This is a genomic window from Zoogloea sp. (assembly GCF_041908905.1).
Lineage (GTDB): Bacteria > Pseudomonadota > Gammaproteobacteria > Burkholderiales > Rhodocyclaceae > Zoogloea.
In genome coordinates, this window is the sequence record NZ_JAYREK010000005.1 from 1 (window position 1) to 55,725 (window position 55,725).

Annotated in this window: 51 protein-coding genes and 1 pseudogene (1 of these 52 only partly in view); 38 read left to right on the plus strand and 14 right to left on the minus strand. The window is 70.1% G+C overall.

Annotated elements, in window-relative coordinates; genetic code table 11:
* The 6 genes and pseudogenes from ACE3OU_RS04790 to ACE3OU_RS04815 form a co-directional block, all read right to left on the minus strand.
* Nucleotides 1–557 (minus strand): annotated as a pseudogene (locus ACE3OU_RS04790) (hypothetical protein); the annotation flags it as partial.
* The gene (locus ACE3OU_RS04795; protein ID WP_374240404.1) at nucleotides 526–1,464 is read right to left on the minus strand and encodes a family 2A encapsulin nanocompartment shell protein; all 939 of its coding nucleotides are present in this window, start codon (nucleotides 1,462–1,464) and stop codon (nucleotides 526–528) included. The gene ACE3OU_RS04795 and the pseudogene ACE3OU_RS04790, both read right to left, overlap by 32 nt.
* A 147-nt stretch (nucleotides 1,465–1,611) precedes the next feature.
* A complete protein-coding gene (gene epsC, locus ACE3OU_RS04800) occupies nucleotides 1,612–2,634 on the minus strand; it encodes a serine O-acetyltransferase EpsC (protein WP_374240405.1) in 1,023 nt (340 codons plus the stop codon).
* A 3-nt stretch (nucleotides 2,635–2,637) separates the two neighbouring features.
* Nucleotides 2,638–3,147 (minus strand): rhodanese-like domain-containing protein, encoded by a 510-nt coding sequence (locus ACE3OU_RS04805; protein WP_374240406.1) that lies wholly within the window; start codon nucleotides 3,145–3,147, stop codon nucleotides 2,638–2,640.
* A gap of 259 nt (nucleotides 3,148–3,406) precedes the next feature.
* Nucleotides 3,407–4,144 carry an RBBP9/YdeN family alpha/beta hydrolase gene (locus ACE3OU_RS04810; RefSeq protein WP_374240407.1) on the minus strand — a complete coding sequence of 246 codons (738 nt, stop codon included), beginning with the start codon at nucleotides 4,142–4,144 and terminating at the stop codon, nucleotides 3,407–3,409.
* Nucleotides 4,145–5,161, minus strand: a complete 1,017-nt coding sequence (locus ACE3OU_RS04815) for a sulfate ABC transporter substrate-binding protein (RefSeq protein ID WP_374240408.1) — start codon at nucleotides 5,159–5,161, stop codon at nucleotides 4,145–4,147.
* A gap of 165 nt (nucleotides 5,162–5,326) precedes the next feature.
* Between ACE3OU_RS04815 and ACE3OU_RS04820 the strand changes: the two genes are divergently transcribed.
* Nucleotides 5,327–5,911 carry a redoxin family protein gene (locus ACE3OU_RS04820; RefSeq protein WP_374240409.1) on the plus strand — a complete coding sequence of 195 codons (585 nt, stop codon included), beginning with the start codon at nucleotides 5,327–5,329 and terminating at the stop codon, nucleotides 5,909–5,911.
* 99 nt (nucleotides 5,912–6,010) lie between these two features.
* Complete coding sequence (locus tag ACE3OU_RS04825; RefSeq protein ID WP_374240410.1) at nucleotides 6,011–6,340, plus strand: hypothetical protein; 330 nt, start codon at nucleotides 6,011–6,013, stop codon at nucleotides 6,338–6,340.
* Between the two features lie 28 nt (nucleotides 6,341–6,368).
* Here ACE3OU_RS04825 and ACE3OU_RS04830 read toward each other — a convergent pair whose 3' ends face one another.
* Nucleotides 6,369–8,597 carry an AAA family ATPase gene (locus ACE3OU_RS04830; RefSeq protein WP_374240411.1) on the minus strand — a complete coding sequence of 743 codons (2,229 nt, stop codon included), beginning with the start codon at nucleotides 8,595–8,597 and terminating at the stop codon, nucleotides 6,369–6,371.
* Between the two features lie 2 nt (nucleotides 8,598–8,599).
* The gene (locus tag ACE3OU_RS04835; protein ID WP_374240412.1) at nucleotides 8,600–9,034 is read right to left on the minus strand and encodes a hypothetical protein; all 435 of its coding nucleotides are present in this window, start codon (nucleotides 9,032–9,034) and stop codon (nucleotides 8,600–8,602) included.
* A 171-nt stretch (nucleotides 9,035–9,205) separates the two neighbouring features.
* Here ACE3OU_RS04835 and ACE3OU_RS04840 point away from each other — a divergent pair, with 171 nt between their 5' ends.
* The 3 genes from ACE3OU_RS04840 to ACE3OU_RS04850 are packed head-to-tail and all read left to right on the plus strand — an operon-like array spanning nucleotide 9,206 to nucleotide 15,316.
* Nucleotides 9,206–10,522, plus strand: a complete 1,317-nt coding sequence (locus ACE3OU_RS04840) for a hypothetical protein (RefSeq protein ID WP_374240413.1) — start codon at nucleotides 9,206–9,208, stop codon at nucleotides 10,520–10,522.
* Nucleotides 10,515–12,530, plus strand: a complete 2,016-nt coding sequence (locus tag ACE3OU_RS04845; protein WP_374240414.1) for a hypothetical protein — start codon at nucleotides 10,515–10,517, stop codon at nucleotides 12,528–12,530. Before ACE3OU_RS04840 ends, ACE3OU_RS04845 begins: the two co-directional genes overlap by 8 nt.
* Nucleotides 12,527–15,316 carry a helicase-related protein gene (locus ACE3OU_RS04850; protein WP_374240415.1) on the plus strand — a complete coding sequence of 930 codons (2,790 nt, stop codon included), beginning with the start codon at nucleotides 12,527–12,529 and terminating at the stop codon, nucleotides 15,314–15,316. The genes ACE3OU_RS04845 and ACE3OU_RS04850 overlap by 4 nt, the downstream gene beginning before the upstream one ends.
* Before the next feature lie 154 nt (nucleotides 15,317–15,470).
* Here the strand turns inward: ACE3OU_RS04850 and ACE3OU_RS04855 are convergent, their stop codons facing one another.
* Nucleotides 15,471–16,055 carry a superoxide dismutase gene (locus tag ACE3OU_RS04855; protein ID WP_374240416.1) on the minus strand — a complete coding sequence of 195 codons (585 nt, stop codon included), beginning with the start codon at nucleotides 16,053–16,055 and terminating at the stop codon, nucleotides 15,471–15,473.
* Nucleotides 16,056–16,160: 105 nt separating this feature from the next.
* A complete protein-coding gene (gene xseA / locus ACE3OU_RS04860) occupies nucleotides 16,161–17,519 on the minus strand; it encodes an exodeoxyribonuclease VII large subunit (protein WP_374240417.1) in 1,359 nt (452 codons plus the stop codon).
* A gap of 298 nt (nucleotides 17,520–17,817) precedes the next feature.
* Here xseA and ACE3OU_RS04865 point away from each other — a divergent pair, with 298 nt between their 5' ends.
* From ACE3OU_RS04865 to ACE3OU_RS04900, 8 genes are all read left to right on the plus strand, one after another.
* The gene (locus ACE3OU_RS04865) at nucleotides 17,818–18,423 is read left to right on the plus strand and encodes a MotA/TolQ/ExbB proton channel family protein (RefSeq protein ID WP_374240418.1); all 606 of its coding nucleotides are present in this window, start codon (nucleotides 17,818–17,820) and stop codon (nucleotides 18,421–18,423) included.
* 10 nt (nucleotides 18,424–18,433) lie between these two features.
* The gene (locus ACE3OU_RS04870) at nucleotides 18,434–18,856 is read left to right on the plus strand and encodes an ExbD/TolR family protein (protein ID WP_374240419.1); all 423 of its coding nucleotides are present in this window, start codon (nucleotides 18,434–18,436) and stop codon (nucleotides 18,854–18,856) included.
* 16 nt (nucleotides 18,857–18,872) lie between these two features.
* A complete protein-coding gene (lpxK, locus tag ACE3OU_RS04875; RefSeq protein ID WP_374240420.1) occupies nucleotides 18,873–19,883 on the plus strand; it encodes a tetraacyldisaccharide 4'-kinase in 1,011 nt (336 codons plus the stop codon).
* A complete protein-coding gene (locus ACE3OU_RS04880) occupies nucleotides 19,864–20,052 on the plus strand; it encodes a Trm112 family protein (protein ID WP_141348759.1) in 189 nt (62 codons plus the stop codon). The genes lpxK and ACE3OU_RS04880 overlap by 20 nt, the downstream gene beginning before the upstream one ends.
* 2 nt (nucleotides 20,053–20,054) lie before the next feature.
* Nucleotides 20,055–20,816 (plus strand): 3-deoxy-manno-octulosonate cytidylyltransferase, encoded by a 762-nt coding sequence (gene kdsB / locus ACE3OU_RS04885; RefSeq protein WP_374240421.1) that lies wholly within the window; start codon nucleotides 20,055–20,057, stop codon nucleotides 20,814–20,816.
* A gap of 62 nt (nucleotides 20,817–20,878) precedes the next feature.
* Complete coding sequence (gene adk, locus ACE3OU_RS04890) at nucleotides 20,879–21,532, plus strand: adenylate kinase (protein WP_374240422.1); 654 nt, start codon at nucleotides 20,879–20,881, stop codon at nucleotides 21,530–21,532.
* A gap of 92 nt (nucleotides 21,533–21,624) precedes the next feature.
* Nucleotides 21,625–22,878 (plus strand): 6-phosphofructokinase, encoded by a 1,254-nt coding sequence (locus ACE3OU_RS04895; RefSeq protein WP_374240423.1) that lies wholly within the window; start codon nucleotides 21,625–21,627, stop codon nucleotides 22,876–22,878.
* A complete protein-coding gene (locus ACE3OU_RS04900; RefSeq protein ID WP_374240424.1) occupies nucleotides 22,868–24,586 on the plus strand; it encodes a gamma-glutamyltransferase family protein in 1,719 nt (572 codons plus the stop codon). Before ACE3OU_RS04895 ends, ACE3OU_RS04900 begins: the two co-directional genes overlap by 11 nt.
* Before the next feature lie 44 nt (nucleotides 24,587–24,630).
* Here ACE3OU_RS04900 and ACE3OU_RS04905 read toward each other — a convergent pair whose 3' ends face one another.
* On the minus strand, nucleotides 24,631–25,260 hold the full coding sequence (locus ACE3OU_RS04905) for a YbhB/YbcL family Raf kinase inhibitor-like protein (RefSeq protein WP_374240425.1): 630 nt from the start codon (nucleotides 25,258–25,260) through the stop codon (nucleotides 24,631–24,633).
* 198 nt (nucleotides 25,261–25,458) lie between these two features.
* Between ACE3OU_RS04905 and ACE3OU_RS04910 the strand changes: the two genes are divergently transcribed.
* Nucleotides 25,459–26,799: a phenylacetate--CoA ligase family protein gene (locus tag ACE3OU_RS04910; protein WP_374240426.1), complete on the plus strand. Its 1,341-nt coding sequence runs from the start codon at nucleotides 25,459–25,461 to the stop codon at nucleotides 26,797–26,799.
* A 10-nt stretch (nucleotides 26,800–26,809) separates the two neighbouring features.
* Nucleotides 26,810–27,241, plus strand: coding sequence for an amino acid-binding protein (locus ACE3OU_RS04915; RefSeq protein WP_374240427.1), 432 nt, complete (start codon nucleotides 26,810–26,812; stop codon nucleotides 27,239–27,241).
* Nucleotides 27,242–27,255: 14 nt separating this feature from the next.
* Here the strand turns inward: ACE3OU_RS04915 and murJ are convergent, their stop codons facing one another.
* Nucleotides 27,256–28,794: a murein biosynthesis integral membrane protein MurJ gene (gene murJ / locus ACE3OU_RS04920; protein ID WP_374240428.1), complete on the minus strand. Its 1,539-nt coding sequence runs from the start codon at nucleotides 28,792–28,794 to the stop codon at nucleotides 27,256–27,258.
* 166 nt (nucleotides 28,795–28,960) lie between these two features.
* Between murJ and ACE3OU_RS04925 the strand changes: the two genes are divergently transcribed.
* Both ACE3OU_RS04925 and tilS read left to right on the plus strand, forming a co-directional pair.
* Nucleotides 28,961–29,929, plus strand: a complete 969-nt coding sequence (locus ACE3OU_RS04925; protein ID WP_374240429.1) for an acetyl-CoA carboxylase carboxyltransferase subunit alpha — start codon at nucleotides 28,961–28,963, stop codon at nucleotides 29,927–29,929.
* Entirely contained in the window at nucleotides 29,916–31,241 is a 1,326-nt protein-coding gene (gene tilS / locus ACE3OU_RS04930) for a tRNA lysidine(34) synthetase TilS (RefSeq protein ID WP_374240430.1), read from the plus strand. The genes ACE3OU_RS04925 and tilS overlap by 14 nt, the downstream gene beginning before the upstream one ends.
* 29 nt (nucleotides 31,242–31,270) lie before the next feature.
* Here the strand turns inward: tilS and ACE3OU_RS04935 are convergent, their stop codons facing one another.
* Together ACE3OU_RS04935 and ACE3OU_RS04940 are read right to left on the minus strand one after the other, a co-directional pair.
* Nucleotides 31,271–31,876: a response regulator transcription factor gene (locus ACE3OU_RS04935; protein WP_374240431.1), complete on the minus strand. Its 606-nt coding sequence runs from the start codon at nucleotides 31,874–31,876 to the stop codon at nucleotides 31,271–31,273.
* On the minus strand, nucleotides 31,873–33,750 hold the full coding sequence (locus ACE3OU_RS04940) for a sensor histidine kinase (protein ID WP_374240528.1): 1,878 nt from the start codon (nucleotides 33,748–33,750) through the stop codon (nucleotides 31,873–31,875). Before ACE3OU_RS04940 ends, ACE3OU_RS04935 begins: the two co-directional genes overlap by 4 nt.
* A gap of 286 nt (nucleotides 33,751–34,036) precedes the next feature.
* On the opposite strand from ACE3OU_RS04940, the gene ACE3OU_RS04945 reads away from it, so the two are divergent.
* The 21 genes from ACE3OU_RS04945 to ACE3OU_RS05045 all read left to right on the plus strand — a co-directional run.
* On the plus strand, nucleotides 34,037–35,041 hold the full coding sequence (locus ACE3OU_RS04945) for a TRAP transporter substrate-binding protein (RefSeq protein ID WP_374240432.1): 1,005 nt from the start codon (nucleotides 34,037–34,039) through the stop codon (nucleotides 35,039–35,041).
* Nucleotides 35,042–35,134: 93 nt separating this feature from the next.
* On the plus strand, nucleotides 35,135–35,836 hold the full coding sequence (locus ACE3OU_RS04950; RefSeq protein WP_374240433.1) for a TRAP transporter small permease: 702 nt from the start codon (nucleotides 35,135–35,137) through the stop codon (nucleotides 35,834–35,836).
* The gene (locus ACE3OU_RS04955) at nucleotides 35,833–37,116 is read left to right on the plus strand and encodes a TRAP transporter large permease (protein WP_374240434.1); all 1,284 of its coding nucleotides are present in this window, start codon (nucleotides 35,833–35,835) and stop codon (nucleotides 37,114–37,116) included. The genes ACE3OU_RS04950 and ACE3OU_RS04955 overlap by 4 nt, the downstream gene beginning before the upstream one ends.
* Nucleotides 37,117–37,292: 176 nt before the next feature.
* Nucleotides 37,293–39,740 carry a heavy metal translocating P-type ATPase gene (locus tag ACE3OU_RS04960; RefSeq protein WP_374240435.1) on the plus strand — a complete coding sequence of 816 codons (2,448 nt, stop codon included), beginning with the start codon at nucleotides 37,293–37,295 and terminating at the stop codon, nucleotides 39,738–39,740.
* An 8-nt stretch (nucleotides 39,741–39,748) separates the two neighbouring features.
* Entirely contained in the window at nucleotides 39,749–39,943 is a 195-nt protein-coding gene (gene ccoS, locus ACE3OU_RS04965; protein ID WP_374240436.1) for a cbb3-type cytochrome oxidase assembly protein CcoS, read from the plus strand.
* Nucleotides 39,944–40,330: 387 nt separating this feature from the next.
* Entirely contained in the window at nucleotides 40,331–40,756 is a 426-nt protein-coding gene (gene ndk / locus ACE3OU_RS04970) for a nucleoside-diphosphate kinase (protein ID WP_153160961.1), read from the plus strand.
* A 57-nt stretch (nucleotides 40,757–40,813) separates the two neighbouring features.
* On the plus strand, nucleotides 40,814–41,905 hold the full coding sequence (rlmN, locus tag ACE3OU_RS04975) for a 23S rRNA (adenine(2503)-C(2))-methyltransferase RlmN (protein WP_374240437.1): 1,092 nt from the start codon (nucleotides 40,814–40,816) through the stop codon (nucleotides 41,903–41,905).
* Nucleotides 41,902–42,711, plus strand: a complete 810-nt coding sequence (gene pilW / locus ACE3OU_RS04980) for a type IV pilus biogenesis/stability protein PilW (RefSeq protein ID WP_374240438.1) — start codon at nucleotides 41,902–41,904, stop codon at nucleotides 42,709–42,711. The genes rlmN and pilW overlap by 4 nt, the downstream gene beginning before the upstream one ends.
* On the plus strand, nucleotides 42,708–43,649 hold the full coding sequence (locus ACE3OU_RS04985) for a helix-turn-helix domain-containing protein (protein WP_374240439.1): 942 nt from the start codon (nucleotides 42,708–42,710) through the stop codon (nucleotides 43,647–43,649). The genes pilW and ACE3OU_RS04985 overlap by 4 nt, the downstream gene beginning before the upstream one ends.
* Before the next feature lie 11 nt (nucleotides 43,650–43,660).
* On the plus strand, nucleotides 43,661–44,911 hold the full coding sequence (gene ispG, locus ACE3OU_RS04990) for a flavodoxin-dependent (E)-4-hydroxy-3-methylbut-2-enyl-diphosphate synthase (RefSeq protein WP_374240440.1): 1,251 nt from the start codon (nucleotides 43,661–43,663) through the stop codon (nucleotides 44,909–44,911).
* A 31-nt stretch (nucleotides 44,912–44,942) separates the two neighbouring features.
* Entirely contained in the window at nucleotides 44,943–46,238 is a 1,296-nt protein-coding gene (gene hisS, locus ACE3OU_RS04995; protein WP_374240441.1) for a histidine--tRNA ligase, read from the plus strand.
* The gene (locus tag ACE3OU_RS05000; RefSeq protein WP_374240442.1) at nucleotides 46,225–46,878 is read left to right on the plus strand and encodes a YfgM family protein; all 654 of its coding nucleotides are present in this window, start codon (nucleotides 46,225–46,227) and stop codon (nucleotides 46,876–46,878) included. The genes hisS and ACE3OU_RS05000 overlap by 14 nt, the downstream gene beginning before the upstream one ends.
* The gene (gene bamB / locus ACE3OU_RS05005; RefSeq protein WP_374240443.1) at nucleotides 46,875–48,008 is read left to right on the plus strand and encodes an outer membrane protein assembly factor BamB; all 1,134 of its coding nucleotides are present in this window, start codon (nucleotides 46,875–46,877) and stop codon (nucleotides 48,006–48,008) included. Before ACE3OU_RS05000 ends, bamB begins: the two co-directional genes overlap by 4 nt.
* Before the next feature lie 20 nt (nucleotides 48,009–48,028).
* Entirely contained in the window at nucleotides 48,029–49,357 is a 1,329-nt protein-coding gene (der, locus tag ACE3OU_RS05010; RefSeq protein ID WP_374240444.1) for a ribosome biogenesis GTPase Der, read from the plus strand.
* A 102-nt stretch (nucleotides 49,358–49,459) separates the two neighbouring features.
* On the plus strand, nucleotides 49,460–49,702 hold the full coding sequence (gene hfq / locus ACE3OU_RS05015) for an RNA chaperone Hfq (RefSeq protein ID WP_079434940.1): 243 nt from the start codon (nucleotides 49,460–49,462) through the stop codon (nucleotides 49,700–49,702).
* A 51-nt stretch (nucleotides 49,703–49,753) separates the two neighbouring features.
* Nucleotides 49,754–50,887, plus strand: a complete 1,134-nt coding sequence (gene hflX / locus ACE3OU_RS05020; protein WP_374240445.1) for a GTPase HflX — start codon at nucleotides 49,754–49,756, stop codon at nucleotides 50,885–50,887.
* Nucleotides 50,888–50,993: 106 nt separating this feature from the next.
* The gene (hflK, locus tag ACE3OU_RS05025) at nucleotides 50,994–52,256 is read left to right on the plus strand and encodes an FtsH protease activity modulator HflK (protein WP_374240446.1); all 1,263 of its coding nucleotides are present in this window, start codon (nucleotides 50,994–50,996) and stop codon (nucleotides 52,254–52,256) included.
* On the plus strand, nucleotides 52,256–53,173 hold the full coding sequence (gene hflC, locus ACE3OU_RS05030) for a protease modulator HflC (RefSeq protein WP_374240447.1): 918 nt from the start codon (nucleotides 52,256–52,258) through the stop codon (nucleotides 53,171–53,173). The genes hflK and hflC overlap by 1 nt, the downstream gene beginning before the upstream one ends.
* The gene (locus ACE3OU_RS05035; RefSeq protein ID WP_374240448.1) at nucleotides 53,174–53,359 is read left to right on the plus strand and encodes a DUF2065 domain-containing protein; all 186 of its coding nucleotides are present in this window, start codon (nucleotides 53,174–53,176) and stop codon (nucleotides 53,357–53,359) included. It abuts the gene before it with no gap.
* 12 nt (nucleotides 53,360–53,371) lie between these two features.
* Nucleotides 53,372–54,529, plus strand: coding sequence for an ATP phosphoribosyltransferase regulatory subunit (locus ACE3OU_RS05040; RefSeq protein WP_374240449.1), 1,158 nt, complete (start codon nucleotides 53,372–53,374; stop codon nucleotides 54,527–54,529).
* Between the two features lie 4 nt (nucleotides 54,530–54,533).
* On the plus strand, nucleotides 54,534–55,725 hold the 5' portion of the coding sequence (locus ACE3OU_RS05045) for an adenylosuccinate synthase (protein WP_374240450.1). Its footprint extends 119 nt past the window's final position; 1,192 of the gene's 1,311 nt are visible here — the first part of the coding sequence; it begins with the start codon at nucleotides 54,534–54,536; its stop codon lies beyond the right edge, outside the window.

The following is a 55,725-nucleotide window of genomic DNA, read 5'->3' on the forward strand; positions in this document are numbered from 1 at the left end:
TCGAGCCCGGCGAGCAGCGCCCGCAGCTCGGCGTCGCCGGGCAGGCCGAAGGAGCGGGCGGTGACCCGGTCCTCCGGCACCGCAACGCTGGCGTCCTGGTGGGACGGCGGCGCGGAGGGCGCGGTTGAAGCGGTTGAGCCTGCCGAGCGATAGGCGCTGGCTTCGCCCAGAAAGTAATAGGGCGAAGACGGTGCGCTCGGGCCCCGCGGGGGCTCGGGCGATTCCACCCGCGGCAGCGCGGCGGCGTAGGCCTCGGGCACGCCATGCACCGGGTTGGCGGCGCGGCCGGTGCCGGTGGCGGCATCGACGGCTTCGTCGGGGGCCGCGGCCGGGGTCGCCGGCGCCGGGGCGAGGGCCGGCGCGCGGTTGGCGAGGGCGAGCTCGGTCTGTGGCGGCTGCGGCGGCGCCCCGAAGGGCAGGCGCGCGTCGTGGCCGCCGCCGGGCAGGGCGGCGAAGAACTCGCCGGCCAGCTGGGCGAGCAGCGTCACGTCGGGCAGGCCCGCGGGCACGGCGCCGCCGATGCCGTCACTTGTAGGTGTCGAGGGCACTGTAGTCATGGTACTTGCCGACCTCCACGTCATCGAGCACAGCCAGCGCATCTTCGGTGTGGACCACCAGAGAGCAGTACAGGGAAATCAGGTAGGACGCGATGGCGTTGCGGCTGATGCCCATGAAACGCACCGACAGGCCCGGCCCCTGCTCGCCGGCCACGCCGGGCTGGAACAGGCCGGTGACGCCCTGGCGCTTCTCGCCGACGCGCATCAGCAAAATCTTGGTCTTGCCGTCTTCCACCGGCACCTTGTCGGAGGGCACCAGCGGGATGCCGCGCCAGGTGAGGAACTGGGCGCCGAACAGCGACACGGTGGGGGGCGGCACGCCGCGGCGGGTGCATTCGCGGCCAAAGGCGGCGATGCCCAGCGGGTGGGTCAGGAAGAAGGCGGGCTCCTTCCACACCTTGGTGAGCAGGTCGTCCAGGTCGTCGGGGGTGGGCGCGCCGGTGAGCGTCGAGATGCGTTGCTCGTCGGCCACGTTGGCGAGCAGGCCGTAGTCCGGGTTGTTGATGAGCTCGGATTCCTGGCGCTCCTTGACGGTCTCGATGGTGAGGCGCAGCTGCTCCTTGATCTGGTCGTGGGGGCTGCTGTAGAGGTCGGAGATGCGGGTGTGCACGTCGAGCACGGTGGTGACCGCGTTGAGGAAGTATTCCCGCGGCTGGTCCTCGTAGTCCACGAAGATCTCCGGCAGGTCGCCCTCGTCCTCGCGCTGGGAGCAGCTGACCCGCACGTCCTGGGGGTTCTTGACCTTGTTGAGGCGGTAGATGCCGGCCTCGACCGGCAGCCACTGGAGGAAATGCACCAGCCAGCGCGGCGAGATCGTCGAGAGCTGGGGGACGGTTTTGGTGGCGTTGGCCAACTGGCGTGCCGCGGCATCGCCCAGTGCGTGATGCACCCTGTTTTCTGCTGCCATGACTTACTCCTTGTTCCTGCCTGGGCAGGTGTGGTTGAAACTGGAAACCCCTGGCGCCCTTGCCGGTGCCAGTGGGGGCTTGCGAGACACGTTGTTCATCTTTTCTGTAGGGGCCGTGCGTTGCCACGGGGGGCGCGAGACGACGCCCTATATGTATGCGCCGTCGCCGGCGGCGGGCTCTTGCTGCAGGCCGGCCTGGGTGACGTGGCTGCCGGGCGGCAGGCTGCGGGTGAGCCACACGTTGCCGCCGACGCTTGAGCCACGCTCCACGGTGATGCGCCCGAGCACCGTGGCGCCGGCGTAGATCACCACGTCGTCCTCGATGATCGGGTGGCGCGGCAGGCCCTTCTCGAGGCTGCCGTCGGCGCCCACCGGAAAGCGCCGGGCGCCGAGGGTGACGGCCTGGTAGAGGCGCACCCGGGCGCCGATCACCGCGGTCTCGCCGATCACCACGCCGGTGCCGTGGTCGATGAAGAAGCTCGGGCCGATCTGCGCGCCCGGGTGGATGTCGATGCCGGTGGCCGAGTGGGCCAGCTCGGCGACGATGCGGGCGATCAGCGGCACGCCCAGGCGGTACAGCTGGTGGGCCAGCCGGTGGTGGATCACCGCGTGGATGCCCGGGTAGCACAGCACCACCTCGTCCACGCTGCCGGCGGCGGGGTCGCCCCGGTAGGCGGCCTCCACGTCGCTGTCGAGCAGCGCGCGGATGTGGGGCAGGGCGGCGGCGAAGTCGCGCACGATGCGGGTGGCGCCCTCCAGGCTGGCGTCCAGCGCCGGGTGGCCGTGGCGCTGCTGGTAATCCAGCTCCAGCGCCACCTGGTCGCGCAGGCCGTTGAGGGCGGCGTCGAGGGTGTGGCCGACGTAGAAGTCTTCGTTCTCCTGGCGCAGCTCGGCGGGGCCGAGGCGCATCGGGAACAGCGCGCCGCACAGGCCGGCCACCACCGCGCCGAGGGCCTCGCGGGAGGGCAGCTCGCGGCCGCCCCATTCCCGCTGGCGTTGCTGGGCGAGGCGCCAGCGCTCGCGCACGCCGCGCAGCTCGGCGACCACCGCTTCCAGGTTCCACGAGGTGGAGGGGGTGGCCGCGGGCTGCGGCCGGGGGCCAGGGGCGGGCCGTGGGGCCTTGGGGAGATGGCCGGCGAGGGCGGCCTTGGGGAGGGCGGCGGTGTCCATGGCTCAGTCCTGCACCCACGGCAGGCCGTGGAAGCGCCAGCCGCCCAGGCCGCCGCGGCGGGTGTCGGCGTCGAGCTCGCCCTCGAAGCCTTCGAGCACGTTGAAGACACTGCCGAAGCCGGCCCGGGCGGCGGCCTCGGCGGCGGCGGCGGAGCGCTTGCCGCTGCGGCACAGCAGCAAGATCACCGCCTGCTTGCCCACCTTGGCCTCCAGCTCCTTCACGAAGCGCGGGTTGCGGGTCATGCCGGTGCCGGTGGCCCAGGCCACGTGGAGGCTGTCGGGCACGTGGCCGACAAACTTGCGCTCTTCGTTGGTGCGCACGTCCACCAGCACCGCGCGGCCGGCGCTGAACAGCGCCCAGGCGTCGCGCGGCGACAGGCCGCCGGCATGGGGCAGGCCGGCCTCGCGGGCTGCCTGGCGGGTGTCTTCGAGAAGCCGGCTCAACGGATCGTCGGCCGGCGCAGAGGGGGGAAGGCTGGGGTGAGTGGCTTGGCTGGGTTGAGGGGCGAGCATGGTGTTCTCCACTGGTTGGGGGGCGCCTGGCTGCGCCCTGTCCGGTGGAGAAACATTAACGGCCCGCCCGTCGCCGACGAACCAATAAGAATTCAGATCGATTGCAGCGGGAATGTGCAGAGCATTGCAGGGCCGCTCCGCAAAGCATTGCAGGATTCGTGCATAGGCCCGGGGGGCGGTGGACACAAAAAAGGCGAAGCCGGTGGCTTCGCCTGATCGGGATGGCGCGGAGGCAGGGGCCGGCGTGGGACGGCGGGACTCAGCCGCGCAGCTCGAACAGCCGGCCGTCGCTGCGGGTGCCGTGGCGCAGCCGGGCGAGGGCGCCGTGGCGGCCGCGGCGGTTGCGGGGCTTCCCGCCGAGCGGGCCGGGGGGCAGGCTGCCGGCTGCGGCCTGCAGGGCCCGCAGGCGCTCCAGCCCCTCGGGCCAGGGGCCGTGGCCGGAATCCACGTTGATGTGCCCGGCGGCGCCGATCTCGTCGAGCCGGCTGCCCCAGCGCTCGGCCCAGTGGGCGGCGGTCGGGAGGGGCACCCAGGGGTCGTCGCTGCTGGCCACCACGATGCTGGGGGGCGCCAGGGGCGTGTCGGGAATCCAGCGTGCCAGGCTCTGGGGCGCGTGGGGGTCGCCGGGGACGCGCAGGCCGGTGAGGCTGAAGCGCTCCGGGTCGGCCGGGGCGACCAGCATCAGGCCGGCGACCCGCTCGGGGCGGTCGGCGGCGGCGACCACCGAGGCCAGGCAGCCGAAGCTGTGGGCCACCAGCCACACCGGCCCGGGTGTCCGGTCGATGGCGTCGCGCACCGCCCCTGCCCAGCGGGCGAGGATGGGGGTTTCCCAGTCGATGCCGGCGACCCGCCGGGCCTCCGGCAGCTGGCCCTCGAACCAGCTCTGCCAGTGGGCCGGGCCGCTGCCGTGGAAGCCCGGGACGATCAGGATGGTGGGCTGCCGGCCGGCCGCCGGGCCGTCATCCGATGGGCGACGGGGGGCGTGGAGGGTGGTCATTTAGCGCCGGTTGATCTGGTCGAAGATGCCGCCGTCGGCAAAGTGCGCCTTCTGGGCGTTGGTCCAGCCGCCGAAGACCTCGTCGATGGTGAACAGCTTCACTGGGGCGAACTGCTTGGCGTATCTGGCGGCGATCCTGGCGTCCCGCGGGCGGTAGTAGTTGTCGCCGGCGATGGTCTGGCCCTCGGGGGAGTAGAGGTATTCGAGGTAGGCGGTGGCGACCTTGCGGGTGCCGCGCTTGTCCACCACCTTGTCGACCACCGCGACCGGCGGCTCGGCGAGGATGGACAGGGACGGGGTGACCAGCTCGAACTTGTCCGGGCCGAGCTCCTTGAGGGCCAGGTAGGCTTCGTTCTCCCAGGCGATCAGCACGTCGCCGATGCCGCGCTCGACGAAGGTGGTGGTCGCGCCGCGGGCGCCGGAGTCGAGCACCTTCACGTTGCCGAAGATCTGCTTGACGAAGTCGCGGGCGCTGGCCTCGCTGCCGCCCGGCTGCTTGAGGGCGTAGCCCCAGGCCGCCAGGTAGTTCCAGCGGGCGCCGCCGGAGGTCTTGGGGTTGGGGGTGATCACCTCGACGCCGGCGCGGGCGAGGTCGTTCCAGTCGCGGATCTTCTTGGGGTTGCCCTTGCGTACCAGGAACACGATGGTCGAGGTGTAGGGCGCGGCGTTGTGGGGCAGGCGCTTCTGCCAGTCGGCGGGGATCAGCTTGCCCTTCTCGTGGAGGGCATCCACGTCGTAGGCGAGGGCCAGGGTGACCACGTCGGCCTCCAGGCCGTCGATAACCGAGCGGGCCTGCTTGCCGGAGCCGCCGTGGGACTGCTTGATGGTGACTGTCTCGTTGCTGCGGTTCTTCCAGTATTTGGCGAAGGCGGCGTTGAAGTCCTGGTACAGCTCGCGGGTCGGGTCGTAGGAGACGTTGAGCAGGGTCACGTCGGCGAGGGCCTGGCCGGCGAGGCCGACGGACAGCAGGGCGGCCAGCAGGCAGCGGGCGAGGCGGGGCTTGAGGGGGGAGCGCATCGTTATGTCCTTGATTGTCGGGGGATGGCGTGGAGTCTAGGGACAGCGCCCGCCGCGGCGAACCAAGAAAAATGACGAAGCTAATCGCGAATCCTGAAAAGGCCGTGGAGGCCTCCCGGCCGGCGGGGTAAGCTCACGCCATCTGTTGCCCGAACCGGACGTCCGATGTCTGCTCCCGACCCCCATCCGCCGAAACCCGTCGAACGCCACCGCTGGCTGCGCTGGGCGCTCGACGCCGCGCTGATCGTGCTGGTGATCGTGGCCGTGCAGCTGTGGCAGACCCGCCACGTGCCCTTCGGCGCGGCGCCGGATTTTGCCGGGCCGCTGGCGACCGGCGGAGCCATGGGGCTCGCGGCCTGGCGCGCGGATCACCCCGGCCGGCCGGTGGCGGTGTATTTCTGGGCCGACTGGTGCCCGATCTGCAAGGCCCAGCAGGACAGCGTCGCCAGCCTCGCCGGGGATTGGCCGGTGCTCACCGTGGCGATGCAGTCCGGCTCGCCGGCGGAGGTGGCCCGGGTGCTGGCCGCGCGCGGGCTGGCCTGGCCGACGGTGGTGGACGAGAGTGGCGCGATCGCCAGCCGCTACGGCCTCGCCGGCGTGCCGGCGCTGGCGGTGATCGATGCCGACGGCCGGCTGCGCACGGTGGCGGTGGGCTACACCACCGCCCTCGGGATGCGGGCGCGGCTGTGGTGGGCGAGCCTCGTCCCGGCCTCGGGCGCGGCGGGCGGTGCGCGCAAAACTTCGGAATAAACTGATAAAACCCGCGAAATATACGGATATCCCGAATCGATTGCGTGGTCTAGAGTATCGCCCGTGCAGCACCTTTGCTGAGCTTTACAGGAGCATCGCATGCGAGTTCACATCAAGGTCGTCGGTCTTCCGGGCGCAGCCCAGCTGCGTCGCTTTGCCACCCGGAAGCTCGACGTCGCGCTTTCCTGTTTCGCCGATCGCATCGAAGGGGCATCGGTCCGCCTGCTTGACATCAACGGTGCGGACCGTGGCGGCGTCGACAAGCTGTGCCGCATCGCCCTCACGCTGAAGGGGCATTCGGCGGTCGTCATCGAGGAGCTGGGGAGCAACATCCAGCGCTCCATCGAGCGGGCCACCGAACGCCTGCATCAGCGCGTCTCCCACCAGCTGGCGCGGGTCGTGAAGGTCCCCGGCCCGCTCCCGGCCTGAGCGGCGCGCCACCTGGCCGGGCGTGCCGTCAGGCCGCCGCCGGGTGCAGCCCGCCGGCGGCCTTCCAGCGGTATTCCTGCATCAGCCGGCGCAGGAAGTCCTCCGGCGACAGGCTCTCGCCGAGCAGCGTGCGCTGGCGCACCACGTTGGCAAAGTCGCCGGGGGTCAGCCCGTCCAGCCCCTCCAGCGTGCGGGCGAGGCGCGGCGGAATGGTCTCTATGGCCGCGTCGCCGAGGGCTTCGCGGGCAAACAGCCGGAGGCGCTGGGCCGGCGTCAGCGGGCGGAAGTGCAGCTTGAAGTCAAAGCGCCGCAGCGCCGCCGGGTCGAGGCCGTCCATCAGGTTGGTGGCGGCGATGAAGATCCCCGGGAAGCGTTCGATCTGCTGCAGGAGCTCGTTCACCTGGGTGGTTTCCCAGCTGTGGCGGGCCAGCCGGCGGTCGCGCAGCAGGCTGTCCACCTCGTCCAGAAACAGAACGCTGTGTTCGGCGTCGAGGCCGTCGAAGAGCGCGGCCAGCTGCTGCTCGGTCTCCCCCACGTATTTCGACACCAGGTCGGCGGTGGTCCGCACCACCAGCTCGCGGCCGAGGGCGTCGGCCAGGATGTGGGCGAACTCGGTCTTGCCGGTGCCCGGCGGGCCGTAGAAGCACAGCCGGCCCTGGCCGGTGCGCAGCAGCGCGTCGGCGATGCGCGCCGGGGCGATGCCGCCGGCGAGGTTGAGGCAGCCGATGTCGAATTCGGTGGCCGGCTGGCGCCGCCGGGGCGCGCCGCGGCCGGTGAGGAGGCGCCGGCTGGCGGCGATGCCGCCGCGCAGGGCGTCGGCCGGGTCGTGGTCGGGCTGCAGGTCGAGCAGCCGTCGGGCCGCGCCGAACTGGGCCGGCACCAGGGCTTCGTCGGCGGCCAGCTCGTCGAGCAGCGCGGCGGGCACCGCGGTGTCGCCCAGGTGGCGCTCGACCATCCGCCGGCGCACGGCCCGGGGCGGCGTGGTGAAGGCCACCGGCAGCAGGAAGCGCCGCAGGAAGGCGGGGTCCATGCCGCGGGTGTCGTTGGTGATCCAGATCGCCGGCAGGGGGTTCTCCTCGAGGGTCCGGTTCATCCAGCCCTTGTCGCCGTGGGGGCTGCCCGAGGGCTTGCCGAAGAGGGCGAGCAGGAGGTTGTCGCCGCCGCCGAAGGCGTCCTCCACCTCGTCGAAGATCACCAGGCTGTCGTCGCGGCCGCGCAGCAGGCGCTGCAGCAGCAGGTAGGCGGACAGCCGGCCGCGGCGCGACAGGCCCTCGCCTTCGTCGTCCCCCGTGCGCACCCGCCAGGCCACCAGCCCGGCGGCGCTGGCGACGGCCTGGGCGAACTCGGTCTTGCCGGTGCCCGGCGGGCCGTAGAGCAGCGCGTTGACCCCCGCCGCCCGCGCGCCGGCGGCCCGGCCGAGCGTGCGGCGCAGGCGTTCGCCGGCGTCGGCCAGGTGGGGGTAGTCGGCCAGCGTCCATGGCGAGGGTGCGACGGGCTCGACGATCATCGCCAGCAGGTCGGCACGGGTCTCGGGGGCGGTGAGGAGGATCTCGTTGAGGAGATCCTCGGCACCGCAGAAATCCTCCAGGTCTTCCCGCGCCCGCGGCGGCCGGATCAGGCCGAGCTGGCGCAGGGTGCCGGCCCGGCCGAAGACCTGCTTCAGGCTTGTTGCCGGGGTGTCCAGCGCGGCGGCCAGGTTGGCGAGGTTGTCGCGCAGGCCGTTGCTGCCGGTCTCCCGCAGGAGGGTGCTGAACACCGGCATCTGCACGCGCTTGTCGATGAAGTCGAGGACCGCGGTCTCGGTGGCATCGAGGCCCGCGCACTCGGCGATCAGGGCCACCCCCGGGTGGGTCGGGCGGCTGCCGTCCTGCCGGGCGAGGCGCGCGTACACGCCCTCCGGCACCCGGGCCAGCGCGTCGGCCAGGAAGGCGCGCACCCGGCGGCCGCGCGGGCCGCGCAGGTGGCGGCGGTCGGGGCTCAGCAGAAAGGCCGGCAGCCCGTCGTCGCCGTCGTCATCGTCGTCGTCGATGTTGCGTCTGGCGGACCACTCGGCCTCCAGCCGGGCGAGCACCGCGGGGTCGAGCAGCGGCAGGCACAGGGCCCACAGGGCGGCGGTGAAGTCGCTGTCGGCGAGGCGGCGCAGCAGGGCCGGCTGCCCCCGCAGCATCTGCAGGGCGTAGCGGCCGGCGCGGCGGGTTTCGGCGGGAACGGTGGCGAAATCCCGGCGCCAGGGGGAGGTCTTGGACGTGCGGGCCATTTTCAGCAGCCTCCGTCGGTGAAGGGTTGCAGGCGGCGGCTGTCCACGTGCCACACCAGGAAGTCGCCCCGGTGTTCGCCGTCCTCCACGAAGACGCCGAGCGCCACGTCGAGGGGTTCGCGGAAGTAGGGGCTGCCGGAGTTGGTCTCGCCGTCGTACACAGGCGTGGCGAAGGTCTCGACCACGATGGCCGGCTTGCCGTAGCTCGGCCAGCGGCGGTTGCGCAGGCCGGGCTTCCAGCTCACCACGTCGCCGGGGCGCAGGCTGTGGGAGTGGGTGAGGCCCTCGAAGCGCTCGCGCAGGGCCGCGGCCAGGTTGTCGAGGGGCGAGCCGAGGGGTTCGTCGTCAAAGAGCAGCAGCTCGGGGGCGGCTTCGTCGATCCCGAGCTTGGCGAGCAGCGCCCGGGACGACAGGGGCGGGGTTTTCTTGGCGGTCATGGCGATCTCCAGGGGGGGGTGACAGGGCGCATTGAAGCAGTCCGGCACGACAGGCTGTGTCGTACCCGGCCGTAAGCTGGCGCCATCGACACGGCTAAAGGGCGCCGTGCCGAGGACGTAAGACCCTGTGTTCACGGGGTCCATGCCGGCCCTATCCGGAGGAGCAGTGCAATGAACTTCACATGGGGCATCCTGGGCCTCGGCAGCATCGAAAGCGTCCGCCGCGTGCGCACGCTGCAACTGGCCGCCACGACGCGGCATTTCAACGAGCGGGCGGTGCCCGGGCTCGGCAACGTGTGGTTCGGCCGGCAGCTGTATCTGGCCACCCTGGGCCTGCGGGTCGCCGAGCGGGCCGCCGAGCGGGCCGCCGAGCGGGGCAGCAGCGCCGGCAAGATCGCGGTGGCGAACGCCATCGAGGCCCTGGGCTGCTGGCTGGCCATCAGGGGCGGGCTGCGCGCCGGCGAGGGCCGCGTGCGCGGCACCACCCTGCTCGCCGGCAAGACCGACCTGAGCTTCCGCAGCGTGAGCCAGCCAGGCTTCTACGTCTCGCAGCCGATGCGCATGGCCACCGTCAGTGCGCTGCCGGCGCTGGGCTTTGCCGACGCGACGGGCAGCCGCTTCAGCGCTTTTGCGTGCAACGCCGACGGCGCGGCCTTCATCGACGCCGTCGCCGCGGACTGCCACCCCTTCGGGCGCGAGCTGGTGGAGCACCTCGCGCTGTGGGTGTGCGGCGAGACCGACCAGGTCAACACCGACGCCGTTTACCGCGGGCTGGCGCCGGTGCTGCCCCTGCCGCCCCGGGCCCGCCAGCTGCTGCACACCCGGCTCGAACAGGGCGCCGCCGGCGAGGCGGCGGACGACCGCACCCGCCGCGGCGACGCGCTGCGCTGGGTGCGTGCGCGGCGCCGGGGGGCGCCGCCGGTGGCGTGGGAGGCGCGCCCGGCGGAGATCACCCAGGCCGCCCACTGGGCCGACCTGCACGCCGGGGCGCTGTTCTTTCTCGCCCGCGACGCGGCCCTGGCGGTGCTCGACGCGCTGGAGCAGGAAATCGACACGCCGGAGCGTCGGGTGGCGATCGGCGGCCCGCTGCCGGGGGCCGTCCAGGCCGGGCTGGCCACGCTGCGCGAGGCGGCGGCGGCCTTCCTCAAGGCCCGCCACCCGGCCCGGGAGGCGACGCGCTTCTGCACCGAATGCATCGCGCCGCTTGACGCCGAGGTGCTCGGCCATCTGCTCGAACGGGACGGGCGCATCCTGCGCCGGCTGGGCGACCAGGCCTGTCCGGGCCCGGCCTTCCGCGGCAGGGTGGGGGAGGCCGACGGCGCCGCCGATGCCACGGCGGCCCCCGACGATGCACCACCGGCCGATGATCCGGCGTGGCCGGCGGGCATCTCCCACCGCATCCATAACCTGTGGTGGCTCGGCCTCGATGTGGACGGGCTGCTGGAGGCCTGGCTGCAGCCCGCCACCGGGGAGGTCGCCCATGGCTGACAAACCCTTGTGTCCGCCGTCCCTGGCCCAGCTGTTCGACGCGCCGCCGGAGCATCGGGGCGTGTTCGGCTGGTTGTGCGGCTACTCGGCCGATGCCGACTTCCTCGACCAGGCGCTGGAGCGTTTCACGCTGGAGACCGCGGCCCAGCGCGCCCACCGGGGCCGTGTGTCGCTGGCGCTGATCCTCGATCCGGCCCAGCCGGCCTTGAGCCCGGTTGAGGTGCCGGGGCTGGCCCATCTGCCGCTGCGCCGGGCCGACGCGCGGCCGTTCCGGCTGCTCCACGCCAAGTTCGCGCTGCTGGGCTTCCGCGGGCCGGGGGAGGACGCCTGGCGGCTGCGGCTGATCGTGTCCACCGGCAACTGGACGCGCCAGACGGTTGAGGAGAGCCTGGATCTGGCCTGGTCCATCGACATCGATGCCGCCGAGCTGGCCGCCCCCGACGATGGCGACCTCGCCGCGCGCTGCGCCGACGTGAAGGCCGCCTGGGGGCTGCTGGATTTCCTGCAGGGCCTGTTCGACCTGCGCCTGCTCGACGCCGGCCGCACGCGCCGTCACAGCGAGACGGTGGCGGCGCGGGACAGCCTGGCCGCCTGGGTTGCCCGCTGCGTGGCGGTGGCCGGCCCGCGGGCGCGTTTCATCGACAACCGCCGGCGCTCGTTCCTCGACCAACTGGTGCCGCTGCTGCGGGCCGAGGCGGGCGACGGGGCCCGCAACTACCTGGCTATGGGCTCGGGCTTTTTCGAGGCGGCGGCGGATGCCCGTGCCGACCAGGTGCCCACGGTGCTCGCGGCCATCGTCGCAGCTCTCCGCGGGGCGGGGCTGCTGACGGCCTCGGCGATGATCGACGTGTTCGTCAACCCGCTGGCCTGCCAGGGGGTAGCCGGCGCGGTCGGGGCGATCGGTGAGGCCGGCTGGTCGGTACGGCCGGCGGCGGCCATGGAGGCGGTCTTCGGCCGCCACGCCCGGCGCAGCCTTCACGCCAAGTTCCTGTTCAGCGCCCGGGAGCGCAGCAACTCGGCCGCCTGCGCGGCCGCGTGGGTGTATCTGGGCTCCGGCAACCTCACCGGCCCGGGCTTCGCCAGCCCGATGTCGGTCCACGGCGGCAACCTGGAGGCCGGGGTGGTCTTCGCGCCCGGCAGGCTCGAGTGGCCCCGGGGCGGGCGGCAGGCCCCGGCGACGCTGGTCACCAACCTGCTGCCCCTGCAGTGGGACGACGATTTCAACGCCGACGCGCCCCCCGCCGCCGGCCCTGACATGCCCGCGCCGGGCGAGGCCCACGTGGCCCCGCCGCTGGCCTGGCTGACGTGGACGACCCGCGGGACGGACGGCCTGCTGCAGGCGGAGGAGGCGGTGCCCGACGGGCTGGCCGTGCTCGACACCGCGGGCACGCCCTGCGCGCGCTTGGCCGACGGTTTCCTGTGGCCGGCGCCGAAACCGCGCCAGGTGCGCCTGCGCTGGCAGGACGCCGGCCGGGAGCGGGAGTGCCTGGTGCCGGTGATGGACGAGTTCGGCCGGCTCGCCGCCGCCGAGCTGGCCACCCTCGGCTTCGAGGAGGCCTGGTGGGCGCTGATGGGCTTTCCCGCCGCCCCCGACGACGACCCGCCGCCCGGTGCCGACGACGGCCCCGGCGGCGATGATGACGACGATGACGACGGGGGCGGTGGAGGTGGTGGCCCTGGCGGCGTGGCGCCCTATCCGGTGCGCCAGATGATGGAGCTCGTCGAGAACATCGCCGCCAAGCAGACCGCCCTGGCCCGCGCCGACTGGCCGGCCTGGTGCGCCCGCCTGGAGCAGACCCTGGCCCGGATCGCCGACAGCCCGGTGGTGGACTACTTCCGGACGCTCGGGCTCAACCCCCTGAGTCCGCTGCGGGGCGAGGCTTTCCGGCCGGATTTTGCCGAGGCGGACGACTCGCCGGAGGGGGCGATGTACGCGGCGCTGCTGGCGCGGGTGGAGGAGAAGTGGGGTGTCGCGGCCCTGCAGGTGATTGGAGCGGGGGTGCGATGAAGCAGTGTTTCAAGGGATGGATGGCGGTGGGCCGGGAGCTGGAGGCCCTCGCCGAAGCACAGGGCCGGCCGGGCTGGCCGCTCAACGACGGCCAGTGCGCGAGCCTGCGGGGCATCGCCGCGCGGCTGCCCAAGAACGGCGTGGTGATCGCCGACGAGGTGGGCATGGGCAAGACCCGCATCGCGGTGGCCCTGACCCGCAGCGTGACCGCCGCCGGCGGGCGGGTGCTGATCCTGGTGCCGCCGGGGCTGGGCTTCCAGTGGCGCGCCGAGCTGCGCGATGGCGGCGTGGCGGCCCCCGACCTGCTGCGCACCCTGTGGCAGTACCTCTCCGTGTGGGCGCCGGACGGGCCGCCGGAGACGCCGTGGTTCGAGCAGGACGTCGTGCTGCTGTCCCACACCTTCACCCGCTGGAAGCTGGGCCCCGGCTGCGACCCCTGGCGCTGGGCGCTGCTGCCGGCGGTGTACGCCCACGCGCGGCGGGCCGCCCATCCCCACAGCCTGCTGTGGCGCCACCAGAAGCTCGACGACAGCTGGGTGCAGGGCGCCGCCCGCAGCATCGTCGACGCCGTCGGCACCCTGCGGGACCCCGGCCGGCCCGCCGGTCAGCGCGACCACCCGGCCGTCAGCCTGCTGGATGAGCTCGTCACCCGCATCCACTGGCCGGCGGCTCTGGACGGCGCCAGCTACCGGCGCCACGAGGGGCTGCGGCCCGACCTGGAGCGGGTCGTCGGGCTCGGCCTGGGGGTGTTCGATCTGGTGATCATCGACGAGGCCCACAAGAGCCGCGGCCACGACAGCGGCCTGGCGCGCATCCTCGACGGCGTGGTGCTGGCGGGCAAGGCCATGCGCCACCTGGCGATGACGGCGACCCCGGTGGAACTCGACGTGGGCCAGTGGCGCCATACGCTGCGGCGCATCGGCGTGAACCCGTCCGGCCTCTCCGGCTCCGACGGCGACATCTTCGACCGCTACGCCAAGGCCTGCCAGCAGGTGCGCCAGTCGCCGGACAGCCGCGCGACGCGGGAAGCCTTCCGCACCGTTGCAGAAGCCTTCCACACCGCGCTGACGCGCTTCCTGCTGCGCCGGGACAAGCGCGAGGTGGCCGCCGTGCAGGCCTTCGCGGCGCACACCGGGCTGCCCTTCCACGCCTACCGGGAGGAGCGGGAGGTTGCCGTGGACACCCTCCACCTGGGCCCGGCCTGGAAGCAGGCAGTGTGCGCGGCCGAGGCCCTGTCGATGGTCTCGCGGGGGAGCGACGATTCCTACTCGAAGCGCCTGCGCCTGACCCTGGGCAGCGGCCATGGCATCGCGACCCTGATCGACCAGGTGCGGCGCGATGCGGCGGAGGGCCACGACCCGCTCGCCGCCGACGCTGATGACGATCCGCGGGAGACGGACGCCATCGATGCTTCCAGGGCCGCCTCGCCCGCCGCCGCCAAGCGCGCCCGGCGGGCCGCCTGGTGGCGGGAGGTGATCGGTGGCGCCTTCGAGGGCGACGGCGACCCGCTGTACGCGCACCCGGCCCTGCTGGCGGCCGTGGAGGCGATCGAGGCGGTGACCGGGGCCGGCGAGAAGGTGCTGGTGTTCGGACGCTTCACGCTGCCGCTGCAGGCCCTCGAACGCCTGCTCAACGCGCGCCAGATGCTGCGGGCCCTCGACGCCGGCGAGCCGTGGGCCCAGGCCAAGGTCCACGACGGCGAATGGACGGCCGTCCAGGCGGCCCACCGCCAGCTCGGCCGGGCCGGCGCGGCGGACCGGCAGGCTCTCGACGCGCGGCTGCGCCGCCAGTACCGCGAGCTGGACAACCGCCGCCGCGATTTTCGCACCGGTCTGCTGGAGCGGCTCGATGCCGGCCTGCCGCCCCAGGGGCGCCCGCGCAAGGTCTTCGAGGCCTTCCGCCAGGCCGTGGCCCGGGAGGCCGGGCAGGCCGACGGTGTCCTCGCGCTGGTGGCCCAGGCGCTCCACGAACTGGCCCCCGGCGAGCGTGACAGCGACGCGCCCCTGCCTGTGGCCGGGGCCTTTGCGGCGCTCCTCGACGCCGTCTGCGAGCCCGCCGACGAAGAGGAGGATGGAGACGACGAGGTGCTCACCGATACCGCCGCCGAGGCCCTGTGGGAGACCCTCGAGGCCCGCCTGCGGGAGGAGTTCAACCGCCCCGAAGGCGGGTTTGCCCGGCTGATGTACGGCGGCACCGAGCCCCAGACCCGGCGCTTCCTGCAGCTGGCCTTCAACCGGGCCGGCAGCCACCCGCGGGTGCTGATCGCCCAGTCGAGGGTCGGGCGCGAGGGGCTCAACCTGCACCGCGCCTGCCGGACGGTGGTGCTGCTCCACCCGGAGTGGAACCCCGGTGTCGTCGAGCAGCAGATCGGCCGCGTGGACCGGGTCGACAGCCTGTGGGAGCGGCTGCTTGCCGAGCGCCTCGGACAGGGCGCCAGTGACGCACCCTGGCCGCGCATCCTGGTGCGGCCGGTGGTGTTCCGGGGCACCTACGACGAACGCAACTGGGATGTCCTGCGCGAGCGCTGGGACGCGCTGCGGGCGCAGCTGCACGGGGTGGTGATCCCACCCCGCATCGGCGAGGCCTTCGGCGTGCCCGCCAGCCTGGTGGCCGAGATCAACGGGTTGGCGCCTAACTTCTCGCCGACGCCGGTGGCGCCGTGCCCGTTCTGCGGCAGCCGTCCGGCCACGGCTTTCCGGGAGATCCACGACACCTGGCAGATGACCACCCGCCGCGAGCCGGCCTGCCCCGCGTGCGCCGCCGAACCGCAGGACTGGATGACCTGAGCGTGGCGCCCGGGGCGAGGGGCGTGCCGCTGCGCTCCGTCGCCGGGCCGGCTCCGCGCTCCGCCAATGAAAAAGGGGAGCCGGCTGGCTCCCCCTTCGACTTGCCTGCGACGGCCCCGCCGGCGGGGCCGTCACGCGGCAATGCCCCGGCGACTCAAGCGAAGTTGGCGGCGGCGAAGTCCCAGTTGGCGAGGCTGTTGAGGAAGGTCTCGACGAACTTCGGGCGCAGGTTGCGGTAGTCGATGTAGTAGGCGTGTTCCCACACGTCGATGCACAGCAGGGCCTTGTCGCCGGTGGTCAGCGGGGTGCCGGCGGCGCCCATGTTGACGATGTCGACGGAGCCGTCGGCCTTCTTGACCAGCCAGGTCCAGCCGGAACCGAAGTTGCCCACGGCGGACGCCTGGAAGGCCTTCTTGAACTCGTCGAAGGAGCCCCACTTGGCGTTGATGGCGTCGGCCAGGGCGCCGGTGGGCGCGCCGCCGCCGTTCGGCTTCATGCAGTTCCAGAAGAAGGTGTGGTTCCAGACTTGGGCCGCGTTGTTGTAGACGCCGCCGGCCGGAGCCTTCTTGACGATTTCTTCGAGGGAGAGGTTCTCGTACTCGGTGCCCGGGATCAGGTTGTTGAGGTTGACCACGTAGGCGTTGTGGTGCTTGCCGTGGTGGAACTCGAGGGTCTCTTCGGAAATGAACGGAGCCAGGGCGTTCTTGGCGTAGGGCAGTTCGGGCAGGGTATGAGCCATCTTTTTCTCCGGGGTTAGAGGTTATGGAACGGGGTTGATAGCCCGACCATTTTAGTCGGGTTTTGCCCGCCGGCACAATCGGGCCGTGACGGCCGGGCCGCGAGGCTAGTCATTCTGCCTGTCCACGGTGGCGTCCACGCTGCCCTGGTGGAGCTCGACGCGGATGGCGCTGCCGGGGGGCAGGCTGCCGGCGTCGCGCACGATCTCGCCCGCCGCGTTGCGGGTGATGCTGTAGCCGCGGGCCAGCACGCCGCGGGGATCAAGGTGGGCGAGGTGCTGGGCGAGGGCGTCGAGGCGGCTCTTGCGGCGCTCCAGCAGGTTGCCGGCGGCGCGTTCGAGGCGCTGGGCGAGGGCGTCGAGGCGGGTCCGGCGCTGGGCGAGGTCGGGCCGGCGGGCGGCGAGGCGCAGGCCCAGGTTGCCGACCCGGGCCTCGCCGGCGGCGAGCTGGCGCTGCATGCGGGCGCGCAGGGCGTGGTCGAGGGCCTCGAGGCGCAGGCCGGCCTGCACCAGGCGCTGGCGCGGGTGGGTGAGGCGCGCGGCGGCCCGGTCGAGGCGCTGGGCGGCGGTCTCGAGGCGGCGATGCATCGCCCGCTCCAGGCGGGCGGCGAGGTGGGCGAGCCGGTCGTCGAGCTCGACGAAGCCCGCGCTGGCCAGCTCGGCGGCGGCCGTGGGGGTGGCGGCGCGCAGGTCGGCGGCGAAGTCGGCGATGCTCACGTCGGTCTCGTGGCCGACGCCCACCACCACCGGCAGCGGGCAGGCGCGGATCGCCCGGGCCACCGCCTCGTCGTTGAAGGCGGCCAGGTCTTCGAGGCTGCCGCCGCCGCGCACCAGCAGCAGCACGTCGTTGCCGCGGCCCTCGGCATCGCGGCCGGCGCGCCGGATGGCGGCGGCGATCTGGGCCGGCGCGCCGTCGCCCTGCACCGGGGTGGGGTAGAGCGTGACCGGCACGTGGGGCGCGCGGCGGGCCAGCGCCGCGGTGACGTCGCGCCAGGCCGCGGCCTGGGCCGAGCTGACCACCGCGATGCCCCGCGGAAAGCGCGGCAGCGCCCGTTTGATCGCCGGGTCGAACAGTCCCTCGGCCTCGAGGCGCGCCTTGAGGCGCAGGAAGGCTTCGTAGAGGTTGCCGACGCCGGCCTGGCGGACGGCCTCGACGTTGAGCTGGTAGTCGCCGCGGGGCTCGAACAGGCTCACCAGCGCGCGCACCTCGACCCGCATCCCGTGCTCCAGGCGGAAGGGCAGCAGCTGCGCGCGGTTGCGCCACATGGTGCACCGCACCTGGGCCTGCTCGTCCTTCAGCGTGAAGTAGACGTGGCCCGACGCGGCGCGGGTGAGGGTCGACACCTCGCCGACTATCCACATCAGCGGGAAGCTTCCCTCCAGCAGATTGCGGGCGGCGCGGTTGAGCCAGGACACGGAGACGACCTCGCCGGGCTTGACTTCGACGGAATTTCGGGGGGTGTTCATGGGGCGCGATTCTACCGGAATCCACATCCCGGCCCGCCCGCCGCGAAAAAATCCCGCCGCCGGGCTTGACTTGGGTAAAAAGTTATAAGTTCTTGATTTTAAAGGAATGACAACATAGCCTATTTTTTGACCCGAGTAGGAAAAACCCTTGCTGGGCGCGGGTTTAGGGCAATCGATCAACAGCAATCCACAAAGTTATCCACAGATTTTGTGGATTGTCGTGGGGAGCCCGGCTGTTGCCCTGAGCCGTGGAGCAGGTTACATTCTCGGGCTTCATACGATTCGCAGGAGTGCTCGCGTGTTCGCCATCATTCAGGCCGCCGGCTGGCCGATCTGGCCCTTGTTGTTCGCTTCCATCGTCGCCGTCGCACTGATCATCGAGCGCCTCATCACCCTGCGCCGCAGCAAGATCCTTCCCGAGGGGCTCCTCGAAAAGGTCGTCGGCGAGCTGCGCACTTCCGGTGCCACGCCCGAGATGATCAACCGCGTCGCCCTGTCGTCGCCCCTCGGCCGCGTGCTGGCCGCCGGCCTGCGCAACGTGCGCAGCCCCCGCGAGGTGATGAAGGAGTCCATCGAGGAAACCGGCCGCGCCGTGGTGCACGACCTGGAGCGCTTCCTCACCACCCTCGGCACCATCGCCTCGATCAGCCCGCTGATGGGCCTGTTCGGCACCGTGGTGGGCATGATCGAGATCTTCGGCTCCCAGACGCCGGGCGGCTCCAACCCCCAGCAGCTCGCCCACGGCATCTCCATCGCCCTCTACAACACCGGCTTCGGCCTGGTCATCGCGATCCCCAGCATGATCTTCTGGCGGCACTTCCGGGCCACCGTGGATGGCCTGGTCGTCGAGATGGAGCAGCAGGCCATCCGCCTCGTGGAAGTGGTCCACGGCGACCGTCGCTGAGGCGCGCACCATGAACTTTGGCCGTGGCCGCTCCCGCGAGGAGCCGGAGATCAACCTGATCCCGATGATCGACGTGCTGCTGGTGATCATCATCTTCCTGATGCTCACCACCACCTACTCGCGTTTCGCCGGGCTGGAGATCAACCTGCCCACCGCCGACGCCCAGGCCAGCAACACCAAGACGGTGGAGGTCAACGTGGCCGTCACCGCGGCCGGCGACGTGGTGATCAACAAGCGGCCGGTGAGCGGCAGCGGCCAGCCGGCCATCGTGGCCGCGCTGCAGGCGGCCGTCCCGGCCGACGCCAAGGACCCGGTGGTGATCATCAACGCCGACGCCAAGGCCGCCCACCAGCGCGTCATCGACGTGATGCAGGCTGCCCAGCAGGCCGGGCTGGTGCATATCTCCTTCGCCACCCAGGCGGCCCAGCAGTAACACGCCCTCGCGCCCCATGCCGCGCAGCGCCCCCGGATTCTGGCAAGGCCGAGGGCTGGCGGCATGGTGCCTGTTTCCGCTCTCGCTCCTGTTCGCCTCTGTCGCCGGCCTGCGTCGCCGGCTGTTTGCGCTTGGCTTGCTGAAGGCCGAGCGCCTGCCGGTGCCGGTGATCGTGGTAGGCAATATCGCCGTCGGCGGTAGCGGCAAGACCCCGATCGCCCTCTGGCTGGCCGACGCGCTGCGGGCCCGCGGGCGACGGCCCGGCATCGTCAGCCGCGGCTATGGCGGTTCCGTCGAGGGCGCCGCCGAGGTGCCGCCCGGCGGCGATCCAGCCCGCTATGGCGACGAGCCGGTGCTGATGGCCGCCCTGTCGGGCTGCCCGGTGTGGGTCGGGCGCGATCGCCCGGCGGCCGGGCGCGGCCTCCTTGCAGCGCACCCGGAGGTGGATGTGCTCATCGCCGACGACGGTCTCCAGCATTACCGCCTGGCCCGCGACGTGGAGGTCGTGGTGGTGGACGAAGCGACTCTCGGTAACCGCTTCCGCCTGCCGGCGGGGCCCCTGCGGGAGGGCGTCGGCCGGCTCGCCGAAGCCACCGTGGTGCTCGCCCATGGCGGCCTGTCGCCCCGCCTGCGCACAGCGCTGGGGCGGGTGCCGGTGTTCGACTTCACCCTTGCCGGCAGCGCCTTCGAGCGTGTCGGCGCCCGCGGCGAGCGCCGCCAGCCGGCGGCCTTCCGCGGCCGGCGCGTGCACGCGATGGCGGGCATCGGGCGGCCGGAGCGTTTCTTCCGGCAGCTCGAGGCGATGGGGCTGGAGATCCTGCGGCGGCCCTTTGCCGATCACCACGCCTTCACGCCCGCCGATGTGGCCCTGCCCGATGGCGATGTGCTTCTGATGACCGAGAAGGATGCGGTAAAATGCGCGCCTTTCGCCCCGGCCGAGAGCTGGGTGTGGCCTGTCCGGGCGCAGCTTGCGCCGGAGGCCGCCGAACTGATTGTGGAGAAGCTCGATGGACCCCCGACTGCTTGAAATCCTCGTTTGCCCGATCACCAAGGGCCCCCTCGACTTCCACAAGGACAAGCAGGAGCTGTGGAGCGTGAGCGCGCGCCTGGCCTACCCGATCCGCGACGGCATCCCGGTGATGCTCGAAGAAGAGGCCCGCCCGCTCACCGAAGAAGAGCTCGCCCAGGCGCGCTGAGCATGGGCTTCCGCATCGTCATCCCGGCGCGCCACGCGTCGAGCCGCCTGCCGGGCAAGCCGCTGCTCGACATCGCCGGCCGGCCGATGATCCTTCACGTGCTCGACCGGGCCCGCGAGGCCGGCGCCGACGACGTGTGGGTGGCCACCGACCATCCCGGCATCGCCGCGGTGGTCGAGGCCGCCGGCGGGCAGGTGATCGTCACCTCCGCCGATCACCCGTCGGGCACCGACCGCCTGGCCGAGGTCGCGACGCGCCTGGGCTGGGCCGACGACGATGTGGTGGTCAATGTGCAGGGCGACGAGCCGCTGATCCCGCCCGAGCTCGTCGCCGCCGCCGCCGCTGCGCTGGCCGCCGACCCGGACGCCGCGATCGCCACCGCCTGCCATCCGCTTGCTTCCGCCGACGAGTTCTTCAACCCCAACGTGGTGAAGCTCGTGCTCGACGCCCGCGGGCGGGCCCTGTATTTTTCGCGGGCGCCGATTCCGTGGGCGCGGGACGCCTTCGCCGCCGACCGTGATGCGCTGCCGGCGGGCCTGCCGGCCTACCGCCACATCGGCCTGTATGCCTACCGGGCCGGCTTCCTGAAGCGCTACACGACGCTGGCACCGTCGCCCCTGGAGCAGTGGGAGGCCCTCGAGCAGCTGCGCGCGATGGCCCACGGTTATCCGATCCAGGTCATGGTGCTCGACCACGCCCCGCCGGCCGGCGTCGACACCGCCGACGACCTCGAGCGGGTGCGCCGGGTGTTTGACCGGGCGTAAGTTTCACGTTAGTTTCACCATTCAACATCGCAACGACAATAACCAACGACTGGAGGGAAAGCATGCGTCTGATTCTGTTGGGGCCGCCGGGTGCCGGCAAGGGTACTCAAGCCAATTTCATCAAGGAAAAATTCGGTATTCCGCAGATCTCCACCGGCGACATGCTGCGCGCCGCGGTCAAGGCGGGCACCCCGCTGGGCATCGAAGCCAAGAAGGTGATGGACGCCGGCGGCCTCGTCTCCGACGACATCATCATCGGCCTCGTCAAGGACCGCCTCAAGGAGGCCGACTGCCAGTCGGGCTACATGTTCGACGGCTTCCCGCGCACCATCCCCCAGGCCGAGGCCATGAAGGCCGCCGGCGTGCCCATCGATTTCGTGCTCGAGATCGACGTGCCCGACGAGGAGATCATCGGCCGCATGTCCGGCCGCCGCGTGCATGTGGCCTCCGGCCGCACCTACCACGTCAAGTTCAACCCCCCGAAGGTCGAGGGCGTGGACGACGAGACCGGTGAGCCGCTGATCCAGCGCGACGACGACAAGGAAGAAACCGTCAAGAAGCGCCTCGACGTTTACCACTCCCAGACCAAGCCGCTGGTGGCCTACTATTCCGACTGGGCGGCCAACGGCGACGCCAACGCGCCCCAGTATCGCAAGATCGCCGGCCTCGGCAAGGTCGAGGAGATCCGTGACCGTGCCTTCGATGCGCTGAAGTAATCCGCCCGCGCAAGCAGGGTTCGCAGGGCCGGCCGCCAGCGCGCCGGCCCTTTTGTTTTTGGATTTTTGGGTTTTTGGGGAGTGCCGCAGCCGTGCTGACAGGAAACCTTCTTTACGCCCAGTCCGGCGGGGTGACGGCGGTGATCAACACCTCCGCCGCCGGCGTCATCGCCGAGGCGCGCCTGCACCCGGAGCGCATCGGGCGCGTCCTCGCGGCCCGCAACGGCATCCTCGGCGTGCTGCGCGAGACCCTGGTGGACACCGCCGGGCTCCACGACGCCGACCTGCGCCGCCTGCGGGCGACCCCCGGCGGCGCCTTCGGTTCCTGCCGCTTCGACCTCGACCCGGAAGAGCGCAACCCGGCCCAGTACGAGCGTCTCTTTGCCGTGCTGGCGGCCCACGACGTACGCTATTTCCTCTACAACGGCGGCAACGGCTCGATGGAGACCTGCCGCCAGATCCAGGCCGCCGCCGATGCCCGCGGCTACCCGCTCACCGTGGTCGGGGTGCCGAAGACGGTGGACAACGACATCGTCGGCACCGACTGCTGCCCGGGCTATGGTTCGGCGGCCAAATACCTGGCCACCTCGGTGCGCGAAGTCGGGCTCGACCTCGCCGCGATGACCACCGACGGCGGCCGCGCCTTCGTGCTGGAGGTGATGGGGCGCAACGCCGGCTGGCTGGCCGCCGCCTGCGGCCTCGCCGCCGACGCCGAGCACGCCGCGCCGCACCTGATCCTGCTGCCCGAGGTGGCCTTCGACGAGGCGCGCTTCCTCGAGCGGGTGCGCGAGACCGTGGCTCGCCATGGCCACTGCGCGGTCGTCGTGGCCGAGGGGCTGCGCCGGGCCGACGGGCAGATCCTGGCGATGCAGGATCGCAGCCAGAAGGGCTACGTGCAGCTCGGCGGTGCCGGCGAGGTGGTGGCCGAGCTGATCCACCGGGTCCTCGGCCACAAGGTGCATTACGCGCTGGCCGACTACCTGCAGCGTTCGGCCCGCCACCTGGCCTCCAAGGCCGACACCGCCCAGGCCTTCGCGGTCGGCAAGGCCGCGGTGCGCCGGGCCGTGGCCGGCGAGGCGGGGGTGGTCGGCATGAAGCGGCTGTCGGACCTGCCCTACCGCTGGCGCACCAACCTGCTGCCCTTCGAGGCGGTGGCCAACCTCGAACGCAAGCTGCCGCCGGAGTTCATTTCCGCCGATGGCTTCGGTATCACCGAGGCCTTCCGGCGCTGGTGCCGTCCGCTCATCAGCGGCGAGGATCTGCCGGCCTTCCGCGATGGGTTGCCGGACTATCTGCGCCTGCAGCTCCCGCTGCTGACGCCGGTGCTGCCGGCCCATGGGGGCTAGGTCCGGCCTGCTTCCGGTGCTGGCCGGCCTGGTGCTGGCCGGCCTGGTGCTGGCCGGCCCCTGCGGTGCCGAGCAGCCACCCCCCGAGGCGGCGACGGGCTACGCGCTCCAGCCGCCCGCCGAGGGTCGGCGCTTCATGGCCGTCACCGCCAACCCCCATGCCACCGCCGCGGCCGTCGAGATGCTGCGCGCCGGCGGCTCGGCGGTGGACGCGGCGATCGCGGCGCAGATGGTCCTCGGCCTCGTCGAGCCCCAGTCCTCGGGGCTCGGCGGCGGTGGCCTGATGCTGTTCTACGATGCCCGGAACGGGCGCCTGCGGGCCTGGGATGGCCGCGAGACGGCGCCGCTGGCGGCCTCGGCTCGGCAGCTCGATGACGCCGCGGGGCGCCGCCTCGACTTCGCCAGCGCGGTGCGCGATCCCCGCGCGGTCGGCACGCCCGGCCTGCTGGCGATGCTCGGGCAGGCCCACCGGGCGGCTGGCCGGCTGCCCTGGGCGCAGCTCTTCGACCCGGCGATCCGGCTGGCCGAGGCGGGTTTCCCGGTCTCCCCGCGCCTGCACGCCCTGCTGGCGCTGGAGGGTGGCTTTGCCGACCCGGCGGCCCAGGCCCTGTTCTTCGACGCCGCCGGCCGGCCGTGGCCGGTCGGGCACAGGCTGCGCAACCCGGCGCTGGCCCGCAGCCTGCGCCTCGTCGCGGCTGAGGGGCCGCGGGCCCTGTATCGCGGCGAACTGGCCGGGCTTGTGCGGGATGCGGTGCGGGGCGAACTCCCCGCCGATGAGGCCGACCGGCGCGGCCTGCTCGGCTACCCCGACCTCGCCACCTACCGACCGGTGGAGCGGGCGGCCCTGTGCCGGCCTTTCCGCAGCTACCGGGTGTGCGGGTTTCCGCCGCCGAGCTCGGGCGCCACGACGGTGCTCGCCACGCTGGGCATCTGGCGCCGGCTGCCGCCAGGGCCGGCCGGGGAGGCGGCGTTCATCCATCGCTTCGCCGAGGCGGGGCGCCTGGCCTACGCCGACCGGGCGGCCTGCGTGGGCGACCCGGCGGCCGTGGCGGTGCCGGTCGAGGCGATGCTCGATGGTCGCTACCTGGCCCGCCGGGCGCAGACCATCGGCCCCCGCGCCGGGCCGCCGCAGAGGTCGGCGGGCCGGTGCGGCGAAGGCGGCGAGGCCGACGCCGAGCGGCCGTCCACCAGCCACCTGTCCATCGTCGATGGCTTTGGCAACGGGGTGGCGCTGACCTCGTCCATCGAGGACGCCTTCGGCAACCGCCGGCTGGCGGGTGGCTTTTTCCTCAACAACCAGCTCACGGATTTTTCGGCGGAGGGCCCCAACCGGATCGCGCCGGGCAAGCGGCCGCGCAGCTCGATGGCGCCGACTGTGGTCTTCGACCGCCGGGGCCTCTACGCGCTGCTCGGTTCGCCGGGGGGCAGCCAGATTCCCAACTTCGTCTCCCAGGCGCTGATCGGTCTGCTCGACGGGCGGATGCCGCCGCAGGAGGTGGTTGCCCAGCCGCGGGTGGGCAGCCGCAACGGGCCTACCGAGGTGGAGCGGGGGCGGGTCGGGGTGGAGGTGATCGAGGCGCTCCGGGCCCGCGGCCACACGGTGCGTGAGGTGGAGATGACCAGCGGCATCGCGCTGGTGGTGCGCAGCGGCCGGGGCTGGGTGGGCGTGGCCGACCCGCGGCGGGAGGGCACGGCCGGCGGCGATTGAGCGCGCCGCCGGGTCGGGGTGCCGATTGTCGGGGCGTCAGGCGCTCAGGCCGGCACCGCCGGGTTGAGGCTGTAGGTGCCGGTGAGGCTGGCCTGGGCCAGGATGTGGCCGGCGATCGCGTCGCGCACCTGCTGGCCGGTGAAGGCGCCTTCGACCGGCACCCGCGGAATGTCGAGGGCGAACAGCGTGAACACGTAGCGGTGGCGGATGCTGTCGTTCCACGGCGGGCAGGGGCCGTCGTAGCCGAAGTAGTTGCCCTCCATCTGCGCGTCGCCGGCGAACCAGCCGGTGTAGTCGTTGATGCCGTGGCGGCTGCCGTCGGGCAGGTCGGGGCCGGGCTTGCCGTGCGGGGTCACGGCGCAGGCGTGGCTGCCGGGGGCGATGGCGGTGGTGGAGGCGGGCAGGTCCACCAGCACCCAGTGGAAGAAATCCACCCGCGGCAGCTCGGCGGGTACGCTGCGGCCTTCCTGGTTCACGTCGTCACCGCGGCTGGGCACGTCCGGGTCGTGGCAGATCAGCGCGAACGAGCGGGTGCCGGCGGGGGCGTCGGCCCACGCCAGGTGGGGGTTGAGGTTGGTGCTGAGGGCCACGTGGCCCTCCCGGGCCGGCACGCAGAAGGCGAATTCGCCGGGGATCACCGCGCCGTCCTTGAAGCTGTCGCTGCTCAATCGCATGGTCTTCTCCTTGGGATGAAGGGCAAATTCTAGCAGCCCGCCGGCGGCCTGCCGGGCGATAATGGGCGCCGTGAACTGACCGAGCAGAGAGCCGCTTCCACTCAGTCGGCCACCATCCTGTGTCCGGCCCCATAACAAAAAACATCCACGAGGGGAGGGGCGACGCGGCGGGGGCCCGAAGTCACAGGAGACACCCACATGCTGCGAGAGAACTGGAACGACGCCGGCCCGGGCTTTCATCCGGTCAGTGCGTCGGACTATCTGCCCGCCGCCCAGCTGCGCGAGCTCCAGTTGCGCCGCCTGAAGCACATCGTCGGCCGCGCCTACGCCCACGTGCCCTTGTTCCGCGAGCGCATGGACGCGCGGGGTCTGACGCCGGCCAGCATCGAATCGCTGGCCGACCTCGGGCGCCTGCCGTTCACCGTCAAGGCCGACCTGCGCGACACCTACCCGTTTGGCCTCTTCGCCAGCCCGATGTCGGAGATCGTGCGGCTGCATGCCTCGAGCGGCACCACCGGCAAGCCCATCGTGGTGGCCTACACGGCGGAGGATGTCGAGGTGTGGTCGTCGGTGATGCTGCGCACCTTTGCGGCGGCCGGCATCAGCCGCGGCGACATCGTGCAGAACGCCTTCGGCTACGGCCTGTTCACCGGCGGCCTGGGAGCCCATTACGGGCTCGAGGCGCTGGGGGCCACGGTGGTGCCGGTGTCGGGGGGCAACACCGACCGGCAGGTGATGCTGCTGCGGGATTTCCGGGTGAACGCCATCTGCGCCACGCCGAGCTACTTCCTGCACCTCATCGAACGGGCCGGCGAGCTCGGCATCGACCTGCGCGAGCTGCCGCTGCGGGCGGGCATCTTCGGCGCCGAGCCATGGACGCCGGCGATGCGGGCGCGCATCGAGGCCGACGCGGGCATCCGGGCCTTCGACATCTACGGGCTGTCCGAGATCATCGGCCCCGGCGTCGCCGCCGAATGCAGCGCCCAGGACGGCCTGCACGTGTTCGAGGACCACTTTTACCCCGAGATCATCGACCCCGAGACCGGCGCGGTGCTGCCCGACGGCGAGGAGGGCGAGCTGGTGCTGACCACCCTCTCCAAGCGCGCGATGCCGATGATCCGCTACCGCACCCGCGACATCACCCGGCTGGTCACCGAGCCCTGCGCCTGCGGCCGCAGCATCCGCCGCATGCAGCGGGTCGGCCGGCGCAGCGACGACATGATGATCATCCACGGCATCAACGTATTCCCGTCCCAGATCGAGGCGGCGCTGCTGGCCGTCGAGGGGGCCCTGCCGCACTACCGCATCGTGCTGCGCCGGGCCCACGGGCTCGACCAGATGCACGTCGAGATCGAGGTGGGCCCGGAGTTCTTCAGCGACCGGATCGGCGCGATGGAAGAGCTGCGCCGCCGCATCGCCCACTCGATCCTCAACGTCACCGGCCTCCACGTGACGGTGCGCCTCGCCGAGCCCCATTCGCTGCCGCGCAGCGAGGGCAAGGCCAGGCGGGTGTGGGACGAACGCCAGGACAGCCAGTGAGGACGCCGCCATGAAAATCAGCCAGCTCTCGACCTTCATCGAAAACCGCAGCGGCCGCCTGCACGCTGCCTGCGAGGCCCTCGCCGCCCGCGGCATCAACATCCACACTTTGTGCCTGGCCGACAGCCGGGACTTTGGCATCCTGCGGCTGATCGTCGCCGACCCGCCGGCCGGCAAGGCGGCCCTCGAGGCGGCGGGCTACGTGGCCCAGCTCACCGACGTGCTGGCGGTGGAGGTGCCCGACAGCGCCGGCGGCCTCGCCCGGGTGCTCGCCACCACCGACGAAGCGGGGCTGGACATCGAGTACATGTACGCCTTCAGCACCGCCCCCGGGCAGCAGGCGGTGGTCATCATCCGCTTCAGCGACCCCGACCGGGCGGTGGCGGAGCTGCAGCGGCGCGGCCTCAACGTGGTCGCGCCGGTGACCCTGCTGCAGGGCTGAGGGCGTTGGCGCGCTCAGGTGGCGGCGCGGCGGCGGAAGTCGCGCACCCGGAAGCCGAGGGTGAACAGGGTGGCGAAATACACCGCCATCCCGCCGACCACCAGCAGCGTCAGGCGGATCACCCGCTCGAGGCCGGAGGCGTGCAGCCACAGCGCGCTGGAGCCGGCGGTGAACCACACCGCCACGCCGAGCACCGCCAGCGCCACCAGCAGCTTCACGAAGAACAGCCCCCAGCCCGGCTGGGGCTGGTACACGCCGCGCTGGCGCAGGCCGCGGTAGAGCATGCCGGCGTTGATGCACGAGGCGAGGCCGATTGACAGCGCCAGCCCGGCGTGCTGCAGCGGGCCGATGAAGAGCAGGTTCATCAGCTGGGTTGCCGCCAGCGAGATCAGCGCGATCTTCACCGGGGTGCGGATGTCCTGGCGGGCGTAGAAGGCCGGCGCCAGCACCTTCACGAGGATCAGGCCGGCCAGGCCGACGCTGTAGGCGACCAGCGCCGTGCGGGTCTGGAACACGTCGGCGGTGGTGAAGGCGCCGTGGTGGAAGAGGGTGGCGATCAGCGGCACCGCCAGCAGCGCCAGCCCCAGCGCGGCGGGCAGGGTGATCATCAGCGTGAGGCGCAGGCCCCAGTCGAGCAGCGACGAGAACTCGGCGGGTTTCTCGTCGGCGTGCATCTTGGACAGGCTGGGCAGCAGGATCGTGCCGAGGGCCACGCCGAGCATGCCGGCCGGGAACTCCATCAGGCGGTCGGCGTAGTACAGCCACGACACGCTGCCGCTGGGCAGGAAGGACGCGAAGATGGTGTTGATCAGCAGCGAGATCTGGCTCACCGACACGCCGAGGATCGCCGGCGCCATCAGCTTGAGGATGCGCCGCACGCCGGGGTCGGAGAAATCCAGCGAGAAGCGCGGCAGCATGCCGATTCTGGCCAGCGGCCGCAGCTGCAGCAACACCTGGGCCAGCCCGCCGATGAACACCGCCCAGCCCAGCGCCAGCACCGGCGGGTCGAAGTAGGGCGCCGCCAGCAGCGCCATCGCGATGAACGACAGGTTGAGCAGCACCGGCGTGAAGGCCGGGATCGCGAAGCGGCTCCAGGTGTTGAGCACGCCGCCGGCCAGCGCCACCAGCGACATGAAGAAGATGTATGGGAAGGTGATGCGGGTGAGCTGCACCGTCAGCTCGAACTTGCCGGCGTCGGCCGAGAAGCCGGGGGCGGTGGCGTAGATGATCAGCGGCGCGGCCGCGGCGCCGAGGATGGACACCAGCAGCACGACCAGCCCCAGGCCGCTGGCCACGTGGTTCACCAGCCGGTGGGTCTCCGCCTCACCACGCTTGTTTTTATATTCGGCGAGGATGGGCACGAAAGCCTGGGAGAAGGCCCCCTCGGCAAACATCCGGCGCAGCAGGTTGGGCAGCCGGAAGGCGACGAAGAAGGCGTCGGTCTCCATGCCGGCGCCGAAGGCCCGCGCCACCACGAAATCCCGCACGAAGCCGAGGATGCGCGACAGGAGGGTCATGCCGCTGACGGTGGCGAGGGCACGGAGGAGGTTCATCGAGGCCATGGGCGACGCAGCGAAAAGCACGGGGCGTGCACTTTAGCTGCCGTTGCGCCGTGCAGCAATGCAATTTCCATGGGGCGCGTGCGGCTTTTCCGGGGCGGTGCGCGTCCCGACGGGTGATGGGGTAAAATGCGCGAAATTTTCACTCGTAAGCCCCCCGATGAAGACCACGTTCCTGGATTTTGAACAGCCCATTGCCGAACTCGAGGCGAAGATCGAAGAACTGCGCTTCGTGCAGGACGATTCGGCGGTGGATATCTCCGAAGAGATCGCCCGCCTGGAACAGAAGAACTACGGCCTTACCAAGGACATCTACGCCAAGCTGACGCCCTGGCAGTGCGCGCTGGTCGCCCGCCACCCGCAGCGGCCGTACACGCTGGACTACGTGGAGCACATCTTCACCGACTTCGAGGAGCTCCACGGCGACCGCAGCTTTGCCGACGACAAGGCGATCGTCGGTGGCCTGGCCCGCTTCAACGGCCAGCCCTGCATGGTGATCGGCCACCAGAAGGGCCGCGACACCAAGGAGAAGATCTTCCGCAACTTCGGCATGCCGCGCCCCGAGGGCTACCGCAAGGCGCTGCGCCTGATGAAGCTGGCCGAGAAGTTCGGCCTGCCGGTGTTCACCTTCATCGACACGCCGGGCGCCTACCCGGGCATCGACGCCGAGGAGCGCGGCCAGTCCGAGGCCATCGGCCACAACCTGTTCGTGATGGCCGAGCTCAAGGTGCCCATCATCTGCACGGTGATCGGCGAGGGCGGCTCCGGCGGCGCGCTGGCCATCGCGGTCGGCGACCAGCTGATGATGCTGCAGTACTCCACCTACTCGGTGATCTCCCCCGAGGGCTGCGCCTCCATCCTCTGGAAGAGCGCCGAGCGGGCCTCCGACGCGGCCGAGACGATGGGCATCACCGCCTCGCGCCTCAAGTCGCTGGGCCTCATCGACAAGGTGATCAACGAGCCCGTCGGCGGCGCCCACCGCGACCACCGGGTGATGGCCCAGAGCCTCAAGCGCGCGCTGCAGGACGCCCTGCGCCAGGTGTCCGACCTGTCGCCGTCCGAGCTGCTCGAGCGGCGCTTCGAGCGCCTGATGAGCTACGGCAAGTTCAAGGAAATTGCCGTCGATTGACCTCTCTGCGCGGGTCGCCCGCAGCTGGCACCAGCTTCCCCGGCCAGCCCGGCGGGTACGCGTCGGGCTGAGCGGCGGGCTCGATTCCACCGTTCTGCTCCATCTGCTGGCCGGCCTGCGCCAGCCCCTTTCCATCGACCTCTCGGCTGCCCATGTGCAGCACGGCCTCGTCGCCGGCTCCGAAGCCTGGGCCGGCGAGTGCCGGCGCCTGTGCGACCGCCTGGGCGTGCCCCTCGCGGTGTGCCGGGTCGAGGTGGATCGCCGGCACCCGGGCGGGCTCGAGGCTGCCGCGCGCGAGGCCCGGCGGGCGGCGCTGGCGGCCTTGGGCGACGACGCGCTGGCGCTCGCCCACCACCGGGACGACCAGGCCGAGACGGTGCTGTTCCGCGCGATCCGCGGTGCCGGCGTGCGGGGCGCGAGCGGCATGCGGCCCGTCGATCCGTCTGGCCCGGGGCCCATGATCTGGCGCCCGCTCCTCGATGTTCCTCGCGCAGACCTGCTCGCCCACGCCCGTTCCGCGGGGCTCGCGTGGGTTGACGACCCGAGCAACGCCGATTGCGGCTTCTCCCGCAACTTCCTGCGCCACGAGGTGCTGCCCCTCGTCGAATCCCGTTTTCCGGGCGCCGCGGCCGGGCTGGCCCGGATGGGCCGGCTGTGCGGCGAGGCGGCCGGAATGCTCGACGAGCTCGCCGCCCTCGATCTGGCCGCCCTGCGCCTGCCCGGTGGCCGCCTCGGACGGGTGGGCGCGCTGGGCCTGTCGTCGGCCCGCCGGCGCAACCTGATGCGCTTCCTGCTGCAGGGTGCCGGCGAGGCGATGCCCGACGAGGACCGGTTGCGGGAGATCGAACGCCAGCTCTGCAGCGAGGGCGCGGCCGAGGGGTTGCGGCTGCCGGTGGGTGGGTCAGCCTTGTGTGTATATCGCGATGCCTGGTGGCTGGCGCCGTCCCACACCCCGGAGGCACCCGCGTCCCTGGCCTGGAGCGGGGAGGCCAGCACCCCGTGGGCGGGGGGGGCGGTGGGCTGGCGCGAGGCGGTGGGGGAGGGCGTGGCGGCCTCCGTGCTCGCCGGCGGGCGCTGTGAGCTGCGCCGCCGCGCCGGGGGCGAGCGGATGCGCCTGCGTGCCGGCGGCCCGAGCCGCTCCCTCAAGAACCTGCTGCAGGAGGCCGGCGTGCCGCCCTGGCTGCGCGACAACCTGCCCCTGCTGTGGGTGGATGGCCGCCTGGCGTGGATCGCAGGGGTGGGCGTGGCGGCCGAATTCGGCTGCCGGCCGGAGGAGACCGGGCTGGTGTTCGGCTGGTCGGGCCTGGGCTGAACGCTGCGCCGGGCAGGCCCGCCCCGCGCTCAGTCCCGCGGATGGGCGAGCAGCTGCGCCAGCTCGACCGCCGAGCGGACACCCATTTTCTCGAAGACCCGCGAGCGGTGCACCTCGACGGTGCGCATCGAGATGTTGAGCTCGTCGGCGATCACCTTGTTGAACTTGCCGGCCAGCACCAGGCGCATCACCTCGTGCTCGCGCGGGGTGAGCTGGGCGATGCGGGTGGCGACGGTGGCCTGGCTGGCCTCGCTGGCCTGGCGGCGGGCGTCGGAGGCGAGGGCGCGGATGACCCGGTCCACCAGCGCGTTGTCGTCCACCGGCTTCTCGAGAAAGTCGAAGGCGCCCTTCTTGAGGGCACCCACCGCCATCGGCACGTCGCCGTGGCCGGTGAGGAAGATCACCGGCAGGGTGTTGCCCCGTTCGCGCAGGGCGTCGAAGCATTCGAGCCCGCTCATCTCGCGCATGCGGATGTCGAGCACGATGCAGCCCCGCCAGTCGGGCTGCCAGGCGGCCAGGAAGGCCTCGGCGGATTCCCAGGGCTGGCTGGCGACCTGACGGGTGCGGAACAGCCAGGTGAGGGCGTCGCGGATGGCTTCGTCGTCGTCGACGATGTGGGCGAAGGCTTGGCTCATGGGCTGGAGGCGGGAAGCGAGAAGCGGAAGATCGTACCACCGTCCGGATTGGGCTCGAAGCCGAGGCGCCCCCGGTGCAGCTCGGCGATGGAGCGGCAGATGTTGAGGCCCATGCCCATGCCTTCTTCCTTGGTGGTGAAGAAGGGGGTGAACAGCCTCTCGGCGACTTCCGCCGGGATGCCCCGGCCTCGATCGGCCACCGAGAACAGCAGCATGCCGTCCTCGGCCCGGGTGGCGAGGCGGAGGCGGCGTTCGCGCCGGGGGGTGTCGGCCATGGCGTCCATGCCGTTGCGGATGAGGTTGATGGCCACCTGCTCGATCATCACCGGGTCGGCGAGCACCGGCGGCAGGCCGTCGGCGAGCTCCACGTTGAGGCCCACCCCGCGCCGGGCCGCGTCGGCCTCGACCAGGCCCACCGCCTCGCGGATCACGCCGTTGAAGTCGACGCGCTCGAGCTTGGGCTCGCTGCGCCGCACGAAGGCGTGCACCCGCCGGATGATCTGGGCGGCGCGCTGGGCCTGCTTGCCGATCTTCTGGAGCACGCCGCTGAGCTCGTCGGGGGCGATGCTGCCGTGTTCGAGCATGTTGAGGCAGCCGGTGTTGTAGCTCGAGATGGCGGCCAGGGGCTGGTTGAGCTCGTGGGCGAGGGTGGACGCCATCTCGCCCATGGTCACGAGGCGGGCGGTGGCCTGCAGGCGTTCCTGCTGCTGGCGGGCGAGCTCCTGGGCGCGCTTCTGTTCGGTGACGTCCACCACCGAGCCCATCCAGCCGATGTGGCGGCCCCGGTCGTCGATGAGCGGGGCCTCGATCACCAGGGCGTCGAAGCGCTCGCCGTTCCTGCGCATCAGGCGCACTTCCAGCCCCTGGGGTGGCGCCTTGCCGCCGAGGATCTGCTGGTGCACGCCGCGGGTGTGTTCGATGGCTTCCGGGGCCCAGTAGGGCATCGGCGGGCGCATGCCGACCAGCTCCTCGGCGCTCCAGCCGACCATCCGGCAGAAGGCCGGGTTCACGTAGGTGATGCGCCCGTCGAGGTCGCGGGCGCGCATGCCGGTGTTGAGGGAGTCCTCCATGGCCTTGCGGAAGGCGTGCTCGCTGCTGAGGGCCTGCTCGGCGGCCTGGCGGCGCTGCATGTGGCGGCGCAGCTGCCACAGGCTCCACACGATGGCGGCGGCGAGCACCCCGAGGGAGCCCATCAGCAGCATCGGGATCCAGCGCACCTCGCTCTTGTAGGCGGTGATGACGAGGTTGAGGCCATGGCCGGGCGGCTCGAAGGGGATCTCGTAGGCCAGGGTGGCGAGGGGCGACACCTTGGACTTGGCGGCGATCTCGACGCCCAGGTTGTTGGTCACCGAGACCCGGTAGCGCTCGGAGAACCACCAGGGCACCTGCCGCGCGATGAGGGCGTTGAGGGAATACACGCCGACCACGGTGCCGAGCTGCCGTCCGCCGTCGAAGATCGGCTGGTGGACCTCGAACTGGGTCTGGTTCTCGAGCACCGCGTAGGCGTCGCTATACACCGGGCGGCCGAGGGAGCTGGCCAGCCGCAGGGCCGCGGCGGAGGGGAAGGTGCCGGCGGTCTCGCCGACCATCTCGTTGTTGGTGAAGGGCGGGGTGGCGCCCTTCACCTTGCCGTCGGCGTCGAGCCAGAGCACCCGGACGATGCCGCTCTCGGGGTCGAGGGCGCGCTTCAGGCGGGCCTGGGTGGTGGTCCCGATGCTGCCGGCGAGCAGCTCGGGGCCGAGCTGGACGAGGAGGGCGTTGTTGCGCTCGAACTGGAAGGAGAAGTTCTGCTCCATCCACAGCACGTCGGTGATCAGGGTGGCGCGCTGCTCCTCGGCGTCCTCCCGGTGGATCAGCCACAGCAGCGCCGCCATCGCGGCGATGAAGAGGGCCACCGCGGCGTAGGGCAGGCTCCAGTACCAGCTGGGCGGCGGCGGTGTGGCGGAGGGGGGCGGCAGGGCGGTGTGGGGCACGGGTGAGGGATCTCCTTGTCGTCGGCGGCATGGTGACAAAGAAGGCCGGCGCGGGCCTGAGGGCTTTCCACAATTGAGCGCCTGCCGGAGCGGGGACTACTTTGAGGGTATAAGCCGGCCCGGGTATTGGAGTCGGGCGGCTGCAGCCGGTCAAGTCCGTCGCATCAAAAAAACAAAGGAGACATCCATGAAACTTCGCACCATCCTGTTCAGCCTCGCCGCCGTCGGTTTCTGCTCGGGCGCCGTCGCCCAGGCGCCGATCGTGATCAAGTTCAGTCACGTGGTGGCTGCCGACACGCCCAAGGGCAAGGCCTCCGAGTTCTTCAAGAAGCGCGCCGAGGAGCTCGGCAAGGGCAAGGTGAAGGTGGAAGTCTACGCCAACAGCGCGCTCTACAAGGACAAGGAGGAGCTCGAGGCGCTGCAACTGGGCGCGGTGCAGATGCTGGCGCCGTCGCTGGCCAAGTTCGGCCCGCTGGGGGTGAAGGAGTTCGAGGTCTTCGACCTGCCCTACATCTTCGACGACTACACCGAGCTGCACCGGGTCACCCAGGGGCCGGTGGGCGCCGGCATCCTGAAGAAGCTGGAGCCGAAGGGCATCGTCGGCCTGGCCTACTGGGACAACGGCTTCAAGTCGTTCTCGGCCAATACCCCGATCCGCAGCCCCGCCGACCTGAAGGGCAAGAAGCTGCGCATCCAGTCGTCCAAGGTGCTCGAGGAGGAAATCCGCAGCGTCGGCGGCCTGCCCCAGGTGATGGCCTTCTCCGAGGTGTACCAGGCGCTGCAGACCGGCGTCGTCGATGGCACCGAGAACCCCCACTCCAACATGTACACCCAGAAGATGCACGAGGTGCAGAAGCACCTGACCGTGACCGACCACGGCTACCTGGGCTACGCGGTGATCGCCAACAAGAAGTTCTGGGACGGCCTGCCCTCCGACGTGCGCGGCAACCTCGAGACGGCGATGAAGGAGGCCACCGCCTACGCCAACAAGATCGCCCAGGAAGAAAACGACAAATCCCTCGAGGCGATCAGGAAGAGCGGCAAGACCCAGGTGTACGTGCCGACCAAGGACGAGAAGCTGGCCTTCAAGAAGGCGCTGGTGCCAGTCCATCAGAAGATGGAGGGGCGCATCGGCAAGGGCCTGATCGAGTCGATCTACAAGGAAACCGGCTTCGACCCCGCGAAGCTGTAATCCTGACTGCCTGAAAGACCCCTCTTGACGCAGGGTCCGCTCCGCCATCGCGGGCGGCCCTGTCACGCCGCACAGCCCTTCCGAGGTGCCAGCATGAAACTACTCGATCACCTGGAGGAGTGGATCATCACCCTCCTGATGGGCGGCGCCACGGCGATCATCTTCGTCGCGGTGGTCCATCGTTACCTCGCCGGGCTCAGCATTCCCGGCCTGCAGGACTGGCTCCTGTCCCTCAACTTCAGCTGGGCCCAGGAGCTGTGCATCATCATGTTCGTGTGGATGGCCAAGTTTGGCGCCGCCTACGGGGTGCGCACGGGCATCCACGTGGGCGTCGATGTGCTCATCAACCGCCTGTCGGATGCCGCGCGCGGTCGCTTCATCGTTTTCGGGCTGCTGGCCGGCGCGCTGTTCACCGGCATCGTCGCCACTCTGGGCGCCCATTTCGTCTGGGAGAACGGTGCCCACTATGCCTTCCTGAGCTTCACCGGCGCGGAGGTCGGCGACATCCCCGAGGGCCCGACCACCCCCGATCTCGAGTGGCCGACCTGGATCGTCTATAGCGCCATCCCGCTGGGCTCCAGCCTGATGTGCTTCCGCTTCCTGCAGGTGGCCTGGAACTTCCTGCGCACCGGCGAGCTGCCCCATCACGACCACGGCCACGTGGACGGGCTCGAGGCCGAGCAGCTGCCGGTGGATGTGGACGTGTACGGCATGGACGACAACCTGCACATGCACGATCTCAAGCACACGCCCCGCGGTGCATCGCGCGGCCCGGGCAAGGGAGGCCGCCAATGAACGCCGCGATCATCTTCGGCATCCTGCTCGTGCTGATGCTCACGGGCATGCCCATCTCGATCTCCCTCGGCCTCACGGTGCTGAGCTTCCTGTTCACCATGACCGAGGTGCCCCTCGAATCCGTGGCGCTCAAGCTGTTCACCGGCATCGAGAAGTTCGAGATCATGGCGATCCCCTTCTTCATCCTGGCCGGCAACTTCCTGACCCACGGCGGGGTGGCCAAGCGGATGATCACCTTCGCCACCTCGATGGTCGGCCACTGGTACGGCGGCCTGGGCCTGGCCGGGGTGCTGGCCTGCGCGCTGTTCGCGGCGGTGTCGGGCTCGTCGCCGGCCACGGTGGTGGCGATCGGCTCGATCCTGCTGCCGGCGATGGTGCGGGCGGGTTTCCCCAACAAGTTCGGCGCCGGCATCATCACCACCGCCGGCGCGCTGGGGATCCTGATCCCGCCGTCCATCGTGATGGTGATGTACTCGGTGGCCACCAACACCTCGGTCGGCGCGCTGTTCATGGCCGGCGTGGTGCCGGGCCTGGCCCTGGCGGCGACCCTCGGCGGCGTGACCTGGTATCGGGCGCGCAAGTTCGACTATCCGCGCCAGCCCAAGGCATCCCTCGCCGCGCGGGTCAAGGCCTTCCGCGAGTCGGTGTGGGGCCTGTTGCTGATCGTGGTGGTGATGGGCGGCATCTACACCGGCATCTTCACCCCCACCGAGGCGGCGGCGATGAGCGCGATGTATGCCTTCATCGTGGCGGTCTTTGTTTACAAGGACATGCCGCTGAAGGACGTGCCGAAGGTGCTGCTCAACTCGGCCAACATGTCGGCGATGCTGCTCTACATCATCACCAACGCGGTGCTGTTCTCCTTCATCATGACCAACGAGAACATCCCGCAGGCGCTGGCCGACTGGATGCTGGGCCACGGGCTGGGGGTGATCGCCTTCCTGCTGGCGGTGAATGTGCTGCTGCTCTTGGCCGGCAACTTCATGGAGCCGTCGAGCATCGTGCTGATCTTCGCGCCCATCCTGTTCCCGGTGGCGATGAAGCTGGGCATCGACCCGGTGCACTTCGGCATCATCATGGTGGTGAACATGGAGGTCGGCATGTGCCACCCGCCGGTTGGCCTCAACCTGTACGTGGCCTCCGGCATCACCAGGATGGGCATCACCGAGCTCACCGTGGCGGTGTGGCCGTGGCTGCTGTCCATGCTGGTGTTCCTGGGCGTGGTCACCTACTGGCCAGCGCTGTCCCTGTGGTTCCCGCGGATGCTGGGCGTGATGTGAGCCCCGCCGCCGCGGTCCGGGGCGCGTGCCGGCCGGTGCGCCCGGCCTGCGGCGGGGCATTCTTTTGCTGCGCCGCAGCTTTGTGATAAAAGATCGGGTTTTCCCGCGGCCGCGTCCGGCTGCGGGCCCTGATTGCGAGGCCTGCGTTGTCCCAGCCGTTGCCCCCGACTTCCCCCGTGCCCGAGCACGACTGCTACCACTGCGGCCTGCCGATTCCCGCTGATGTCGACCTGCCGGTGGACATCGAAGGCACCCGCCACCAGATGTGCTGCACCGGCTGCCAGGCGGTGGCCCAGTCCATCGTCAGCAGCGGCCTCATCGACTACTACAAGCGCCGCGACGCGATGCCCGAGCAGGCCCGTGAGGCCATGCCCGACGAGCTCAAGGATCTCGGCCTGTTCGACCACCCGGACTTCCAGCAGGGCTTCGTCAAGCCCATCGGCGAGCACGAACGCGAAGCCGCGCTGATCCTCGAGGGCATCACCTGCTCGGCGTGCATCTGGCTCAACGAACAGCACGTGGCCCACCAGCCCGGCGTCACCGCCGTCGACATCAACTACGCCACCCGGCGCGCCCGCGTACGCTGGGACGAGCGCCGCATCAAGCTGTCCGACATCCTCGCGGCGATCCAGGCCATCGGCTACCGGGCCTATCCCTACGACGCCGCCCGCTCCGAGCAGATCTCCCAGCGGGAGCGCCGCAGCGCCCTGTGGCGGATCTTCGTGGCCGGCTTCGGGATGATGCAGGTGATGATGTACGCCTTCCCGGCCTACATCGCCGCCGACGGCGAGATGACCGCCGACATCGAGGCGATGATGCGCTGGGCCAGCCTGATCCTCACCGCGCCGGTGGTGCTGTACTCCGCCGCGCCCTTCTTCAGCCACGCCTGGCGCGACGTGCGCCTGCGCCGGCTGGGCATGGACGTGCCGGTGGCGCTGGGCGTGGGGGCGGCCTTCGTCGCCAGCTGCTGGGCCACCGTCATCGGCCAGGGCGAGGTGTATTTCGACTCGGTGACGATGTTCGTGTTCTTCCTGCTGTGCGGCCGCTACGTGGAGATGCTGGCCCGGCAGAAAGCCGTGCGCGGTGTCGAGGAGCTGGGCAAGGCATTGCCGGCCTTCGCCGAGAAGCTCGCCGCCTGGCCGTCGCCCGCGGGCGACAAGGTGCCGGTTTCGCAGCTCGTGGTGGGCGACGTGATCCGCGTCAAGCCCGGCGAGACGGTGCCCGCCGACGGTGTCGTGATCGAGGGCGAGAGTGAGGCCAACGAGGCGCTCCTCACCGGCGAGAGCCGCCCGGTGCCCAAGCGCCCGGGGGCCGAGATCACCGGCGGCACGGTGAATGGCGGCAGCCCGCTGTGCGTGCGCGTCAGCCGCACCGGCGAGCACACCCGCCTGGCGGCGATCCGCCAGCTGATGGAACGGGCCTCGGCCGAAAAGCCGCGGGTCGTCCAGCAGGCCGACCGGGTGGCGGCCTACTTCATCGTCGCGCTGCTGGTGCTGGCCTGCGTCACCGCCGGCTGGTGGTACTGGCACGATCCCGACCGCGCCCTGTGGATCTTCGTCTCGGTGCTGGTGGTGAGCTGCCCTTGCGCCCTCTCGCTGGCCACGCCGGTGGCGCTCACCGTAGCCACCGACGCCCTGGCCCGGATGGGCGTCCTGGTGACCCGCGGCCACGCCATCGAAGCCCTTGCGCGGGCCGACCATTTTGTTTTCGACAAGACCGGCACGCTCACCTACGGCGAGATGCGCGTCGAGACGGTGCGGGCCTTCGGTGCCGCCGACGCCTCCACGCTGCTGGCGCTGGCGGCCGGCCTGGAGCAGGGCTCCGAGCACGCCATCGGCAAGGCCCTGCGCCTGCGTGCGGCGGAGGAGGGCGTCTCCCTGCCGGCTTTCGGCGGCGTCGCGGCCACCACGGGGCAGGGCGTCGCTGGCGTGCTGGACGGCGTCACCTATCGCATCGGCCGCCCGGCTTTCGCCGCTGAGCTCGCGGCGGCGCCGGTCCCCGAAGCCCTGCTGGAGGACGAGCGCTCCGGCCGCACGGTGATCGCGCTGGCCTCGTCGGTCGGCTGGCTGGGCGGCTTCGCGCTCAGCGACGGCCTGCGCGAGGATTGTGTCCAGACTTTCGAGACCCTGCGGGCGGAGGGCCTCGCGCTGTCGATCTTCAGCGGCGACACGCCGCCGGCCGTCGAGGCGGTCGGGCGCCAGCTGGGGGTGGAGCACGCGGTGGGGGGCATGACGCCGGAGGGCAAGCACGCCGGCCTGCGCGCATTGCAGAAGGGCGACGCGGTGATCGCGATGGTCGGCGATGGTGTCAATGATGCGCCGGTGCTGGCCCAGGCCCAGGTGTCGGTGGCGATGGGCGGCGGCACCGACCTCGCCCGCAACCAGGCCGACATCGTGCTGCTGAGCGCCCGCCTGGGGGCCCTGGCCGATGGGCTGGCGCTGTCGCGGCGGGCGCTGTCCATCATCCGCCAGAACCTGTGGTGGTCCTTCGCCTACAATTTCACGGCCGTCCCGCTGGCCATGTCCGGCCTCGTCACCCCGTGGATGGCGGGCATCGGCATGTCGGCCAGCTCGCTGTTCGTCGTTCTCAATGCCCTGCGCCTGCAGCGCGGGCTCAAGCGCTGAGGTTGCCCATGGAAAGCCTGTACCTGCTCATCCCCCTGTCGGTCGTGCTGGTGTTCCTGATCGGCTTCATCTTCTGGTGGTCCGTGAAGAGCGGCCAGTTCGACGACCTCGAAGGTCCGGGCTACCGGGTGGTCAGCGACGACGACTCCCCCCCTAAGGTAGCACCGGGCAAGGCCGACAAGGCCGGCCCGGGCGCATCCTGAGCATCAGCGATGCCTGATTGACCCTGAAAGTGAAAGGGTTTTGATTCAAGTCAATTCCTCGCCCCCCGGCCTCGTGCATAATCCGCTCCAGGTTGAAGACGCGAACACGAGCAACAATCAGTGCGTTTTCAGGGCCTTGCGGCCCAAAGCTGAAGTCTCTCTGTTGGGGTTGGGGGTGCGCGATGCGCACCCTTTTTTTTCGTCCGTCTCCGGCGCCCCGGCGTGACGCCCGTCCGCCATCTTCCCTCTCCCGGCCTGGTTTGCCGCGGCAGTCTTACATCCGGTAATCGTCCTGTGGTTCCGAAAAACGCCGAATCGACGTACCAACCTGCTAAAATTCCAGGCTTTCGGTTTTTCGACCACCTCAGCCTTACTGGAGTCTAGCTTATGGCCATTGAACGCACCCTCTCCATCATCAAGCCCGATGCCGTCGCCAAGAACGTGATCGGCCAGATCTACGCCCGTTTCGAAGGCGCCGGCCTCAAGGTCATCGCCGCCAAGATGGCTCACCTCTCCGAGCGTGAAGCCGGCGAGTTCTACGCTGTTCACAAAGAGCGCCCCTTCTTCAAGGATCTGGTCTCCTTCATGACCTCCGGCCCGGTGATGATCCAGTGCCTGGAAGGCGAGAACGCCATCGCCAAGAACCGTGAGCTGATGGGCGCCACCGACCCGAAGAAGGCCGACAAGGGCACCATCCGCGCCGATTTCGCCGAGTCCATCGACGCCAACGCCGTGCATGGCTCCGACGCTCCCGAAACCGCTGCCGTGGAAGTCGCCTTCTTCTTCCCGGGCATGAACGTTTACAGCCGTTGATGATCTGTACCGGCGGGATGAAACTCCTTTCTTCCGCCGGTCTTGATGGAATTACACGTGGTCAATCTTCTCGATTTCGATGCCGCAGCGCTCACCGACTGGTTCGTCCAGCAGGGTGAGAAACCATTCCGCGCGAAGCAGGTGCTCCGGTGGGTGCATCGCTTCGGCGCAACCGATTTCGACCAGATGACCGACGTGGCCAAGTCGCTGCGGGCCAAGCTCGCGGCGACGGCCTGCATCACCCCGCCGGTGCCGGTGCGCGACAGCATCTCCACCGATGGCACGCGCAAGTGGCTGCTCGACGTGGGCAACGCCAACGCGGTCGAGACGGTGTTCATCCCCGAAACCAACCGCGGCACCCTGTGCATCTCGTCCCAGGCCGGCTGCGCCCTCGACTGCGCCTTCTGCTCCACCGGCAAGCAGGGCTTCAACCGCAACCTCACCGCGGCCGAGATCATCGGCCAGCTGTGGCTGGCGAACCGCCTCCTCGGCGCCAACGGCGACGGCGAGCGGGTCATCAGCAACGTGGTCATGATGGGCATGGGCGAGCCCCTCGCCAACTTCGACAACGTCGTGTCGGCCCTCAACCTGATGCTGGACGACAACGCCTATGGCCTTTCGCGGCGCCGCGTCACCGTGTCCACCTCCGGCATCGTGCCGGCCATGGATCGCCTGCGCGACGCCTGCCCGACGGCGCTGGCCGTGTCGCTGCACGCCTCCAACGACGCGCTGCGCGACAAGCTGGTCCCGATCAACCAGAAATACCCGCTGCGCGAGCTGATGGCCGCCTGCCGGCGCTACCTCGAGCGCGCGCCGCGCGACTTCATCACCTTCGAGTACGTCATGCTCGACGGGGTGAACGACAGCGACGCCCACGCCCGCGAGCTCGTTGCGCTCACCCGCGACGTGCCGTGCAAGTTCAACCTGATTCCCTTCAACCCCTTCCCGAATTCGGGTTTCGACCGCTCGCCGGCGCCGCGCATCAAGCGCTTCGCCGAGATCCTGATCGACGCCGGGATCGTCACCACCACGCGCAAGACGCGGGGCGACGACGTGGACGCGGCCTGCGGGCAGCTCGCCGGCCAGGTCAAGGACAAGACACGCCGCGTCGCCTCCCGGATCGTCCCCATCGTGGAGCAGCCCCGATGAATCCTTCCCTCCGCGCCCGCCTGCTGCTTGCGCTGCCGGCGGTGCTCGCCCTCGGCGCCTGTGTCGGGCCGCAGCCGGGTGGCTCGCTGGCCCGCATGGAGCGGCCAGTCTCCGAACTCCCGGTCGGCAAGGACGAGGCCCGCGGCAAGGCCAAGGTCCATGTCGAGCTCGGCCAGGCTTATTTCCAGGTCGGTCGCTACGGCGTGGCGCTGGACGAGGCGAAGGCCGCCATCTCCTACGATTCGCGCTATGCGCCGGCCTACCAGCTGATGGGGCTGGTGCATATGTTCCTCGAGGAGAACCAGATCGCCGACGCGAATTTCTCCTACGCCCTGTCGCTGGCGCCCGGCGACCCCGAGATCCAGAACAGCTACGGCTGGTTCCTGTGTTCCACCGGCAAGGAAGCCGCCGGCATCGAGATGCTCCAGGCGGCGGCCCGTAACCCGTATTACCAGACGCCCACCCGGGCCCAGGCCAACGTGGGCCTGTGCCAGCTGCGGCTCAACAACGATACCGCCGCCGAACGTGCGTTCCTGCGAGCCGTCGAGCTGGATAACGGCAATCACCAGGCCGTCTTCCACCTCGCCGGGATCGCCTATCGGCGCGGCGCCTACGAGGCAGCGAAGCGTTACGTGGGCGCCTTCAACCAGGCGGTCGAGCCGACGGCCGAGAGCCTCTGGCTGGCGATCCGCATCGAGCGCCGGCTGGGCGACCGCGCCGCCGAGGCCAGCCTCGTGCAGCAGCTGCGGCGCCGGTTCCCCGGCTCTCCCGAATACCAGGCTTTCTTGCAAGGGCAGTACCAGTGACCGATCCCCAAGCCGTGCCATCGTCCCTGCCGACCTCTACCCAGGACTCTTCGGTGGGCGACACCCTGCGGCGCAGCCGTGAAGCCCAGGGCCTCTCCATTCCGGAGGTGGCCGCCACGCTCAAGCTGCATGCCCGCCAGATCGAGGCCCTCGAAGCCGGCAACTTCGCCCAGTTGCCCGGGCTGGCGTTCACCCGGGGTTTCCTGCGCAACTACGCGCGCCTGCTCAAGATCGACCCGGCGCCGCTGCTGGCGGGGCTGCAGTCGCCCGAAAGCAGCGAGCCGATGGAGCTCGCGCCCGCCTCCAATGCCCACGGCGACATGCCGCAGGTGGGGCGGGGGCGGTTTCGCCGTTCGGTGATCCCGGGCGTGCTGGCGGCGCTGGCCTTGTTTGGCGTCGTGGTGGCCGGCTGGTATTACGACACCCTGCGCAAGAATCCCTCCGAAGAGCTCGCCGTGTCTGCACCCGAGGCCGAGCAGGCCCAGTCCGACGCGCCCGCGGTGCCGCCGCAGCCCCCGGCTGCCGAAGCCGATCCCAAACCCGAAGCTGCAGCCGTCGCTGCTGCGCCGGCTCCCGCCGCTGCGCCGGCGGTGCCCGCCGGTGTGCCTGTCGCCCTGAACCCGAGCGTCGCCGAGCCTGCGCCGGCCGCCGCGGTCCCGGCCGCTCCCTCCGCTCCGGCGGCTCCCGCCACCGAGGCCGGCCGTGACCGTCTCGTGTTCCAGTTCGCCCAGGACGCCTGGGTCGAAATCAAGGACAAGAACGGCAAGGTCGTCTTCTCCCGCCTCGGCAAGGCCGGCTCCCAGGAGCAGTTCGACATCTCCGCGCCGGTCTCGCTGGTGATCGGCAATGCCCGCCAGGTGAAACTCCAACGCAACGGCGCCGCCGTCGACATCCCGACCCCCGGCAAGGTGACGGTCGGGCGCCTCAAGCTAGAATGAATACTGCTGACATGGATCTCCTTCTCTCCGGGCGTGCCGCCGTCCGCCGCCAGACCCGCCAGGTGCGCGTCGGTCGTGTCCTGATCGGCTCCGACGCGCCGGTGGTCGTCCAGTCGATGACCAACACCGACACCGCCGACGATTTCGCCACCACGATGCAGGTCGCCCAGCTCGCCCGGGCTGGCTCCGAACTCGTGCGGATCACCGTCAACAATGACGAGGCCGCCCGCGCGGTGCCCAAGATCCGCGAGAAGCTGCTCCAGATGAACCTCGACGTTCCGCTGGTCGGCGACTTCCACTACAACGGCCACAAGCTGCTGCAGGACCACCCGGCCTGCGCCGAGGCCCTCGACAAGCTGCGCATCAACCCCGGCAACGTGGGGCAGGGCGCCAAGCGCGACACCCAGTTCGCGTCCATCGTCGAGATGGCCTGCAAGTACGACAAGCCGGTGCGCATCGGCGTCAACTGGGGCAGCCTCGACCAGTCGGTGCTGGCCCGCATCATGGACGAGAACGCCCGCCGCACAGTGCCCCGCGACGCGATGGCGGTGATGCGCGAGGCGCTGGTCACCTCCGCCCTCGAATCCGCCGCGAAGGCCGAGGAGTACGGCCTGGCCGGCGACAAGATCATCCTGTCGGCCAAGGTCAGCAGCGTCCAGGACCTGATCGCCGTCTATCGCGATATGGCCGCCAAGTGCGACTATCCGCTGCACCTCGGCCTCACCGAGGCCGGCATGGGCTCGAAGGGCATCGTGGCGTCCACCGCCGCGCTGGCCGTGCTGCTCCAGGAGGGCATCGGCGACACCATCCGCGTCTCCCTGACCCCCGAGCCCAACGGCAGCCGCACCCAGGAAGTGGTGGTGTCCCAGGAGATCCTGCAGACCATGGGCCTGCGCGCCTTCACGCCGATGGTCACCGCCTGCCCGGGCTGCGGCCGCACCACCAGCACCCTGTTCCAGGAGATGGCCTCCGACGTGCAGAACTTCGTCCGCGACAACATGCCGGTGTGGCGCGAGCAGTTCGACGGCGTCGAGAACATGACCCTCGCGGTGATGGGCTGCATCGTCAATGGGCCGGGCGAGAGCAAGCACGCCAACATCGGCATCTCTCTGCCGGGCACCGGCGAATCGCCGGCGGCGCCGGTCTTCGAGGACGGCGTCAAGACCCGCACGCTGCGCGGCGACAACATCACCAACGAGTTCAAGGCCATCATCGAAAGCTACGTGGCCCGTACTTATCCCCGCAAGGGCGCGCCGGCCTGAGCCCGCGCCGATCAGAACAACAAAGGGAATCATGAGCAAGACCCTCCAGGCCGTGCGCGGGATGAACGACATCCTGCCCGACGACGCCGAAGTCTGGGAGCAGTTCGAGGACATCGTCCGCGACTGGCTGCGCAGCTACGGCTACCGCCCGATCCGCATGCCCATCGTCGAGCCGACGCCGCTGTTCAAGCGCGCCATCGGCGAAGTGACCGACATCGTCGAGAAGGAGATGTACTCCTTCGAGGACGCCCTCAACGGCGAACACCTCACCCTGCGCCCGGAAGGCACCGCCTCCTGCGTGCGTGCGGCGATCCAGCACAACCTGCTGTTCGGCAGCCCGCGGCGCCTGTATTACCACGGCCCGATGTTCCGCCACGAGCGCCCCCAGAAAGGCCGTTACCGGCAGTTCCACCAGGTTGGCGTCGAGGCCCTCGGCTTTGACGGCCCCGATATCGACGCCGAGCACATCCTGATGTGCGCCCGCCTGTGGGACGACCTCGGTCTCGAGGACGTCAAGCTCGAGATCAACTCCCTCGGCAGCAGCGAGGAGCGCGCCGCCCACCGGGCCGCGCTGATCGCCTATCTCGAAGCCCACAAGGACAGCCTCGACGAGGACGGCCAGCGCCGCTTGTACACCAACCCGCTGCGCATCCTCGACACCAAGAATCCAGACCTCCAGGCCATCGTCGAAGCGGCGCCCAAGCTCGCCGACTTCCTGGGCGAGGAGTCCATCAAGCATTTCGACGGTGTGCAGGCGATCCTCAAGGATGCCGGCCTGCCGTACCGCATCAACCACCGGCTGGTGCGCGGCCTCGACTACTACAACCGCACGGTGTTCGAGTGGGTCACGACCCGGCTCGGCGCCCAGGGCACCATCTGCGCCGGCGGCCGCTACGACGGTCTCGTCGCCCAGCTCGGCGGCAAGCCGGCGCCGGCGGCGGGCTTCGCGATGGGGGTCGAGCGCCTGCTCGCCCTGTGGCAGGAGTCCGGCGGCCAGGCCGAGCGCATCGTGCCCGACGTGTACCTGGTGCACGCCGGCGAGGCCGCCCAGCGCGCCGCCTTCCGGGTCGCCGAAGGCTTGCGCGGGACGGGTTTTGCGGTCACGCTGCACTGCGGCGGCGGCAGCTTCAAGTCGCAGATGAAGCGGGCCGACGCCTCCGGCGCACCGTTTGCCGTGGTGATCGGTGACGACGAGGCCGCCGCCGGCGAAGTCAGCCTCAAGCCCCTGCGCGACGGTGGCGAACAGATTCGCGTCCCGATGGACGTGCTCCCGGAAACCCTGGCGGATCGCCTGATCGAATCGGAAGAAGACGATGGCAGCATTTGACCTCGAAGAGCAGGAACAGATTTCCCAGATCAAGGGCTGGTGGGAGCAGTACGGCACCCTCGTGACCGGGCTTGCCGTGGCCGTCGCGCTCGCCTCGGTGGGCTGGCAGGGCTGGCAGTGGTATCAGGGCAAGCAGAGCGCCGAGGCGTCGGCCCTCTACGGCGTGCTGCAGAAGGCCGCCAGCGAGAAGAACGCCCAGAAGGCCCGCGAGGCGGCCGGCACCCTGCTCGAAAAGTACAACGGCACCGCCTACGCCGACATGGCCGCGCTGCTGTCGGCCAAGGTGCAGGCCGATGCCGGAGATCTCAAGAACGCCCGCGTGCCGCTGGCCTGGGCCGCGACCAAGGCCAACGACCCGGCGCTGCGCGAGCTGGCCCGCCTGCGCCTCGCCACCGTGCTGTTCGACGACAAGGCCTACGACGAGGCACTGGCCCAGCTGCAGGCGCCCACCGACGAGAGCCTGGTGGCGCGTTTCGCCGACCTCAAGGGCGACATCCTGCTGGCCCAGGGCAAGCGCGAAGAAGCCAAGGCAGCCTACAAGACCGTCGTGGCCGACCTCGAGAAGGCAACCAAGGGTGAATCCGCCGCGCTGCGCGAGATCGCCCAGGCCAAGCTCGATGCGGTCGGAGGTGCCCAATGAAAGCCGCCCGCCTGGCCCTGAGCCTGGCCGGCGTGCTTACGCTGTCGGCCTGCAGCTCGCTCAACCCCTTTTCGTCGGAAGGCAAGCCGCCGGCCCTCAAGCCCCTCACGAGCCCGGTCGGGATGAGCGTCAGCTGGCGCGCCCGGGTCGACGAGGCGGGCGTCTTCGTGTTCCAGCCGGCGGTCGTCAGCGGCGCCGTCTTTGCCGTCGGCAAGGATGGCGAAGTGGCGCGCATCGAGTCGGGCCGCACGGTCTGGAAGATGCCCCTCAAGACCACCGTCTCCGGCGGGGTCGGCTCGGACGGCAGCCTGGTCGTGGTCGGCACGCCGAAGGGCGAAGTCATCGCCCTCGACGCCGCGACCGGCCAGCTCAAGTGGCGGACCGCCATCAACGCCGAGGTGCTGGCTGCGCCGGCGGTGTCGAACGGCATGGTCGTGGTGCGCAGTGCCGACAGCCGGCTGTTCGGTCTGGATGCCGCGGATGGCAAGCGTCGCTGGACCTACCTGCGCGCGACGCCGCCCCTTGCGCTGCGCAACGCCGCGGGTGTGGTGATGGAGGGCAACTTCATCATCGCCGGCTACCCGGGCGGCAAGCTGGTTGCCGTCAACGGCACCAACGGCAGCCTGGCCTGGGAAGGCACCGTGGCGATCCCGCGCGGCGCCACCGAGCTCGAACGGGTCGCCGACATCACCAGCCTGCCCGTGGTCACCCCGCGGGCGACCTGCGCCGTCGCCTACCAGGGCCGCGTGGCCTGTTTCGACATGGGCAACGGCTCGACCCTGTGGACGCGCGATCTGTCCAGCTCCAAGGGCCTCGACCTCGACGACCGCAATGTTTACGTGACCGACGAGAAGGGCGCCGTTCATGCGCTGGATCTCGCCAACGGCGCCAGCGCCTGGAAGCAGGATCAGCTCGCCGGCCGTAATCCCGGCCGTCCGCGGGTCGCCGGCGAGTACGTCGTCGTGGGCGACGTCGAGGGCTATGTACACCTCCTCCGGAAGACCGACGGCAGCCTGGCTGGCCGCCATCGCGTCGATTCCAGTCCGATTCTCGCCGACCCGCAGAAGGCGGGCGGCGACATCGTCATCCAGACACGCAATGGCAGTCTGCAAGCCATTGACGTTCAGTAAAGTAAGGGAGTCACCGTAGCGTGAAACCTACCCTCGTCCTCGTTGGACGCCCCAACGTGGGCAAGTCCACCCTGTTCAACCGTCTCACCAAGACCCGCGACGCGCTGGTGGCCGACTTTCCGGGCCTCACCCGCGACCGTCGCTACGGCCTCGGGCGGGTGGCGGAACGCGAATTCCTGGTGGTCGATACCGCCGGCTTCGACCCGGTCGCCAAGGACGGCATCGTCCACGAGATGGCGAAGCAGGCCGAGCAGGCCATCGCCGAAGCCGACGCGCTGCTCTTCATGGTGGATGCCCGCAACGGCCTCACTCCCCACGACGAACAGATCGCCGCTCGCCTGCGCCGCGCCGGGCGCCCGACCTTCCTGGTGGTCAACAAGGCCGAAGGCATGAACCGCGCCGTCGTTTCGGCAGAGTTTCACGCCCTCGGTCTCGGCGATCCGCTGTGCATCTCGTCGGCCCATGGCGACAACGTGCATGCGCTGATGGAGCTGGTGCTCGAGTCCTTCCCGGTCGACGAGGAAGACGACGAGACCGAAGAGAAGGGCCCCCGCGTGGCCATCGTCGGCCGGCCCAACGTGGGCAAGTCCACCCTCGTGAACACGCTGATCGGCGAAGAGCGGGTGATCGCCTTCGACATGCCCGGCACCACCCGGGACGCCATCGAGGTGCCCTTCGAGCGCAACGGCAAGCACTACACCCTGATCGACACCGCCGGTCTGCGCCGGCGCGGCAAGGTCTTCGAGGCGGTCGAGAAGTTCTCGGTCATCAAGACCCTGCAGGCGGTCGAGCAGGCCAACGTGGTGGTTCTGGTCCTCGACGCCAGCCAGGAGATCTCCGACCAGGACGCCCATATCGGCGGCTTCGTGGTCGAGGCGGGCCGGGCCCTGGTGGTGGCCGTCAACAAGTGGGACAGCGTCGACGATTACCGTCGCCAGCGCATCAAGGAAGACATCGAGCGCAAGCTGCCCTTCCTGGGGTTTGCAAAGTTCCTTTACGTTTCGGCCCTCAAGGGGCAGGGCATCGTGCCGATGTTGAAGGCGGTCGACGGTGCTTATGCGGCGGCCATGACCAAGCTGGCCACCCCCAAGCTGACCCGCCTGCTCCTCGACGCCACGCTCAAGCAACAGCCGCCCCGCCACGGCGGTTTCCGTCCCAAGATGCGTTACGCCCACCAGGGCGGGATGAACCCGCCCGTCATCGTGGTGCACGGCAGCGCGCTCGACCACGTGCCGGCCTCCTACGTCCGCTACCTGGAGCGCAGCTTCCTCGAGGCCTTCAAATTGCAGGGCACGCCGTTGAGGATACAATTCAAGTCTTCCCATAACCCTTTTGCGAACAGGGTTTAAAGAACCGTCTTCCGCACCAGTGAGCGGTCTGCCGAGTCGTGTTGCGATGCAGCAGATCGCTCTATAATTATTCCAAACTAAAACCACATAAGAGGTTCTAACATGAGCAACAAGGGGCAACTTCTGCAGGATCCCTTCCTGAACGCCTTGCGGCGCGAGCACGTTCCGGTTTCCATCTATCTGGTGAACGGGATCAAGCTGCAGGGGCAGGTCGAGTCCTTTGACCAGTACGTAGTGCTGCTGAAGAACACCGTGACCCAGATGGTTTACAAGCACGCCATCTCCACCGTCGTGCCGGCCCGCCCGGTCAACATTCAGCAGGAACAGAACGAGGCAGCAAGCTGATCCAGACCTTCAACCGGCCGCGTCGCGGCCTAGAGCGATCCGGGAGCCCGCGTGTTTGAGAGACCTGCCGCGGGCAACCGCGCGCTGTTGGTGCAAGTGGATTTCGGCCAGGGGCAGATCGACGAGCGTCTCTCCGAGATCACCCTGCTGGCCGAGAGTGCCGGCGCCACCGTGGTCGGGGTGGTTCATGCCAAACGCTCCGCCCCCGACCCGGCGCACTTCGTCGGCAAGGGCAAGGCCGACGAGATCGGTACCACGGCCCAGCTCTACGAAGCTGACATCGTCATCTTCAATCACGACATCACCGCCGCCCAGCAGCGCAACCTCGAACGCAAGTTCAACTGCCGCGTCGTCGACCGCTCCGCACTGATCCTCGACATCTTCGCCCTGCGGGCGAAGAGCCACGAGGGCAAGCTGCAGGTCGAGCTGGCCCAGCTCCAGCACCTGTCCACCCGGCTGGTGCGCGGCTGGACCCACCTCGAACGGCAGAAGGGCGGCATCGGCCTGCGCGGCCCCGGCGAGAAGCAGCTAGAAACCGACCGCCGGCTGCTGGGCGAGCGGGTCAAGCTGCTCAAGTCCCGGCTGGCCACGCTGGAACGCCAGCGGGCGGTGCGGCGGCGGGCGCGGGAGCGCCGCGACGTCATGAGCATCTCCCTGGTCGGCTATACCAACGCCGGCAAGTCGACGCTCTTCAACGCGCTGACCAAGGCCGGCGCCTACGCCGCCGACCAGCTCTTCGCGACCCTCGACACCACCTCCCGGCGGCTGTTCCTGGGCGAGGCGGGCAGCGTGGTGCTGTCGGACACGGTGGGTTTCATCCGTGACCTGCCCCACTCGCTGGTGGCGGCGTTCCATGCAACCCTCGAAGAGACCGTCTCGGCCGACCTGCTGCTGCACGTCGTCGATTCGGCCAGCGAGGACCGGGAAGGCCAGATCGCGGCGGTGAACGGCGTGCTCGAAGAAATCGGCGCCGGTGGCTTGCCTCAGATCCTGGTCTGGAACAAGATCGACGTCACGCTGGCGAGCCCGGAAGTCCAGCGGGACGCTTGTGGTAAGATCTCGCGCGTTTTGCTCAGCGCCAGAACGGGCGAAGGGCTCGACCTGCTGCGTGAAGTGCTCGCCGAGGCGGCGCTGGCGCACAAGGCCGAACTGGCCGCCACCGCGGCGGCGGCGCAAGCCGGTTGATCCGTTGCGCGGCACATCAGAACGGCGTACGACCTGGTCACGATCCCATCACGACCCATCACGACATCTCCCGGAGCGGATTCTCACTGTGATTTCAGGCATCCTCATGTCTCTCAATGACCCGAAGTGGGGCAAGGGCGGCGGTGACAACCGCGGCGACGGCAATCAGGGGCCTCCTGACCTGGAGGAACTGTGGCGCGATTTCAACCGGCGCCTGTCCGGCATGTTCGGCCGTCCGCCGATCCGCGGTGGCGGTTCCGGTGATGGCGGTGGCGACGGCAAGCTGCCCGAATTCAATTTCCGCCAGTTCGGCGGCGGCATCGGTCTGATCGCGGCCTTCGCTGCAGTCATCTGGCTCGCCAGCGGCTTCTACATCGTCGACGCCAGCCAGCGGGGCATCGTGCTGCAGTTCGGGCGCTTCCAGGAGGCCACCGACCCCGGCCTGCGCTGGCGCCTGCCTTACCCGATCCAGAGCCACGAGCTGGTGAACCTCACCGGTGTGCGTACCGTCGAGATCGGCTATCGCGGCTCCGAGCGCAACAAGGTGCTGAAAGAGGCGCTGATGCTCACCGATGACGAGAACATCGTGAACATCCAGTTCGCCGTCCAGTACATCCTCAAGGACCCGCAGCAGTATCTGTTCAACAACCGCAACGCCGACGACTCGGTGATCCAGGCCGCCGAAACCGCGGTGCGCGAGATCGTGGGCAAGAGCAAGATGGACTTCGTGCTCTACGAAGGCCGTGAGCAGGTGGCCGCCAACGCCCAGAAGCTGACCCAGGAGATCCTCGACCGCTACGCCACCGGCATCCAGGTGAGCAAGGTCACGATGCAGAACGCCCAGCCGCCCGAGCAGGTGCAGGCCGCCTTCGACGACGCCGTGAAGGCCGGTCAGGACCGGGAGCGCCAGAAGAACGAGGGCCAGGCCTACGCCAACGACGTGATCCCCCGGGCCCGCGGCGCCGCCTCCCGCCTGATCGAGGAGGCCGAAGCCTACAAGGGCCGGGTGGTCGCCCAGGCCGAGGGTGACGCCTCGCGCTTCAAGCAGGTTTACACCGAATACGCCAAGGCCCCCGAGGTGACCCGTCAGCGCATGTACATCGAGACGATGCAGCAGGTGTTCTCCAACACCTCCAAGGTGATGGTGGATTCCCGCGGCAGCGGCAGTCTGCTCTACCTGCCCCTCGACAAGCTGATCCAGAACACCGCCGCGCCGGCACCCGGAGCGCCGGTGGCGGAGGTCGCTCCGCAGGCCGGCCGTCCGGCTGCGGCGGCGGAGAGCAATGTCTCGCCCCCGCGTGTCGACGCCTTGTCGGGTGAGGCGCGCACCCGTGAATCCATCCGTAACCGCGAGCGGGGAGAGCGCTGATGCGTGAACGTTTGCCTTTGTTTGCCGGCGTCGGCCTGTTTGCCTTCGCGGTGCTGTCGATGAGCCTGTTCACCGTCGACCAGCGTCAGCATGCCCTGGTGTTCCAGCTCGGCGAGGTCAAGGACCAGATCAGCGAGCCGGGCCTGCACTTCAAGATCCCGCTGATCCAGAACGTCCGCTATTTCGACAAGCGGATCCTGACCCTCGACACCTCCGAGCCGGAGCGCTTCATCACCTCCGAGAAGAAGAACGTGCTGGTGGATCTGTTCGTCAAGTGGCGGATCGTCGACCCCAAGCTGTACTACATCTCGGTGGGTGGCGATGAGACCCGCGCCCGCACGCGCCTCGAGCAGACCGTCAATGCCGGCCTGCGCGAGGAGTTCGGCAAGCGCACCGTGCACGAGGTGGTCTCCGGCGAGCGCGACAGGATCATGGACGACATGCGCGTCAAGGCCGACCTCGACGCCCGCAAGATCGGCGTGCAGATCGTCGATGTGCGCCTCAAGCGTGTCGACCTGCCCTCCGAGGTCTCCGAGTCGGTGTATCGCCGCATGGAGGCCGAGCGGAAGCGGGTCGCCAACGAACTGCGCTCCCAGGGCGCTGCCGAGGCCGAGAAGATCAAGGCCGACGCCGACAAGCAGCGCGAGGTGATCGTCGCTGAAGCCTACCGCCAGGCCCAGATCGTGAAGGGTGAGGGTGATGCCAAGGCGTCGGCGATCTACGCCCAGGCTTTTGGCCAGAGCCCGGAGTTCTACGCCTTCTACCGCAGCCTCGAGGCCTACCGGAGCAGCTTCAAGAACAAGTCCGACGTGATGGTCGTGGAGCCGAACACCGAGTTCTTCAAGTATCTCAAGGGGGCCGGTGGCCGCTCGGCGGTGGCGTCCGACGCTGCCAAGGGCGCCAAGAGCGCCAAGTAAATGGGGCGCTCCCTTCTTCTCGCCTTTGCGCTGATGCTGGTGCTTGAGGGGGTGATCCCCTTTGTGGCGCCGGCAGCCTGGCGCGAAACCTTCAGCCGGCTGATCCGCATGGCCGACGGGCAGATCCGCTTCGTCGGCCTGGCCTCGATGCTCGCCGGCCTGTTAATTCTGATTGTCTTTTCCTGAGGCGCCTTACCCATGTTGCGTTGGGTTCTACCCGAATACATCCAGGATGCGCTGCCCGCCGAGGCGGCGAAGCTGGAAAGTCTGCGCCGCCGACTGCTCGACGATTTCCGTCTGAATGGCTATCAGCTGGTCGCGCCGCCGCTGCTCGAATACCTCGAGTCGCTGCTGACCGGTGCCGGCCAGGATCTGCAGCTCAAGACCCTCAAGCTGGTGGACCAGCTGTCCGGGCGTCTGATGGGCGTGCGTGCCGACATCACGCCGCAGGTGGCGCGCATCGACGCGCACCTGCTCAACCGCAAGGGCGTGGCCCGGCTGTGCTACTGCGGCAGCGTGGCCCACGCGGTGCCGTCCTCGCTGACGGCCACCCGCGAGCCGCTGCAGCTGGGTGCCGAACTCTACGGCCACGCCGGCATCGAGGCCGATGCGGAAGTGATCCGCCTCCTCGCCGGCGCCCTGCAAAGCGCCGGAGTCGGCACCTCCCGGATCGACCTGGGGCATGTGGGGCTGTTCAAGGCCCTGGCCCAGAAGGCCGGTCTGCTCCCCCAGAAGGAGGAGGTGCTCTTCGACTGCCTGCAGTCCAAGGATCAGCCGGGGCTCCGGGAGCTGCTGGCGGATGCCCCCGAGGCTGTCCGCGCGGCGCTGCTGGCCTTGCCCACCCTCTACGGCGGCGCCGAGGTGCTGGCCCGCGCCCGCGAGGTGTTGCCCCAGGAGCCCGAGATCCTGGCGGCCCTCGGCGATCTCCAGGAGCTCGCGGGCCGGTTGTCGGACCTGCCGATCAGTTTCGATCTGGCGGATCTGCGTGGCTACCACTATCACAGCGGGGTGGTTTTCGCGGCCTACGGAGGCAACTCGCCGGTGGCCCTGGCCCTCGGCGGACGCTACGACAGTGTCGGCCGGGCCTTCGGGCGGGGTCGTCCGGCCACCGGTTTCAGCCTCGACCTGCGGGAGCTCGCTGCCCAGGTGCCGGATCCGGAAATGGTCGGGGCCATCCTCGCGCCGGCGGGCGCCGAGGAGGATTTGTCGAAGGCCATCGCCGCGCTGCGCGCCGGCGGTGAAAACGTAATGATCGAATTGCCCGGCCATGAAGGCACGTGGCGTGAGGCCGGTTGCGACCGGCGTCTGGTTCTGCGGGGCGGTGCCTGGCAGGTCGAACCGCTTCAGGGAGAGTAAAAATATGGCAAAGAACGTAGTCGTGGTGGGCACTCAGTGGGGTGACGAGGGCAAGGGCAAGATCGTCGACTGGCTGACCGATCAGGCCCAGGGCGTGGTCCGTTTCCAGGGGGGGCACAACGCCGGCCACACGCTGGTGGTGGGCTCCACCGAGTACAAGCTGAACCTGGTTCCGTCGGGCATCGTGCGCGAAGGCGTCGAGTGCTACATCGGCAATGGCGTGGTGCTCGACGTGCATCACCTGCTCGCCGAAGTCCGCGGCCTCGAGGCGGGCGGCATCAAGGTGCGCGAGCGCCTCAAGATCAGTCCGGGCTGCCCGATCATCCTCGGCTACCACTCGGCCGTGGACCGCGCCCGTGAAGCCAAGAAGAGCGCCGGAGCCAAGATCGGCACCACCGGCAAGGGCATCGGCCCGACCTACGAAGACAAGGTGGCCCGTCGTGCGCTGCGGGTCTACGATCTCTTTGATCCGAAGCGCTTCGCCGAGAAGCTGGCCGAGAACCTCGAATACCACAACTTCGTGCTGACCCAGTATCTGGGCGCCGATCCGGTGGATTTCCAGACCGTCTTCGACGAGGCGATGGCCGACGCCGAGGAGATCCGTCCGATGGTCACCGACGTGTCGGCCGACCTGTACGCGATCAACAAGGCGGGCGGCAACCTGCTGTTCGAGGGCGCCCAGGGCACCCTGCTGGACATCGACCACGGCACCTATCCCTTCGTGACCTCCAGCAACTGCGTGGCGGGTCAGGCTGCGGCGGGCTCCGGCGTCGGCCCCGGCCGTCTGCACTATGTGCTGGGGATCACCAAGGCCTACTGCACCCGCGTCGGCGGCGGTCCGTTCCCGACCGAGCTGGACTTTGAAACCCCGGGCACCCCGGGCTACCAGATGTCCACCGTCGGCCGTGAGTTCGGCACGGTGACGGGGCGCAAGCGCCGTTGCGGCTGGCTGGATCTGGCGGCGCTGAAGCGCTCCATCATCATCAACGGCGTGTCCGGCCTGTGCATCACCAAGCTCGATGTGCTGGATGGCCTGACCGAGCTCAAACTGTGCACCGGCTACATGCTGGACGGCAAGCGCATCGATCTGCTGCCGATGGGCTCCGAAGAGGTCGAGCGTTGCGAGCCGATCCTCGAGACGATGCCGGGCTGGAGCGGCACCACCTTCGGTGCCCGCACCTGGGATGCGCTGCCCC

Coding starts and splice junctions, on each gene's coding strand:
- ACE3OU_RS04795 (WP_374240404.1), bottom strand. CDS start 1,464: ATGGCAGCAGAAAACAGGGTGCATCACGCACTGGGCGATGCCGCGGCA.
- pilW (WP_374240438.1), top strand. CDS start 41,902: ATGAATCCTTCCCTCCGCGCCCGCCTGCTGCTTGCGCTGCCGGCGGTG.
- ACE3OU_RS04805 (WP_374240406.1), bottom strand. CDS start 3,147: ATGCTCGCCCCTCAACCCAGCCAAGCCACTCACCCCAGCCTTCCCCCC.
- kdsB (WP_374240421.1), top strand. CDS start 20,055: ATGGGCTTCCGCATCGTCATCCCGGCGCGCCACGCGTCGAGCCGCCTG.
- ACE3OU_RS04955 (WP_374240434.1), top strand. CDS start 35,833: ATGAACGCCGCGATCATCTTCGGCATCCTGCTCGTGCTGATGCTCACG.
- ACE3OU_RS04915 (WP_374240427.1), top strand. CDS start 26,810: ATGAAAATCAGCCAGCTCTCGACCTTCATCGAAAACCGCAGCGGCCGC.
- ACE3OU_RS04820 (WP_374240409.1), top strand. CDS start 5,327: ATGTCTGCTCCCGACCCCCATCCGCCGAAACCCGTCGAACGCCACCGC.
- adk (WP_374240422.1), top strand. CDS start 20,879: ATGCGTCTGATTCTGTTGGGGCCGCCGGGTGCCGGCAAGGGTACTCAA.
- ispG (WP_374240440.1), top strand. CDS start 43,661: ATGGATCTCCTTCTCTCCGGGCGTGCCGCCGTCCGCCGCCAGACCCGC.
- ccoS (WP_374240436.1), top strand. CDS start 39,749: ATGGAAAGCCTGTACCTGCTCATCCCCCTGTCGGTCGTGCTGGTGTTC.
- murJ (WP_374240428.1), bottom strand. CDS start 28,794: ATGAACCTCCTCCGTGCCCTCGCCACCGTCAGCGGCATGACCCTCCTG.
- xseA (WP_374240417.1), bottom strand. CDS start 17,519: ATGAACACCCCCCGAAATTCCGTCGAAGTCAAGCCCGGCGAGGTCGTC.
- hfq (WP_079434940.1), top strand. CDS start 49,460: ATGAGCAACAAGGGGCAACTTCTGCAGGATCCCTTCCTGAACGCCTTG.
- ACE3OU_RS04830 (WP_374240411.1), bottom strand. CDS start 8,597: ATGGCCCGCACGTCCAAGACCTCCCCCTGGCGCCGGGATTTCGCCACC.
- ACE3OU_RS04870 (WP_374240419.1), top strand. CDS start 18,434: ATGAACTTTGGCCGTGGCCGCTCCCGCGAGGAGCCGGAGATCAACCTG.
- ACE3OU_RS04850 (WP_374240415.1), top strand. CDS start 12,527: ATGAAGCAGTGTTTCAAGGGATGGATGGCGGTGGGCCGGGAGCTGGAG.
- ACE3OU_RS04880 (WP_141348759.1), top strand. CDS start 19,864: ATGGACCCCCGACTGCTTGAAATCCTCGTTTGCCCGATCACCAAGGGC.
- ACE3OU_RS04835 (WP_374240412.1), bottom strand. CDS start 9,034: ATGACCGCCAAGAAAACCCCGCCCCTGTCGTCCCGGGCGCTGCTCGCC.
- hflC (WP_374240447.1), top strand. CDS start 52,256: ATGCGTGAACGTTTGCCTTTGTTTGCCGGCGTCGGCCTGTTTGCCTTC.
- ACE3OU_RS04815 (WP_374240408.1), bottom strand. CDS start 5,161: ATGCGCTCCCCCCTCAAGCCCCGCCTCGCCCGCTGCCTGCTGGCCGCC.
- ACE3OU_RS04945 (WP_374240432.1), top strand. CDS start 34,037: ATGAAACTTCGCACCATCCTGTTCAGCCTCGCCGCCGTCGGTTTCTGC.
- ACE3OU_RS04950 (WP_374240433.1), top strand. CDS start 35,135: ATGAAACTACTCGATCACCTGGAGGAGTGGATCATCACCCTCCTGATG.
- ndk (WP_153160961.1), top strand. CDS start 40,331: ATGGCCATTGAACGCACCCTCTCCATCATCAAGCCCGATGCCGTCGCC.
- epsC (WP_374240405.1), bottom strand. CDS start 2,634: ATGGACACCGCCGCCCTCCCCAAGGCCGCCCTCGCCGGCCATCTCCCC.
- ACE3OU_RS04810 (WP_374240407.1), bottom strand. CDS start 4,144: ATGACCACCCTCCACGCCCCCCGTCGCCCATCGGATGACGGCCCGGCG.
- ACE3OU_RS04855 (WP_374240416.1), bottom strand. CDS start 16,055: ATGGCTCATACCCTGCCCGAACTGCCCTACGCCAAGAACGCCCTGGCT.
- ACE3OU_RS04910 (WP_374240426.1), top strand. CDS start 25,459: ATGCTGCGAGAGAACTGGAACGACGCCGGCCCGGGCTTTCATCCGGTC.
- ACE3OU_RS04925 (WP_374240429.1), top strand. CDS start 28,961: ATGAAGACCACGTTCCTGGATTTTGAACAGCCCATTGCCGAACTCGAG.
- bamB (WP_374240443.1), top strand. CDS start 46,875: ATGAAAGCCGCCCGCCTGGCCCTGAGCCTGGCCGGCGTGCTTACGCTG.
- ACE3OU_RS04940 (WP_374240528.1), bottom strand. CDS start 33,750: ATGGCGGCGCTGCTGTGGCTGATCCACCGGGAGGACGCCGAGGAGCAG.
- ACE3OU_RS05000 (WP_374240442.1), top strand. CDS start 46,225: ATGGCAGCATTTGACCTCGAAGAGCAGGAACAGATTTCCCAGATCAAG.
- ACE3OU_RS04935 (WP_374240431.1), bottom strand. CDS start 31,876: ATGAGCCAAGCCTTCGCCCACATCGTCGACGACGACGAAGCCATCCGC.
- ACE3OU_RS04840 (WP_374240413.1), top strand. CDS start 9,206: ATGAACTTCACATGGGGCATCCTGGGCCTCGGCAGCATCGAAAGCGTC.
- ACE3OU_RS04825 (WP_374240410.1), top strand. CDS start 6,011: ATGCGAGTTCACATCAAGGTCGTCGGTCTTCCGGGCGCAGCCCAGCTG.
- ACE3OU_RS05040 (WP_374240449.1), top strand. CDS start 53,372: ATGTTGCGTTGGGTTCTACCCGAATACATCCAGGATGCGCTGCCCGCC.
- lpxK (WP_374240420.1), top strand. CDS start 18,873: ATGCCGCGCAGCGCCCCCGGATTCTGGCAAGGCCGAGGGCTGGCGGCA.
- hflK (WP_374240446.1), top strand. CDS start 50,994: ATGTCTCTCAATGACCCGAAGTGGGGCAAGGGCGGCGGTGACAACCGC.
- hisS (WP_374240441.1), top strand. CDS start 44,943: ATGAGCAAGACCCTCCAGGCCGTGCGCGGGATGAACGACATCCTGCCC.
- ACE3OU_RS04900 (WP_374240424.1), top strand. CDS start 22,868: ATGGGGGCTAGGTCCGGCCTGCTTCCGGTGCTGGCCGGCCTGGTGCTG.
- ACE3OU_RS05035 (WP_374240448.1), top strand. CDS start 53,174: ATGGGGCGCTCCCTTCTTCTCGCCTTTGCGCTGATGCTGGTGCTTGAG.
- ACE3OU_RS04905 (WP_374240425.1), bottom strand. CDS start 25,260: ATGCGATTGAGCAGCGACAGCTTCAAGGACGGCGCGGTGATCCCCGGC.
- ACE3OU_RS04845 (WP_374240414.1), top strand. CDS start 10,515: ATGGCTGACAAACCCTTGTGTCCGCCGTCCCTGGCCCAGCTGTTCGAC.